The organism is Acinetobacter sp. LF10 (assembly GCF_048585715.1).
In the GTDB taxonomy this organism is placed as follows: Bacteria; Pseudomonadota; Gammaproteobacteria; order Pseudomonadales; family Moraxellaceae; genus Acinetobacter.
Genome location: NZ_CP184160.1, coordinates 1,785,811 through 1,843,481 on the forward strand (window position 1 = coordinate 1,785,811; position 57,671 = coordinate 1,843,481).

The window sequence follows — 57,671 nt, forward strand, 5'->3', positions numbered from 1 at the left end:
CCAATAAGCCACTTTCGTCGATTTAATCAACCCCTCCCCACGAGCTTGAATCCAATGTCAAATTGAAGCTAATGCTTATTATCAATCTAAACTGGCATATTTTTTATGAATCAGCAGCATTACGCTTCATCCACTGCTTTCTTTAGAAGTATATTTATACTAATTTTAAAAAATCTATTAGAATAAAAACAAATATTTTTCAAAAGATTAGAATAAAAAAATATTCATAGCTTGAAATAAACACATAAACTAATTAGAACTCAATTTAAGTTTCAAAAAAGCAAATCAATAAATTACATGACCTTCGAGTTACACAAATTACATGAACGAAATAAGGTAATTCAGTTTAAAATAGTGAAAAATAAATAAGCCTGAAATTTGTCATATTTTAACATTGCCATTTCCTTGCAAAGTTTTCATTATATGCACCATGCTTGGTATGCAAATTTCTTCATCCATTAAAAGAAATTATAAGAAAAAATGCAGAATTTTGTGCCATAATAAGCAAACTTTGCAGACATCTTGCAAAAAACATTTGCAGATTTAGAACTGGAGCAGGCTGAATGAGCTCAACCATTTTGGTAATTCATGGACCGAATTTGAACTTGCTAGGAAAACGCGAACCAGAGGTTTATGGTTATCTCACCTTAGATGATATTAACCAGCAACTCACCACTCAGGCTCATCAAGCATCATTTACACTAGATACATTTCAAAGCAACTGGGAAGGTGCGATTGTCGATCGCATTCATCAAGCACGAACTGAAGGGGTTAAATTTATCATTATTAATCCTGCAGCCTTGACTCATACATCAGTTGCTCTACGCGATGCCCTCCTTGGCGTTGCGATTCCATTTATTGAGGTTCATTTGTCAAATGTTCACGCCCGTGAATCATTCCGTCATCACTCATATTTATCAGACAAAGCCGTTGGTGTTATTTGTGGCTTAGGTGCGAAGGGTTACGCCTTTGCTCTCGATTTTGCAATCGAAAAAATTCAATCTTCTAACTAATTTATACATTTCAGGAATGCTCACTCATGGATATCCGTAAAATCAAGAAACTCATCGATTTGATGATTGAATCTGACTTACAAGCGATTGAAGTTAAGGAAGGTGATCAATCCATCTCATTAACTCGCCCTACTCCAGTTTACGCAGCGGCACCTTTGGCAGCAGCACCTAGTGCTTCTGCTCCTGCGGCTCCAGCAGCAAAAACACCTCGTGGCGCTGTAGAAACGTCACCGATGGTTGGTGTGTTCTATTCTGCACCAAGCCCAGGCGAAGGCCCATTCGTAAATGTAGGTCAAACAGTTTCTGCAGGTGAAACACTGGGTATCATCGAAGCGATGAAAATCATGAACCCAATTGAGGCAACTAAAAGCGGCGTGATTGAAGAAATTTTAGTGAAAAATGGTGAAGTGATCCAATTCGGTCAACCACTTTTCCGCTACCGCGCCTAATCAGTTTGGGGATTCCAATGTTGCAAAAAGTATTGATTGCAAACCGCGGTGAAATCGCTTTACGAATTACGCGAGCTTGTAAAACGCTTGGCATTAAAACAGTTGGTATTTATTCTGATGCTGACAAAGACTTAATGCATTTACGCTTCGTTGATGAAGCTGTCTGTATTGGGCCGGGTACCACAAGTGAAAGTTATTTAAATATTCCTGCAATTATTACTGCTGCAGAAATTACAGGTGCGGATGCAATCCATCCTGGATATGGCTTTTTGTCTGAAAATGCTGAATTTGCTGAAATTGTAGAAAGCTCAGGTTTTATTTTTATTGGTCCTCGCCCTGAACACATTCGTCTTATGGGTAACAAGGTATCCGCGATTATTGCCATGAAAAAGGCTGGCGTACCTACCGTGCCTGGATGTGACCATGCTGTAACGATTAACAATGCACTCGCTGAAGCAAAAGAAATTGGCTTCCCGTTGATCGTCAAAGCTGCATCAGGCGGCGGCGGTCGTGGTATGCGTATCGTTGAACGTGTCGACACACTACTTGAATCAGTTCAAGCTGCACAACGTGATGCTGAGATGTGGTTTGGTGATGATACTGTATACATGGAGCGCTTCTTACAGAAACCTCGCCATGTAGAAGTACAAGTGCTAGGTGATGGTAACGGTCATGCAATCCATTTATATGACCGAGACTGTTCTTTACAACGTCGCCATCAAAAGGTTTTAGAAGAAGCACCTGCTCCAAATCTACCAGAACAAGCACGTGCTGATATTTTAGAAGCATGTGTCAATGCTTGTAAGTTAATGCAATACCGTGGTGCTGGAACTTTTGAGTTTTTATTTGAAGAAGGAGAATTCTTCTTTATCGAAATGAATACTCGCGTTCAAGTTGAGCATCCTGTAACTGAAATGGTTACTGGCATTGATATTATTGAACAACAACTGCGGATTGCGGCTGGTTTAGGTTTAAATATTGAACAGCATGAAGTCGAAGTAAAAGGTCATGCGATTGAATGCCGTATCAATGCTGAGGATCCGACTAACTTCTTACCTTCTCCTGGTAAAATAGAAAACTTCTATGCACCCGGCGGCGCAGGTATTCGTTTAGATTCTCATATTTATCAAGGCTATAGTATTCCACCGTATTATGATTCCATGATTGCAAAACTCATCGCTCATGGTAAAGATCGCAAAACATCTTTAGCTCGTATGCGTCAAGCTTTAGATGAAATGATTTTGACTGGAATTAAAACCAATATTCCATTGCACAAAGATCTTATTTTGCAGGACAAAAACTTCTGTGAACAAGCTATGGATATTCATTATCTAGAAAAGCATCTGCTAAAACAGCTTGAACCGAAAGCTGAAAAAGCATAAATAAAAAAGCCTCTAAGTTAAGAGGCTTTTTTATTATTCAATCTTTCTAAGGTAGGACACGGCGTAATGTCGCAAAACATTTTTCGCCTTTTTCATTGGCGCAAAAATTAATGGTGTGATCATTTTCCCACTTCACAAAATATTGCGAAACCTCACCAGTTTGGTCTAGTGCTTGACCTGAGCAATCCATCTGATTATTGTCATACTTAATCTGTAAAACTAATGCTGGTAAACGCTCTTTATGATCTTCTGAAGGTTGATAATCATATAAACCATAAGACCACTCTTGGTTACTCTTAATCACGACTTCATTCATTCCACGAAAATTATAGTATTCGACACACTTCTTATTATTAGGAATTTCCATTGCCCATAGCCCCATGATTTCAGGACGAGTTATCACCCGAATCGCATTTGCTTTAGCCAATTGTTGTGCTGTTACTGCTTTTTCATTTACGACCGTGTCTGCCATAGTCCATGTTGAGCAAGCCCATAATAATCCAATAATATAAATATTTTTCATAGATTTAATTAAGTCGTAATCTAAACGGTGCAAGGCTTTAAATTAGCATATTTTTTGAGAAAAACATGCATTCATAACCATATAAACACAATATTTTTAGCTTGAGCTTTAGTTGATTGTTATGGCATTTTTTCAGGTATGCTAGTTCTAGATTTACAGTAATTTTATTTACATTATAAAGATTTAGCTTTAAGGATAAAAGCCATGAAATTTTCTGAATACGTGCAATATGATGGTTTAGGATTAGCAAAACTGGTCAAAAGCAAACAAGTTCATCCTTCAGAATTATTAAAAATTGCATTAGAACGAACAGATAAAGTCAATCCAAAGCTAAACGCCATTATTATTCCAATGTATGAGCAAGCGAAGCAGCGCACACAGCAAGAATCCTCTGGGTTATTTGCAGGCGTTCCATTTCTAGTCAAAGACTTATTCCAAGAATATCAAGGTATTCCAACCTCTTATGGTAGCCAAGCGCTAAAAAAAATTAATTATACCCCTGATTTTAATGCTGAAATCGTAAACCGCTGGGAACAAACAGGGATTATTACTTTTGGTCGTACAAACACGCCTGAGTTTGGTATCAAAGGAATTACTGAACCCGATGCTTGGGGCACTTGCCACAATCCGTGGAATTTAAAACACAATAGTGGTGGTTCTTCTGGTGGATCAGGCTCTGCAGTTGCAAGTGGAATCGTCCCAGTTGCAGGCGCAGGTGACGGTGGCGGATCAATTCGCATCCCCGCTTCTTATTGTGGTTTATTTGGATTAAAGCCGAGTCGTGGTCGTACACCTTGGGGGCCACAATACAGTGAAGCAATGCATGGTGCTGCCATGCAACATGTTCTCTGCAAAACAGTTCGCGATAGTGCTGCCATGCTCGATGCAGTTCAAGGTCCAGAACAAACTTCACTTTTTAGAATAGAAGCACCTGAAAAGAAATATTTAGATATCATTCAACAGGCTCCAAGAAAACTCAAAATTGCTTTTAATACTCAATCACCAATTGGAACGAAGGTTTCTAAAGATGCGATTCAAGCTGTTCAACAAACTGCTAAGTTACTGGAGTCTTTAGGGCATATTGTTGTAGAAGATCGTCCAAAAATAGATGGTTTGGCATTAGGAAAAGACTTTGTAACGACTTGGTTTAGTCAATTCGCATATATGCAGACACAAATTAAACAAATGGCAGGTGCAACTGATCATGATTTCGAATTAGATTCTATTGCCCTCGCTGCTTTTGGGGCCAAAACAACCGCAACAGAATATATTCATACACTTAATAATTGGGGGCTTTATAGCACTCAAATGAACATTTTCTTTGAAAAATATGACCTTTATTTAACCCCAACAACAGCATCAATCGCACCAAAAAATGGGGAAGTTGCCACACCTAATTGGCAAAAACCAATCTTGAAAGGACTATTAAAATTAGGAAAAGCGCACTATCTCGCACAAGGGAAATTAGTTGAAAAAATGTTACAGGATAATTTAAGTTGGGTACCTTTTACGCAGTTAGCAAATGTTACAGGTCTACCCGCCATGTCAGTCCCATTATATTGGAACAAAAATGGCTTACCTTTAGGCAGCCAGTTTATTGCACCTTTTGGACGTGAAGATCGTTTATTGCAACTTGCAGCACAATTAGAACAGACACAACCATGGATGTCTCAATATCAGAATATTCAACTCTAATCTAAGTTTTAGCTGCCGTGTCCAATTGATTCGGCAGCCAAAATACTAAAAACAAACCAACCAGTACGATACCACTTGCATATAAGAAAATTGTTGCGCCTGAAAATACTTGCCAATAATGCCCAGCTAATAGACTTCCAGATGCGACCCCTAACCCCCACATTGTGCTGTAAAGTGCTTGTCCCCGCCCTTGTTGCTCAGCTGAAAAATTTTGAAAAATCACTTTCATTGCAATTAAGTGAAATAATCCAAAACTAAAGGCATGTAAACATTGAGCAAATAACTGACCCCAAAAATTTGTGTTCAATATACTAACCAGAAACCAGCGTAAACTGGTCAAAATCAAACATACTGCAACTAGTGTCCGCCAAGAGAAACGAGTAAAGAAAACTTTTTGCGCTACGGAAAACATTATAATTTCTGCAATTACGCCTGTTGCCCACAGCGTTCCAATTTGTGTTGTGCTAAACCCAATCTCTTTTAAAAAATTACTATAAAAACTATAAAATGGCGCTTGTGAAAATAATAAAACAAATTCAATTGCAAAAAATGCGGCCACAGTAGGTCGTTTTAAAATGGGTATTATAGATTCTAGTTTTTTTTGCGAGCTTGGCGCATGTTCAGGTTCTTTAATGGTAAATGACCACAAAAAAGCTAAAAAAGAAACCGCTAGAAGTAAAATGGGTAGCATGGAAATTTGAATAATTTCTAATAAAGCACCAATAATGAATACACCCAATATGAAGCCAAGAGATCCCCATTTTCTAACTTTTCCATAAAGCTCTGCGCGTTTATCCCCTAACCAGAATAAAGTAACACCTTCAAATTGCGCCAAAATTGCATTTTGAAAGAAACTAAAGATCAGCATGAGTAGTGCAACAGATTGAAAACTATTCGGAATGATGAAGATGGCAAACCAGATACAGGCTTCCATCCATGTTGCAATACGCACTAGCAACATTCGTTTGCCTGACTTATCAGCAACCCATCCCCAAATCAAAGGTGCAAAAAAACGAGTAATAATCGCAATTGAAGACAAAATACCAATTTCTTGATAATTGAAACCTTGATCTTGTAGATACAAGTTCCAATAAGGCATGAATGTACCCACTATGGAATAGTAAAACAAATAGAAACCGCCCAATCGGGTTTGGATACTTAGAGATTGAAACAATTCACGCGCCTTTTACATGGATCAACATCTATCATTCACAACAAGATGTATTGCCTTTCGATAAACATAAATTTTAGCGGATTTAGATCTTTAATTCGTCCTTTTATTTATGATGAATATCCACCTCAGTAACTTTTATTTTTCATTCAACAATAATAAAGGGGCTGAAATATTCAGCCCCTTTATTAATTTAGATATACTTCAGCCGTTATATATCCGTATGAAAAGCCACACTTGGTTGAGCATTTCTTAACTTTCGCTGTTTAAGAAAATACGCAAACATTAAGCAAAGAATCCATGCTGGAATCATCATAACGGCAATACGCATATCCGGCGTTAAAGACATCACCACCAAAATGCTAAGCATAAAAACGATACATAGATAATTGCTGAATGGATACGCGATACTAGGGAATTTACTTATTACTCCCTGTGCTTGCATCGTCTTACGAAACTTTAGATGTGTCCAAGAAATAACAACCCAGTTAATCACAATCGCTGCAACAACGAGCATCATCAATAAGCCAAAAGCTTTTTCTGGGAAAGCATAATTTAGTAAAACACACAATACTGTTACAAATGCAGAAATCAGTACAGCATTTGTAGGAATACCATTTTTGTTAATTTTCTTCAGGAACTGAGGTGCATTACCCTGCTGCGCCAAGCCCAATAACATACGGCTGCTACAATAGCTTGTTCCGTTATAAACTGAAACCGCCGCCGTTAAAATTACAAAGTTCAACATGGTCGCAACACCTTGGCTGTCTAATGATGCAAACACCATCACAAATGGACTACCACCATTTGCCATTTGATTCCAAGGAAACAAAGCAAATAAGATAAAAAGTGTCGCAATATAGAAAATTAAAATACGGTAAATAATTTGGTTTACCGCTTTAGGTAAGGTTTTATCTGGATCACGCGCTTCCGCAGCCGTAATACCAAATAATTCAATTCCACCGAATGCGAAGATAATTACAGCCATAGCCATAACTAAACCTTTTATGCCATACGGAAAGAAACCACCTAGTGCCCAAAGGTTACTAATACTAGCTTGCGGGCCAGCAGTGCCTGTAGCAAGTAAATAAGAACCAAAAGCAATCATTGCTAAAATCGCCAAAATTTTGATGATTGAGAACCAAAACTCCATTTCACCAAACAATTTTACATGCAATAAATTGATACCGTTGATTAATAGGAAAAAGGCTAATGCTGAAGCCCATGTCGGAATTTCAGGCCACCAGTATTGGATATATAGACCAATTGCACTCAGCTCCGCCATACAAACTAAAATATTTAGTACCCAATAGTTCCAACCTGACATAAAGCCAGCGAATGGACCCCAGTACTTATAAGCAAAGTGACTGAAAGAACCACTCACAGGCTCTTGTACAACCATTTCACCTAACTGTCGCATCATTAGAAAAGCGATAAACCCAGCGATTGCATACCCCAGGATGACTGATGGTCCTGCAAGCTTGATTGATTGAGAAATACCGAGAAACAATCCAGTACCAATTGCACCACCTAGTGCAATAAGTTGGATATGCCGATTGCTTAAACCGTGTTTCAGGTTTCCTTGCTGTTGGTTTGACATATGATTATTCTCATCCTTGTCACGTAATTTTATTATTCAAAATTACGTATATCATAAATTAATCAGAAATGCCTAGTATTGATTGAAAAATAATTAAGTTACTTTTCTCGTAACTGCGCATATAAGCAGAAATTTCAATAAATAACAATAATTATGAATTATGTAATTAAATTATGTATTGCGTAATTAATTTAATTGCGTATTATAGAATAAATAAGACACCACCTTTCTTGCTTAATCGAAGTAAATAAGCGATATGAAATAAAAATATTTTATTAAATTTCATATTATTAGGCTCAGAAAGATAAACAACCCAAATAGTTTTTGACAAAATTTGAGACAAGGAAAGCAAATTATGACGCAACTTTTAACATCTTTTCTTGAAATAGATCCCCATTCAGATTTCACAATACATAATTTACCTTATGGTATTTTCAGTGAAGTGCCTAATGGTCATAAGCGCGTTGGTGTTGCAATTGGTGAATGGGTACTTGACTTAGCCTTATTAGAGTCAGAAGGCTTATTAAATATTGATGGAAATATAAATTTTTTCAATCAACCTACACTCAATAAATTTATTGAGTCAGGTAAACATAATTGGAAGAACGTGCGCAAAATGCTGCAAAGTTTACTTTCAATTGATAATCCAATACTTCGCAATAATCATGATTTGATTTCTCAAGCTTTATTGAAAAGAGATAGTATTACTCTACATTTACCAATTCATATTTCTGGCTATACCGATTTCTACTCATCAAAAGAACATGCCACTAACGTTGGTACGATGTTTAGAGATCCTAAAAATGCTTTACTTCCGAACTGGAGTGAGCTTCCAGTTGGCTACAATGGGCGTGCAAGTTCAGTCGTGGTCAGTGGCACAAATATCGTTCGCCCATCAGGTCAGATCAAACTACCAAATGTTGACCGTCCTATTTTCTCTGCTACCCGTAAACTAGACTTTGAGTTAGAAACTGCGTTCGTTGTTGGTAAATCGACTGAACTAGGACAGCCTATTTCTATCGATAATGCATGGGATCATATTTTTGGTATGGTGCTATTGAACGATTGGTCCGCACGCGATATTCAACAATGGGAATATGTTCCTTTAGGACCATTTAATGCAAAAACTTTTGCAAGCGCCATTTCTCCGTGGGTTGTTACCATGGAAGCTCTTGAACCATTTAAAGTAAAAGGTCCAGAGCAAGATCCAAAACCACTAGATTATTTACAAGAAAATATTACTAATAGCTACGACATTCATCTTAGCGTTGAGATACAAAGCCCTCAATCACAATCAACGGATGTCATTTGCCAAACAAACTTTAAATATATGTATTGGTCGATGGCACAACAACTCACTCATCACACCATTGCAGGTTGTAATGTCCAAGTTGGTGATCTTATGGGCTCGGGTACGATTTCTGGTTCAAAAATTGACTCTTATGGAAGTTTGTTAGAATTAACTTGGAATACGACCAAACCTATTACCCTATCTAATGGGGAAAAACGCGGTTTCTTAGAAGATGGAGATCGCGTCATCATGAAAGGTTATTGTGAAAAAGATGGTATTCGTATCGGATTCGGTCAAGTCGAAAATACCATTCTTGCAGCGCATACATTTAACTTCGATAAAAAAGAGGTTGATCAGTATGAAACTGTATAGTTATTTTCGTAGCTCTGCTGCCTATCGTGTCCGTATTGCACTTAACCTAAAAGAACTTAGCTACGAAACTGAAAGCATTCATTTAGTTAAAAATGAACAACAAATGGATCGCTATAAAAATTTAAATCCTAGTCAATTGGTGCCTACACTCATTGATGAAGATCACGTTTTCTTACAATCGATGAATATTTTAGAGTATTTGGAAGAACAATATCCAACCAAAGCTCTATTACCTAAAAATCTGGTTGAGCGTGCCAAAGTTCGTGCTTTTTCCCAAGCAATTGCTTGTGATATTCATCCTTTAAATAATTTAAGGGTATTGAAATATCTCAATCATGAACTTGCTATCACTGATCAGCAAAAAAATGATTGGTACACACATTGGGTAATCGAAGGCTTTAAAAGTCTAGAGCATCAACTTCAGCACTCAAATGGACAATTCTGTTTTGGAACTGAACCAACATTTGCAGACTGTTGTTTAATCCCCCAAGTCTATAACGCAAAACGTTTCAAAATTGATTTAAGTGCTTTCCCAAAAATTGAAAGTATTTATCTGCACTGTCTAACTCTCCCAGCATTTCTACATGCCTCACCAGAACAACAACCAGATTGGGAATAATGAAAAGGAATTTGATATGAGTTTTGCAATTAAAAAAATTCACCACGTTGCCTATCGCTGTAAAGATGCCAAAGAAACAGTGGAATGGTATAAAAAAATGCTGAATATGGATTTTATCCTAGCGTTTGCTGAAGACCATGTTCCCTCAACTAAAGCTTTTGACCCCTATATGCATTTGTTCTTGGATGCAGGACAAGGAAATGTACTTGCTTTTTTTGAGCTCCCCACACAGCCAGAAATGGGACGTGATGAAAATACACCTCAATGGGTACAACATATTGCCTTCGAAGTTGAGAATCAGGAAGCACTATTAGATGCAAAAGCACATTTAGAGCAACACGGTGTAAAAGTTTTAGGTGTAACCAATCACGGTATTTTCCATTCTATTTATTTCTTTGATCCTAATGGACATCGCCTAGAACTTACTTATAACGACAGTCATGCTGATGCCAAAATTGCTCGTATCACTGAAGAGATGAAACTTGAAATGTTAGATGAATGGAGCCGTACCAAACGAGCACCTCAACACACACATTTCTTGCATGAAGAAGAATTAGGAGCATAGACATGGTCAACAAAGTCTCTGTAAATGCCGAAACAGCACTTCAAGGTATCGTCAAAGATGGTCAAACCATTGCTGTTGGTGGTTTTGGATTATGTGGTATCCCAGAAGCGTTGATCCAAGCTTTAAAACAAAGTGGTGTTAAACAACTTACTTGTATTAGTAATAACGCTGGCGTAGATAACTATGGGCTTGGTTTATTGCTACAAACCAAACAGATTAAAAAAATGATTTCATCTTATGTCGGTGAAAATAAAGAATTCGAACGTCAATTTTTAAACGGCGAATTAGAAGTTGAACTCACTCCTCAAGGGACACTCGCCGAAAAACTTCGTGCTGGAGGTGCAGGTATTCCTGCATTTTATACCGCGACTGGTGTCGGAACAAGCATCGCTGAAGGTAAAGAGGTTCGAGAGTTTCAAGGTAAGCCTTATTTACTCGAATCATCATTAACCGCTGATGTTGCTTTAATCAAAGCTTATAAAGCAGATAAAGCAGGAAATTTAGTTTTCAGAAAAACTGCGCGTAATTTTAACCCTGAATGTGCAATGGCGGGTCGCTATACCATCGTTGAGGTCGAGCAAATTGTTGAGCTAGGCGAAATCGATCCAGACGATATTCACTTAGCAGGTATCTATGTGAATGCAGTCGTTTTGAATGCTAATCCAGAGAAACGTATTGAACAACGTACATTAAAAGTTGCTGTATAAGGAGTGAGTCATGGCATGGACTAAACAACAAATGGCACAACGTGCAGCCCAAGAATTACAAGATGGCTTTTATGTAAATTTGGGTATTGGTTTACCAACCTTAGTAGCAAACTATATTCCTACTGGTATAGATGTTTGGTTACAGTCTGAAAATGGATTATTGGGTATTGATGAGTTTCCGACTGAAGATCTTGTCGATGCAGATCTAATCAATGCTGGTAAACAAACCGTAACTGTAAAAAATGGTGGCGCATTCTTTTCAAGTTCTGAATCATTTGCGATGATCCGTGGTGGACGTGTTAACTTGGCCATCTTAGGTGCAATGGAAGTATCAGAACAAGGTGATCTTGCCAACTGGATGATTCCAGGAAAGAAAGTTAAAGGCATGGGTGGTGCAATGGATTTGGTTGCTGGAGTACAAAAAGTTGTCGTCTTGATGGAGCACTCCACCAAAGATGGTCAACCCAAAATCCTAAAGAACTGTACTTTGCCTCTAACAGGTAGTCAGGTTGTGAATCGTATTATCAGTGATTTAGGTGTACTGGATATCACAGAACACGGTGTGGAACTTGTTGAATTAGCAGAGCAAGTGAGCTTTGATGAAATACAAGCAGCAACTGGTATTGAAATTCGAAATACACTTGCAGCATAAGTTTCTATCGGTATTGAAGAAATATAGCTTTAATACCGATTTTTATTGCCTAAATTTCATCGAAGTCGCATCCTTAAGTTTATTTTTAATATGATAAGGTGGAGTGTAAGAATACAAATCATCAGAATATGCTTATACAATTCACCTATTTAAGTCATTTAAAAAGATGATTTTTATTTTATCCATTACTCAGGCATTATGTGCTGAGTTGATGTTGTAAAAATGATCCATAGAACACCACTAAAGAGAATCTAGATTAAGGGCTATTGAATGATTGAAGAAAAGTTATCTGGTGGGGTTCAATCTCTTGAGGTAGGTTTAACCGTACTCAATGCACTTTTAGAACACAATAAACCAATTATTTTGAAAGAACTGTCTCATAAGCTAGATATGCATCCTGCCAAAGTACATCGTTATTTGGTTAGCCTAATTCGTATGAATTACGCCAAACAATTAGATGATGGGCAATATACTTTAGGAGATCAAGCTTGGCGTTTAGGTCTGAGCTGCATTCAACATACTGATGTTTTACAACTGGTTCAGCATCTAATTTATGAATTACAGAATAAGATCGGTTGTGGCATCCAGATTAGCAAATGGTCACCTCAAGGTCCTTTGGTTGTTCAGTCAATCGAATCAAACCACCCGATTTCAATTGTGACCAAAGTAGGTTCAATTATGCCTTTGGTCAACTCTGCTGCAGGTCGTGTGTTTGCCTCATATTTACCTGAAGCAGTTATTAAGCCCCTTATGCAGGCTGAATGGGATAAAGCGACTCGTAATCATTATCCGATCAAGCCGAACGATTGGAATGAGTTCATCGCCTTAAAAGAGAAAACATTAGAATCTGGTATGGCGATTGCCCAAGGAGATTTACTCGTTGGAATCAATGCTGTCGGTATTCCAATCTTCAATGCTCACCGCTCGATGGAATTTTGTATTGTTGCTTTAGATAGCGAAATGTTTTTACCTGTACATCAAGACAGTGAAAAACTCGAATTTTTTAAACGCGAAGTCGCTGCAATCAATCAATTTATTCAAACACGATAAATATTTGCAAATAAAAAAGCCAAGAAATAAATTTCTTGGCTTTCTCTTTTTAAAGTTTTTATTTTGCTTCTAATACACCGCGGCGGATTTGATCACGTTCAATTGATTCAAATAGTGCTTTGAAGTTCCCTTCACCAAAACCATCATCGTCTTTACGTTGAATAAACTCAAAGAACACTGGTCCAAGCATATTTTGGGAAAAAATCTGCAACAGCAACTTTTTCTGACCATCTTTGGTATTACCATCTAGCAAAATACCACGCTTTTGTAATTCTTCAGTGGGTTCACCATGTGCTGGTAAACGATCCTTCAACATTTCGTAATAGGTCTCTGGTGGTGGTGTCATAAACTCCAAACCTAACCCTTTTAACTTATCCCATGTTGAAAGCAAATCATCAGTAATAAAAGCAATATGCTGAATGCCTTCACCATTAAAATCTGCTAAAAATTCAGCAATTTGACCATTACCTTTATCTGAATCTTCATTTAATGGGATACGGATCATGCCATCTGGTGCAGTCAAAGCTTTTGAAGTCAGACCAGTATATTCACCTTTAATATCAAAATAACGAATTTCTTGGAAATTAAAAATCTTCTCGTAGAAATTTGCCCAATAATCCATACGCCCTTTATAGACATTATGAGTTAAATGATCAATTTCGTTTAAACCAGCGCCTTTGGGATTTTTATCTACGTCATCAAAGAAGACAAAGTCATTAGAATAAATATCACGGTCAACAAGGAAAATTGGCATTCCGCCAATTCCTTTAATCGCAGGAATATTGAGTTCCATCGGTCCAGCTTGTGTGTACATCGGCTCAGCACCAAGCTCAACAGCATTTTTAAAGGCTTTAGCTGCATCGCGGGTTCTAAACCCCATTGCACATGCAGATGGGCCGTGTTCTTTGAAGAAGAATGAAGCATAAGATTCAGGCTGATAATTCAAAATGATATTGATATTACCTTGGCGCCATAAATAAACTTTTTTAGATTTATGTTTTGCGACTTTAGAAAAACCGATTGTTTCAAAAATTTGATCTAAGCCATTTTCCGTCGAAACAAACTCAATAAAAGCAAAACCACATAGTTCTAATGGGTTATCTAAAATGTCCATCTAGTTTCCCTTATTTAGATAAATTCATCCGTTTGAATACTAAACACATGCTTATGTATAACAATCAATAGCATCTGCTTAACTTACTAGAAAAGGTAACAAGTGTTTTTATAAGTGTCTCAAAAACATCCTGATTGAAACCTTTCCTGTCCTTACTGCAACCAATACATCTTTTAGAAAACCTATTCTCAGTATTGGTTTTAATCCATAAAACCATGCTACAAGAAAGATTAAATTTATGCAATACATAATTTAATTATGAATAGTGTAATTTAATGAGATTTCAATCTCACCAAAATTAGGTGAATTTTCACTAGAATAAAATTTAAAAAACAAGCACGCCATATCAAAATCTGACATTCTTAAAAATCGAGTAAATAAATCCCGATGTGTTACAAGGCAATTAAAAATAATTATCAAATCTAACAATTCGTTACTTGTAGATTGCATAGGTTCAGGGCATGGTTTGACTACTGCTGAATTATAGGAAATTGTTGCCTATGGCTAGCCCTGCTCAAGCAATAAGACATAAATTACTTAATACTTTCTTTTCAAGACACTCAGTTTGGTTTCTTTGTATTTTTACTGCTTTAACCATTACTTGGTTTAGAACGATTTATACACCACATACCATTTATTATTTTATTTCAGATACGTTATTAAATACGCTATGGCTTGTCACCAGCTTACTAAGCCTCTTGGGTCTACATGATTTATTGCAAAAAAAGCATGCAATACTCAGAAACTATCCGATTTTAGGGCATTTCCGTTTTATCTTTGAAGATGTTCGACCTGAGATCAGACAATACTTTATAGAGTCAGATCAAGATGCATTACCCTTTTCAAGAATGCAACGTAGTCTTGTTTATCAACGTGCAAAAAATGAAAATGCAGACAAACCATTTGGTTCAATTATTGATGTTTATGAACCAAACTATCGCTTTATCGTTCATTCAATTTCTCCATGCCCGCCTGCCGACCCAAGCACTTTTCGCGTAAAGATTGGCAATAGCCAATGTAGTCAACCCTACAGTGCATCCATAATGAATATTTCTGCCATGAGTTTTGGAAGTTTAAGTGCGAATGCAATTCGTGCACTCAACAAAGGCGCTCATCTAGGAAATTTCTATCATGATACGGGTGAAGGTAGCTTGAGCCCTTATCATCTGGAAAATGGTGGTGACATCGTATGGCAAATTGCAAGTGGCTATTTTGGATGTCGTACTGTTGATGGATTATTTGATCCTGAGAAATTTAGACAACAAGCACAAAATCCAAAAATTAAGATGATTGAGCTCAAACTCTCTCAAGGCGCGAAACCCGGACATGGTGGAATATTACCAAAACACAAAATTACGCAGGAAATTGCAGAAATACGAGGTGTTTCTAGAGACCAAGATTGTATTTCTCCTGCAAAACATCCAAGTTTTAACACACCTATCGAAATGATGTTCTTTATTCAAAAACTTAGAGAGCTATCTGGTGGAAAGCCCGTGGGTTTTAAACTGTGTATTGGTCAACCTTGGCAATTTATGAGTATTGTCAAAGCGATGCTTGAAACCAAAATCATCCCTGACTTTATCGTCGTTGATGGCTCTGAAGGGGGTACAGGTGCAGCACCAATTGAATTTAGTGATTATATCGGCACTCCCTTAAGAGAGGGCTTACGCTTTGTACATAATACTTTAATAGGTGCAGGCTTACGACAACAAATCAAAATTGGTGCCAGTGGAAAAATGATTAGTGCTTTTGATATTGCGAGCACCTTTGCTTTGGGCGCAGATTGGGTTAATTCAGCACGAGGCTTTATGTTTGCTGTTGGATGTATTCAAGCGCAAAGTTGTCATACGAACCAATGTCCTGTTGGAGTTGCAACGCAAGATCAAGATCGTCAAAAAGCGATAGATGTCCCGACTAAAGCAGAACGTGTATTTAATTTTCATAAAAATACATTACATGCATTATCAGAAATGATTGCAGCTGCAGGCTTAAAGCATCCATCTGATATTAAAGCCCATCATCTTGCCCAGCGTATGAATGATCGTGAAATCAAAAATTATGCACAAATTCATTTTTTTCTCAAAGAAAATGAATTACTGCAAAATGATCTGAACGATGAGGAAAATTTCTACTATAGAATGTGGAAATTAGCAGATGCTAATACATTCTAATTCTAGTAATGCTTAAGCTATAAAAAATCACCACTAGTAATAGTGGTGATTTGGTTTTGCATGTAAAAATGCTGGAATCAATCCAGTCAAAGCAGCTCGAATATCTGCACGCTCATTAATCAATTGATGTGAACCCTCTTCCAACATCAACAAGGTCTGTAATCTAAATTTTCGGCGAATATATTCAATGTTATAACGCCAATCTACTGTTTGATCGAGTGCACCTTGAGCAAGCCATACAGGAATACGACATGCAGGTCGATGTTCCATTTCTAACATCCATTTAGACATTGCTAAAATCCAATCCATCCCCATCATTCGAGGCTGTAATGGATCAGTTAGGCGAATAAATCTTAAAAATTCAGGATTATGATTATTACGACGGAAATGTCGTGGTACTTGGCTCTTTATACGACGAATAATCCCTAAGCCAACAGAGTTATGCCACCAAGCTGTTTTTGCGGGTCGAATCAATGGCGATAAGAGCAATACTCGATTAACGATCGGATCTTCTCTACGCTCAGCAAATTCAAGTAAATGATGCATCCAAATCGCACCACCAGTACTTTGCCCTATTCCTAACCATGGTTTTGGTAATTGTATAGCACTACGAACAACATCATAAACTGCATGCAATACTTGCTGGTAATGATCAAAATTCTGAATACTTGCTGATGAGCCATTACTTAATCCGTGACCGGGCAGATCGTATGTAATAACACTGAATCCTTGATCTAAAATTTCTTTTATGATGGGTTGATAAATACCACTATGTTCTAAGTATCCATGTAATAAACATACAGTACCTAAAATCTTTTCGCGTTGAGGCTGAAATACTTGTACATGTAAACGAAATAATGGCATTTCAACATAGCCTTGCCAGTGTTCGCATTCAAGTAAATCTAAACCATAAAGCTTTCTATAGGCTTGTAGTGCTTTTGAAGGTTCTATTATTTTTGATAAATCAAGCGGCTCTAAAAGCTGAGGCGTTGTTTCTCTATTGGGGATAGGTAAATCCAATTGTTTAAGTATTGTCGGATTTAAAAATGGAATATTGGACATATTATGGTATCTCTCGACAATCACTTGAGCCAAAAAGCGTATCACGAATCGTTGCTAGCAATTCATAGTTAGCACGACGACTGTGATCATAGTTTTGTTCACTTGGTCGCCAGTCTGTCAATGTGGTTGGCATCGGTGCGATCACAGGAACAGTTTCAATTCCATTGAGTGCAAATAAACGTCTTGTTCGTGGCATATGATATTCATCTGTGATGAGAATGACTGTCGGTGCACCACCTTTCTTTTGCAGTAATAATGAACTAAATCGGGAGTTTTCACAGGTATTCATACTTCTATTTTCTAGAAGCTTCGCTTCTATACCGCGTTCTTTCAGCCAAGCTTGCATATAAGGTGCTTCAACACCACTTAAAACAATAGGAAGAGGATATTGCTTTTCGACTTGCAAAGTTTTTTCCAATCGAAGACGTGTATAGTTATTTACAACAATATCTTTACCATTTGCACCAAGTGTCAAGCCACCACCTAAAACAACAATTGCATATGGCTGAGACAATCCTTGCGACTCGTTCATTCCATCCTTGTTCTTCTTCAGCTCAACTAAATCTTTATTTGTATCCTCTTTTTCATCTGGATAAACAGGTAATTCAACAGGATATGTTTCTAAAAAAGCAATATATTTCCCCATTAAAGCCTGATTATCAGGCGTATTCCACTGTAAAAAGTCGATTGGCGTACTTGCTGCTACAGCAGAACTCTCTTGTTCCTGTTCTGACTTTTCCGCCATTAATGGAATATTCGTTTGCTGATTTTCTTCTACATTTTCGCGTTCTTGCTCTTCGATGATCAATTGTTGTAATAATTTATAACGTGCTTGAATTAATCTCAAATCTTCAGGTTTTTCAGACTGAAATGTTTTTTCCATTAACTTGAGATAAGCTTGGCGCGCAATCCACAAATTAGACCCCGGCTCCAAAGTTTCATGCTCGCTTAACGCAGCTGGTTTCTGACTTTGTGCGGCAACTTCATTCACATCAACAGGCACAAATCGGTTTAGCCCCTTTACAACCAATTGCGAATAAAATGGCGAATATAAAAAAAGTACAAAGCAGCCTAATAGCACGAAAAATATAGTTATGATTCGTACTAAGCCAATCATCCAATGTACTTTATCCATAAAATTCCTTATACATGATGCGCTTGGATTAAGCCTTGCTCACTATACAACACTGGTTCAGGTTCTAATTGAATATTAAATTTCTGTTTTACATCACTTTGTACTGTTTGATAGGTATTTTTAACATCAGCTAATGTCGCATCTGCATAATTCACTAACACCAATGCCTGCTTATCAAACATTCCAACCGAACCAAGTTGTTTACCTTTCCAACCTGTTTGATCAATCAACCAACCCGCCGCAACTTTAACATTGCTATGTGCTTGAGGATAATGGGGAATATTTGGAAAATGCTGAGCAATTTTGCCAAATTCAGCTTCAGTCAAAATTGGATTCTTAAAAAAGCTTCCAACATTTGGAAATTCTTTTGGATCAGGCAATTTACTTTGACGAATATGAATCACCTGATTTTGTAAATTTTCAGCGGTCAGTTCATCTCCAACTGCTTGTTTAAGATCACCATAGTTCAACTTCAAATCGACCTTTTTTAGTAATTTGAAAGTAACACTCACGATGATGTAGCGGTTTGGATAATCTTTGAAAATACTATGGCGATAAGCAAAGTGACAGTCTGAACCTGAAATAGAATCAAACACTTTTAGTTGACGATCATAGACTTGAACAGAATCGATAAACTCGCCAACTTCAACACCATAGGCACCAATATTCTGCACAGGTGATGCACCCACTAAACCAGGAATGAGTGCGAGGTTTTGCAAACCAAACCATTGTTGTTGAGTGCTGTACAACACAAAGTCATGCCATACTTGCCCAGCACCTACTTTAACTGTGATGGTATTTTCATCTTCAGCGAGAACATTTATCCCTTGTATATTTAAATGCAACACCAAAGCCTGAATCTGTTGGGGTAATAACACATTACTTCCACCAGATAAAATCAAAGCATTTAAATTGTGTTGCTCAGCAAAGTTCAATGCCTCGATCACATCATCAGGATGATTGATTTGAACATAATGCGAAGCAATAGCATTCAAATTTAATGTATTTAAGTTTTTAAGCTGAACTTGTGCTTGTACCTGCATATTAAATTAAATCCTATTACCCTACTTTCATTTGCTTTTTAAAAACGTTAACCCATGCTTGGCTGCTAGATTCACATTGATCAACTACTCGATCAAATCCATCCGATCCACCGTAGTAAGGGTCAGGAACAGCTTGTTGCATAAAATGAGGGTCATGCTCACTCATCAATGCGATCTTGGCTCGAATTCGATCAGCACCGAATTGTTTTACCGCTTTTGATATTAATGCCTGAATATCATCAAAATTTTCATGATCCATCGCAAGAATAAGATCAAACTCAACAAAGTCTGCTAAAACAATTTGTCTTGCTCTCAATGTTGATAAATCATAACCACGTTGTATGGCATGTTTTTGACTACGTAAATCAGGCGCTTTGTTTGGATGATAATTACAAGTTCCCGCAGAATCGACCACCACATTTAAACCATGTGTCTCACAATAATGTCTGAGAATTGCTTCTGCTGTAGGAGAACGACAAATATTCCCTAAACAAACGCATAGAACCCTATACGGTCTTTCCATTAAAAAAACATTCCAAGATTTTGTTTTTTAAAAAAATATAAATATTGCATACAAAATTCCTGCAAACTGCTTAAATGTGATCATACGTGAATTGACCATTGTGACATCAGGTATTTTGTCAAAAATTGCTTTGATTTGAAAGGAAATAGTAACGATGAATATGGCTTTGTTGCACAAAGCTGTTCTTGAAGGCTTCTTCAGCAATATAATTTCTAGATGAAGAAACCTGCACCTAAAATCTACCGTACACAAATTGGTCCTCGTATAACCAAGCTTTAATCAAGCGAGAAAATATTTCAATCTGGTTTGATCCCAAGACCCACAGACATCACCATAACAGTTTCAAAATGGCAGAATCGCTTCAAAGCTACACTTTTTAACAGCATCTTATGCTAATTTATTTGGACAGTGAAACTTATACTCACTTGATATAAAAATGATGTATTTACGATGAAAATAAGGATGTATGTATGAACCCGTTTCAATTTCAAACTGTTCCCAACATTATCTCGGGGCTAGGTTCGATACAAGAACTTAAAAATGTGCTTACTCAACAAAATTATCAAAAAGCATTCATTGTGACCGATGCAGGGATGATACAGCATCAATTGCATCAGCCCATTTTAGAAATCCTGACTCAGATTGGTCTTGAGTATATTATTTATTCCGATATCCAAGCAGATCCACCAGAGCATATTGTATTAGAAGCTGTTGATTTTGCGACACAAGAGCAAATTGATGTGATCATCGGTTTTGGTGGTGGTAGTTCCATGGACGTGGCTAAAATCATTGCCTTGCTCGCACACCCTAAACAACAGCAAAAACTGAGTGAAATCTATGGGGTAAACCAAGCTAAAGCACCGCGTTTACCACTCATTCTTATTCCAACAACAGCTGGAACAGGTTCGGAAGTCACCCCGATCTCGATCGTAACCACTGGCGCAACCACAAAAATGGGCGTGGTTTCTCCAATTCTATATGCAGATGTCGCAATTTTAGATGCAACATTTACGCAAGGGTTACCTGCTCATATCACAGCGGCAACAGGTATTGACGCGATGGTACATGCAATTGAAGCCTACACTTCAAATGTTAAAAAGAACTTCTATGCAGATATGTTAGCCAGAAATGCACTGAAATTATTAAATCATAATTTAGCTAAGGTATTGAAAAATGGTGCTGATCTAGAAGCTCGCCAGAATATGTTGGTCGGTTCAATGCTTGCTGGTCAAGCATTTGCTAATGCCCCAGTCGCAGCAGTCCATGCCCTCGCTTATCCATTGGGCGGACATTTCCATCTTTCACACGGACATACCAATGCCTTAGTTTTAGTTGAAGTGCTAAAGTTTAATGCACCTAAAGCTAAGCAACAGTATGCAGAACTCATGCAATTGTTAGATCCACGTAGTACAGGTTGTACCGATGGTTTATGTGATCTATTTATTGATCATATGGAGAATCATTTGGACCAAAGTGGATTAACATTGAAATTAAAAGATTTAGACATTCCTGAGGCGAAGTTACCTCAGTTAGCAAAAGATGCAATGCTACAAACCAGACTGTTGCAAAACAATCCAAGGGAAATGACCGAGCAAGACGCATTACAGATCTATCAGGCGATTTATGCATGACCAAACCTATTTTAAAAACACGAGAGCAATTTAAGTTTTTCTTCCCGATCCAAACTCGTTGGGCTGATAATGATATTTATGGTCATGTGAACAATGTGACCTACTATAGTTATTTTGATACCGCTGCCAATTCTTTACTGATTCAAAAAACAGGATTTGACATTCACAACAGTGAAATTATTGGCTTAGTGGTTGACTCTGCCTGTAGTTTTTTGCAAGAGCTTTCCTTTCCAGAAGTCGTTGAGGTTGGTGTTGCGATTGGAAAAATCGGCAACTCCTCGCTTAGATATGAACTGGCAATTTTTAAACAAGATCAATTTGAAGCGGCAGCACAAGGACATTTCGTGCATGTGTTTGTAGATCGTGAAAATCGAAAAAGTACAGCAATTCCTAAAAACATGCGAAATATTTTACAAGAATATCTTTTATCTATTTCTTAAATAAACCTGCCGACATGATTGCTATAACCATGTCGGCAGGTTTTAACATTACTTTTTAGATATGTGGCAATACATATGGCACGATATCTTGGAAAGTACGACCATGTACATTCTCACCAATCGCATGCATTTTCCACGCGTCATTATGGCGATAGATTTTCGCAATAATTAGACCTGTATGACCGCCTTGTGAAGACAATTTGTAACTCGCAATTTGTTGATTGCTTGCTTGATCAACCAAACGGCAGAATGCATTTTCCACTTTTTCAAAAGTTTGACCACGGAAACTACTCACCGTAAAAACCAATGATTTCACTTGACTTGGCACTTGCGTCAGATTCACACGAATGATTTCATCATCACCATCACCCGCACCTGTGAGGTTATCGCCAGAATGGGTAATACTGCCATCCTTACTGCGTAATTGCCCAAAATAGACAACATCGACAACTTGTTTATTCTCATCAAACAAAATCACTGAGGCATCAAGGTCAATATCTGCACTACCACCACCAAAACCTAAAAAGCCTTTACTCTTGGCAACATCCCAACCAACACCAAGAAAAATTTGTTGTAAGCTGCTACCATCTGCTTTTTGCAAATTGATTTTTTGCCCTTTTTCTAAATTAATCGCCATCATTAAGCCCTCTTTGTTAAATAAATGTTTTAAATGATTTTTCGTTGTAAAAATTACTGATTTGAACGTGGACTCAATTTACTCTGTAACCATGCAAGAAGGTTTTGGCGATTACGTGAACAAATGACAACTTTGCCCTTACCTGAAAAACGTAACACCATGCCCTCACCACTCATGACACTATTCATCAAATTACCTAAGAGTCCACTACTCTGTGAGGTAGAAACAGATAAACTGTAATTTAGGCGTGAATCCCAACATATGACATGACCATTATCAATTACAATCTCTTTATTTGGCTCAACCTCAATTTCAAATAATGTACCGCAACCTGCAACAACCACCTGACCTTGTCCACTGGTTTCCATAACGAGAAAACCACCCGTATTTCCAAAGAAAGCACCACCAAGACTACTATTTAGACGTGCTTTGATCTCCACCGAATTATGTGCTGCTACGAAGGCACCATCACTTAATATATATTGCGTTGCGCCAACATCAAGAATTTGCATATCACCATCTAATGCTGCGGAAAGTAAACAATCCCCATCTCCGCGCACTGCTTCTATATGTTGTTGAAATAATGATTCATCGTTAGCAAAACGGCGCAATAAGGACTGCATTAAACCACCTTGCAAACGCCCTTTGAGTTCCAATGGGTCTTCCATCATCACCATTGCATTACTTTCGCAATAAATCTTATCGCCACGGCGCATCGCAACATGTAAGAATGGTTCTGGTGAACCGACTAAACTAAATTGAGCCATATTATCTAACCCTTAATTCTCAATAATTTGATGTTGTTTTGCAGCTTTCAACCAATCAGGAAATTCTTCTAACAGCAATTCATATAAACGATCATCAGAAACGCTGTCTATTCGATCTAAACTAAAAAAATTACAGTTATCAACCACTCGCCCTTTTAGATCATCTAATTTTTCTAATGCCCCATAATCTCGCCCACCAATGCCAACAAACTGCCAAAAAATTGGCAATTTTGCAGCTTGGGTTAAGATTTTTTGCATTTCTCTTCGGCTGCCTACACCACCATCCGAAACAAAGAGTACAAAAGTGGGAATCTTATCTGTGAATTTTTGATAATAATTAATGACTGCCTCAATGGCTGGAATCTCTTGATTGAAACGAGCGCCAACTTGCCAATTTTTCCAGCCTCGTTGGGTCGTATTAATAAAGTCATTTACATTGCTCAGAGTAACTTCATCTAGCTGTGTTGTTTTAGCTGCAAATGCCCAACACTCAAAGCTTCCATCATTATCAAAATGGATCGCTAAAGGCATTAAACGATTCACCACTTTCTGAACATCACCACGGCGATATTGTCCATCCATCGAACCAGATGCATCTAAAACGAGGGCAACACGAGCCGTTATTCCAAGTAAATTTTTCTTTTCTAACTGAACCAATGATTTTTTGGTCAAGTCAATAATCGAAGCATTGCCTGTTTTTTCTGCTTTTTCTAAAGACAATTTTTTCTTTAAATCAATACTGGTTAATGGTGGTACGGTGACTTGATGAACAGCTTCTTCTGCCACTTCACCACCAAAATGTTGAATCAATGCAGCCAAACCCGCACTAAAACCTTGCCCATTAGCAGCTAATCGCCAAACATTATCTTTGCGATAAATTTCGATCAGCATTGCAGCACGTTCCTGATCAAACATATGACCATCAAGCCTAAACTCAGCAATGACTTGCTGCTGTAAATTCAGAACTTGAACTAAGATCTGTTGTATCTGTGACATCACTGCCTGACCATCAATAGCAATGGTCATCACTAAATGCTGAATCGTCGGCGGTAATTTTGTTAAATCAATCGAAAAACGACTAGACTGAGCTTGATTATCCGTTAGTTGCACTGCTTGGCATGGTGTTTTAGGCTGATTATAGAACGTCATATAACGTTCATCGCTTAATTTATATGCTGGATCTAATCCAAAACTAGCGATATCTAAAGCGAAATTGGCTTGATATTCAATGTGAATATAAAAAGAACTTTGTCCTTGTAAAAGATCATCTAATTTAATTTTTTGCCCACGAATTAAACTCAGCATATGACACAATTGCCTATTTTTTCATTTATATTTTATAGTAATGATCAGAAGACAATACCGAAGTATCATCCTCTGATATGGGATCAATTATACAGCTACACCAAAAGATGCTGCTAAAGGTCCTAAACCACCTGCAAAACCTTGACCAATGGCACGGAATTTCCATTCGCTACCATTTTTATACAGTTCACCAAAAATCATTGCTGTTTCTGTGCTGCTATCTTCAGATAAGTCATAACGTGCGATTTCACTACCGCCTGCGTCATTACAAACACGGATATAAGCATTTGCAACTTGACCAAAGTTTTGGTTACGCCCTTGACCATCATAAATAGTCACTGCAAAAATCACTTTAGCAACATCCGCTGGGACTTTACTTAAATCAACGCTCAGTGTCTCATCATCGCCTGCGCCTTCGCCAGTACGGTTGTCACCATTGTGTACGACTGAACCATCAGATGATTTTAAGTTATTAAAGAAAATAAAATCATTATCAGCACGTACTTTACCGCTTTCAGTGACAAGAAATGCAATCGCATCTAAGTCAAATGCTTGGCCATCAGTTACACGAGGATTCCAACCCAAACCTACTGTCGTTTTGGTAATTCCAGGGGCTTCTTTTGTTAAGCTAACATTTCCGCCTTTGGTTAGACTAATTGCCATTGAAGTGTACTCCTTATTCTACTGTTCAAATAAATATTGATTCTCATTTGATATAACAGATTTTCTCTACTATATCTATATATTTTATGACGATTTTGCTTGTCGCTTCTCATAAGCAATCGATGAAAAAATTGCCCAGATAATGAAAGCGACACCAATCAATCCTGTCACAACTTCAGGAACATGACCACCTGTACCTGTATAAAGCATAATTGCAGCAAGAATACCAATCGCATACATTGCGCCATGCTCTAAAAATACAAATGCTTCTAATGTGCCTTTCTCAACCAAATAAATCGTCATCGAACGGACAAACATTGCTCCGATTGCCAAACCAAGCATAATCACCACAACATCTGTAGTAATTGCGAATGCACCAATAACACCATCAAAACTAAATGATGCATCCAGTACTTCTAAGTAAAGGAATCCACCAATACCTGCTTTTACAATCGTACTAGATGCGCCTGATGCTTTTGATTCATCCTGACTTTCATCACTTTCTTCTGTCTGACTACTTTCAAGTAAATGTCCTAATGCCTGAACACCGACATACACCACAATCCCCCAAATACCAGCTAAAGTCACCACCAGTTTCGTTTCCATATTCACGAAACTCACCATAATCAGCAATGCAATCATGGCAACAAATACAGACATTGCTGGAACATTGGCAAGATTCGCTAGTCGTGATTCCAACCAGTGAAACCAGTGCGTATCCTTTCCATCGTCAAACAAGAAATTCAAGAAAACAAGCAATAAGAACATGCCACCAAAAGCTGCAATTTCAGCATGGTGCGCAAGCAGTTTTTCTGAATAATGGACTGGGTCATTGAGTGCCATTTTAACAACATCAACCATTCCCATATCTGCGGTGATTGCAACAATCACAATTGGGAAAATTAAACGCATCCCAAATACAGCAATCAGAATACCGACCGTTAAAAATATCTTTTTCCAGAACTCATCCCAATGACGTAAGATCGAAGCATTCACCACTGCATTATCAAAAGATAGAGAAACCTCCATCACTGCTAAAATGGCAGTAATTAATAAAACGCGAAGCATGGTTTGAATACCTGCCTCTGGTCCATGGCTGAAACCCCACCAAGCGGATAACGCTAAGCAGATTACCGTGAAAATAATTGAGAAACGAAAATGTTTCATTGTGCCCCTTTTTGATAAAATCTTATCGTCATAATTTAAAAATTAAACTTAACCGACTTGAATACCATATTGTTGGCACATTGCTGCAAGTCCGCCAGCATAGCCTTGACCCACAGCCTTGAACTTCCACTCACCGTTATGGCGATAAACTTCGCCAAAAACCATTGCTGTTTCAGTTGAATAATCTTCTGCTAAATCAAAACGAACCACTTCAACATTGGTGTCTTGATTTACGACACGAATAAAAGCATTCGCAATTTGACCAAAGTTTTGTCCACGTGCTTGTGCATCATGAATCGTTACGGTAATGGCAACTTTTTCAATCTCAGGTGACACTTTCGATAAATCAACCAATAATGTTTCATCATCACCATCCCCTTGACCAGAACGGTTATCACCTGTGTGTTCAACCGAATGATCTTGTGATTTAAGTTGATTATAAAAAATAAAGTCATGATCACCACGAACCTTACCCGTTGCAGTTAATAAGAATGCACTTGCATCCAAATCGAATGCTGCTCCATCCGTTGCACGCTCGTCCCAACCCAAGCCAATTAAAATACGAACTAAGTTAGGATCTGTTTTACTAAGGGAAAGATTTCCCCCTTTATTTAAACTAATTGCCATTTTGTATGTTCTCCTCGATAAAATTTATAATTAATGTCTTCAATACTTAAAAATAGACTTTGTACACGACAAATTTCACAGAACCCTTATCCTATCAGGATTCTGCTTTCTTAAAATTGCCAAAATTTCCTTAAACTCTTCTTTTTTCCCAAAACCAATTAAACGCTGAATCGCCATTTGAACATAGTCTAAACCATAGCGAAATAAACTCATTGAGAGTCGTCCATGCTTCTTTATTATTATCGCTTTTTTTTGATTATGTTGCCATTCACCCGTTAAGTAACACCAACAGAAGCTTATAGCTAACACCGCAATCAATTTTTTCACTCGTCTAGGGTCTGTCAAGCGCGTATTTTCAAGATTAAACCCGCGTCCTTTGAGACAACTGAATAAGGTTTCAATTTCCCAGCGTAATGCATAATCCTGAATAGCATTGGCATTAAACTGAGGAGAAACGACGAGTAAAAGCTCTCCATTTTCTAACTGTAGTGCACTTATATATAGTTTCACCCGACCAACCAAAATCCGTCGTTTACGACATTCAATTTGACCAACTTTAAGATGGCGAAATAAATCACTAATTTTATGATTCTTTCCTAAATGATTGGTGACAATGAAGTTTTTTTAACACGAATGCAGAAGTTGATGTCTTGTTCAATTAACCATGTAAACCACTGCTCACCGATAAACTCTCTGTCTGCGAACACATTCACAATACGGTCTTTACCAAAAATGGCTATAAAGCGTTGAATCAAAGCAATACGCTCTTTCGTATCTGAATTTCCACGTTTATTAAGCAATGTCCAAAGGATAGGTATCGCTATTCCACGATAAACGATTGCGAGCATCAGGATATTAATATTTCGTTTTCCCCATTTCCAATTGGTTCTATCTAAAGTCAGTTGCACTTGGTCGAATGAAAACATATTGAAAATCAACTGAGAAATTTGACGATAATCAAAATACTGACCTGCAAAGAAGCGCTGCATACGTCGATAAAATGATTGTGGTAAGCACTTGATGGGCAAGGCTTTAGATGCAGAAGAAAGATTACATGTTTGCTTTAAAATGATCACAAGCATGATGAGCGCAAAGCACTTTAAATGTGACTTGTTCCATTTTAGAGATTTGTTTAAGATAAGATATAACTCATTGAGATGTGTCATAGTATTCGTCGTTAGAAAACAATTATTGTGACATTATTTCAATGAGTTATCTATTTTTGTCGTGTACAGAGAAAAATAGATATAAAATTAATTTCTATAAAAATATTTTCATCTAATCTTCAAGTTAGATCTTACTTTTATTTACTGCCAGCAACCCAGCGCAATCCAAAACTAAATGCCCGATCAAGTTCTTTATGTCCTTTAACATATTGAACATGGCGTCGCACTTCAATATTACCTTTTTGATTCACTAATTCAACAATTCCACACATGCCGAATGGTTGCCCTTCAATCAAACGAATCTCAATCGGTGGTTGTTCAGGTACATAAATGGTCACAACAGCATCTGTTTCAGCCCAATTTGGAACACCTTGATAAATAAATGCGAAAATCACAACCCGATGAATCTGATCCCAGTTTTTCCCATTGATTCGCAACCATTCGCCACCTTGCAATGCTCCTGTACGATCATCACCAGACAATTCAATGAATGGAAAGGTATGGAAGTTTCCAAAACAGTCTCCTAAAGCCTGTATCACTGACCTCGTTCCATCTTGCATCTCAAAGAGACAACCCAAATCTAGATCAACACTTTTGCCATGATTGAGCATTTTGTCAAAAAAGCTATTTTGTTTTGTCGCTGTTTTTTGATTCCAATTCAGATTAATTTTAATTTCACCAAAAGCCTGATCTTTTTTTGTTAGATTAATTTTATTGTTTTGTTTATCTAAACTAATCTTACTTAAACTTAACTTCTCAGGTTTTGGCGGTACTGGAGCAGTTTGAACAGTAGGCGGTGTATCACTAATCTCTACACCAAAGTATTCTGACAATGGTTTTAATCCACCATTAAAACCTTGATTCACAAAACGGAATTTCCACAATTCTTTATAGCGATAAACTTCTGCCAAGATTAAGGCTTTCTCCGTTTTTTCTGCACTTTTAATCATTGCAGTGGCAGACAACTGACCATTTTCCCACAACTCAATCTGAATATCCTGAACTGCATTGATCGTCAGGTTTCCATCAATTGCAGCACAAAATGAAACTTTGCTGATTTCAGCTTCCAACAATTGGGTATTGACATTAAATTGCGCTAAGTAAGGCGTCTTATGCGTGGATTCTAGTAATTCCACACTACGATTTGGCGTTTGCTTTTGTCCATAAAAAATCATGTCCGCATCGCCGCGCACCTTAGCTTGGGCATTAAGAATATATGCACTCATATCCAAACTTATTTGTTCGGGCATCGCTGTCTTTATTTTTATTTGAAACTGGGGCTGTGTTAAAGCTAAATTCGCTCCAGGAATGAGTTGTTGCATTGCGATACCCTCGTTTATATTATTTGGATTTGTTTTAAATGAAATTTAATTATTTTTACATCATAGCGACAATTAGATTTTTAAACCAAAAACTTTAGCTCGCTCTAAAATTCGCTCTGCCCAATGTTTATGTGTCGCAGGTTCAAGCATAGAACCATGACATGCAAAAACGGCCTGTGCATCTTGATTTAAAATATCTTGTGCTTGTTTCAATTCAATTTCATTGACTTGAAATGCTTGATGCACAATTGGAATTTGTGCTGGATGAATAATGGTTTTACCAGATAAACCATGCTGAATATCTAAGTACAATTCATCTTGTAATAATTTAACTTGGCTAAAGTGTTCACAGACTGGCGCACTTAAAGAAAAGCCATACGGCAAAAACTGCCCAGCTAAATTCGATATTAAAGCCCCGATTGGCGTTTGATATAGAGTCATATCATTTGGGCGACGTAATGCCAAACAATTTAATAAATCATTACCGCCTATCCGCAAGACCAATACGGGATGAAACTGTTGTTGTAAAGCTTGCCTTAATTCCTTCATCGCTCCCATATCAAATGTATCAGGCGTTTCTAAGGTCGGCATCAGTTTTAAATCAGATGATAAAATAGAATGCCATTGATTCAAATTAGATAAGCCAAATTTAGGTAAAACCATACCATCTAATAACGGAATCTCTGCCCACTGCATCAACTCTTCTGCCATTTCTAAATGACGAGGACGAATAAATAACTGTGGATGCTGTGAGTTTCTTTGATTCTGTTGTAAATGTTGTAATAATTTTTTTAAATTCTCTTTCGCAAATTCAACATCATGCTCGACCACGGCATCTTCTAAACATAATACAACTGAACGTAATTCAGGATATTTTTCACCGTTGACCACTTGCCACAAATCTGGTCGCGTGGCTGGCATATATAACGTTGCCCCCAATGACAATGCAGATAACATATTAGTTTTTCCCTAATTTTTGAATTAATGTAATGGCACGATAGGGTGCAATTTGATCACCAACGACTTTGGTTGGTGTCTGGGTAATATCCGTAAGATGGCGTAATAAAGCAGTATCCGCATCATCGGCATCTCGTAATAACACCAAATCAGGCACACGGCGCAAAATTGCACGTGTTGCTTCTGCAATACTCGGCTTAATTCGATTTAAGTTGGTGATCTGATATTGCTGTGCCAAGTCTTGAATCACTTGCTGGCTTTGTTGGTGCTGTTGTTGCCGTTGTGTCTCTGTCCAAACTGCATTCGGTTGAACTGCACATTGACGGCGGATTTGGTTAATTTTTTCAATAAATTGTTGTGATTGATCAAATTTTTCTAGCTGAGTATATTCAATACAACTATGCCATTGGTCAATATTTTGCGCATTAATCTCTTCGGCTTTCAGTGGTTCACCTTCACAAATCGTTCGCGAAATTAAACCTGAAATTGTTGAACCCAACACTCCTGACGGAATCAACCAATCATCACCACTTGCAGCCAACCATGCACAGCCCCCAATATCAGACAATACAACCAAAGGCAGTGGTCGATTGGCAAAACGAGGGTCACCTCCCAAACTACGCTGTAATTCTTGTCGAATTGCACCTTTGCCTGTCCAACCATCTACAAACACAATGGATTGATGTCCATGCTTGGCAATAATGGTTTCTAATGCTGCAAAATCAATTCCTCGATCACGAAGAATACTTACCCCATAATGGATACAAGGACGACCCAAATCTTGTAAAGCATGATAAAGCAACACACCTAAAGGCACACCTGCACGAACAAAACTGACTAATACAATTGGCTCAACAAATTCTGTTACCAATGTTTGAGCCAACTGTTGTACATTCTCCGCCAAACGTTGCTGCCCTTGTTGCAAAGCATTTTCATACAATACTAAATGACGTTCAGAAGGTGCATGTTCCTGACTAATCATCTGAGAATAGTGCTTTTGCCCAGACTGAATTAAATGCTCTTTCTCTACGGTATCCGTCGCCTGAATATGAGTGCGGCGCAATAAAAAGATCACTTGTTCAGGTAAATAACTGCCACTAAACCCTTGTTTTGAAATCAGTGCATCGGCTTGTTGCTTATTGATAATCGCCATAATACCCTTCTTGTACATATTGTTGCGCCAAGTTATGTTTGACCCAACGATTCAATTGGCTATGATTTGGCATGCCCCACCAATCGCATAAATTTAAAAATTCAACATCAGACAAACTATCACCAAAACCTAAAATTGGGCGTTGTTGAGACGCAAACTGTTGCAATAAAAAACGGGCTGCATTAGCTTTACTGACAGGTTTTGGGATAAACGCCAAATTATTACCATTCAAATGAAAATAAAACCCATCTAATAATTCGTCACTCAAACTATTCAATAATTCAGGTAAAAAATTCGGCGCATATGGATTGTCATTTTCAGTATTTTGCTTGGCAACAAGATATAAACCCAAACCTTGTTCTTCAACGATCCATGTCCGAATTGAGCCGAAGTCAACTGCTTGTTGTATCACTTGCATCAAAGCCTGCAACCGCGCTTTATAAGGCAGTAAAACCTGTTGCATCTGTGAATGCCAATCTTGGTTAATTGACAGATCAGCATTTAAAACAGTTCCACCATGAGAACATACCGCGCCATACTGAAATGGCAAATGGACACGAGACAGTGCTTCCGCACTACGTGCAGTCACTGGAATCACATGCGTACTTTGTAATAACCATTGCACAAAATGTTGTTGTACAGGGTTCATATACGCCAAAGCTTGCCCTTGTTTATCGGTCGTTGCCATTTTGAAGTCAGGTTGAGGCGTAATTCGTCGATGTGTTTGAAATAAAGTATCATCCAAATCAACTAACATAATTGGAGCTAAAACGGGAGTTGAACTTAATAAAAAATCAGTCATAAAAACATACAATTAAGAAATATGGTGAGGGTAATCTACAGCACTAATTACTTCGGCATTTGGTAACGCAGCTAATAATTCGGTCGCCACTGAATCTTTCGTCGTTTCAACCGTAATAAGGATACGATCATACGCTACTGGATTGATATTATAGACAAAATTTTGAATACCTAGACCATAGTTATCTGAAAATGCCAATCCCGACTGAATCGCATGTCCCTCTGCGATAGGAGAACGTGTAATCGCACTGAATTTCACATCTGCACCTTGTTGCTGTAAATGTTCCGCCAATAAAAAAGAAGACCAAACATATTCACCACTGCCTAAAACCAAGATTCTTTCTTGTGCTTGAGCAGAGAGTCGAATATGTGCAGTTGTATCCTTTACGGGTAAGCGTCCCCATGTCGGTTGCGCTAAAGCTTCAAATTCACCAAATGCAATCGTATCGACTTTTGGCATCTCAATTTTTTTAGGATTTTCAGCATCTTGCCATTGCCATGTGCCTGTCATCAACGCCACAGATTGACACTCTAGACCTGAAATATGAATCCCTGATGACCAATCCGCTAAAGTTGCAGTCACCACATGCGAAATCTCATTTAAACCTGCATTCTGCAAAGCTGAGATCAGATTAATAAAGGTTTTCCCTGTCGAAGCTTCATCATCAACCAGAACAATACTTTTACTCGCTAAGATCTGAGCATGAATTTCTGGATCAGCAGAGCTATATAACAGTTGATCTTGCGCATGACTGTGTTCTTCTAAAAAACGAACGAGTAATGGCGCGTCTGCCACAGGATGTCGAGTCGTTGTGACATACAAAGCATCAGGATACTGTCGTTGTAACACCTGATGCACACCTGCTCCCAAACCAACGGCGGTTTCTGCCATCCCAATCACCAAAACAGGTTCAGGTAAATTTGCAGGAACTTGTTGTGCTAAATCAGTAAAAGCTTGGCGAATAATCACAGGACTCACTGGAATATGCCGCCCCAATACTTTTGATACAAATAAAAAAGCACGTTTTGGGTTAATACGTTCGGCAAAACCTAATAAATCTTGCCATTGCCATACATTATCTTTGCTAGGTTGTAAGGTTAATGTGCCGCGCTGCAATTCAATCTTAATCATAAATTTTTATCATTCAAATCAGTAAAAAGTATATTTAGTGATCAAATCTGGAAGTTAAACTTGCAGACTTTGACTAATATTTCGAACTGTTATATTGCTAGGCATAACTTCCGCTTGGTACTCATGCTCAAGAAACTCTGAAATAAGTGCAACCACTAAATTAACACCACTATGGAAGGTATGACTAATTCCACCTGAAGGTCGTGGATTGACTTCTAAAATATAGAGTTCACCGACATGGTTATAACGCGCCTGCATATTCACTAAACCATCACAATGAAATAAACGTGCTACGCGTCTCCCAAGATCAATCGCAGGATCATCTAAGGTTAAGGTTTGATAATCACCACGATGTTTATAACGAGCCACGGCATAACGCACTTCACCATGAACACAGAACATATCGACAGAACATTCATGCCCAGATAAAAATGGCATCACCAAATAGGCTGGGGTTTGTGTGAGCTGACGGTAACTTTCAATAAAGGTCTGTGGATGAGCTTTAAAATTTTGGCTGTTATGAAACATATCGAACGGTGTAGCATTTGGGTCTAAACGCCAAAATCCAGAAGCAAATACCCCTGTCACAGGCTTTACACAGACATCACCTTGCGCTGACCATTCATCATAAGCAGTTTGTAATTGATCCGCTGTTTCAACAGTCGTTGCAGGCACAACAGGAATATCATGCTCTGTACAAATTTGTGTAAATGCTGATTTATCATGTAGCTGCCCTACATTTTCTGCGGTATCACAGCCTGCCATTAGACGAATACCAAGCGCATCAAAACGATACTTTTGCTCTAAATAAATACGTCCAAACCGTCCAGCAACAATCAATTTAACCTGTAAGCGCTGTGCTTGCTCTAACACCCATTCTACTCGTTCTGACAGAATAGGCTCTTGTAAGGCGATATCCGCAGCAGATGTAATTTCAGGACGCAAATCTTGATGAGATGCAATAATATGAATCGGAAAATCTGAACGCATCTGCTTTGCAGCTAAGACCAAATCTCTTTGACAAGAATGTGCTTGAGTAAACCAAATTCCAATTGAATGCGGAGAAATAACCTTTGTTTCATCAATTTGTGGAGCATTTAAATTTAACTTTATCATGAAGAACACACTACCATCTGAACCACCACTAAACGCCCGCCATCCTGACGGGATAATAAAATTTGCTTGCCATCTGTTAATTCAATTTTTGTACCAATCGGCACGACTGTCTTCGTTGCTACATCCATCAAATCAGGTAAATTTTCATTGACCAACCACCATTGCCCTTGATGAAAAATAAAATAACCCACACGTTTAGTTTGCTCAGCAGTCAGACGCTCATTGGGTACAATTAAACTATTCGCATGCCACTGATAGATTGACTGCCCTGTCCAGACCATTAACCGATGGTTATCAGGTCTAAAACTGCCTTCTTGACGCGCTGAATATAAATTTAAAACAGGTAATTGCCCTTTAAATTGAGTACCACAGAAAGGACATATAGGTTTTGTCGTATTATCAAAAATATACCATTTTTGACTGCAATTCGTATTTAGACAAGGTTGAATTAAATCAACTGTTTTCACCAAGGCCGTTTCCCAGTCATTTGCTGAGGGACGCTGTTGCGGTTGATGTAAACCTGTCACAAAGCTTTGTAAAAACAGTTCTTTTAAATAAGGACCTGTCACATCAAAAGGAATTTTTTCTGGATCAGCCCAAGGTAAAGCACTCGGACGAACTTGACTTACTTTGACTCGATTACGATGATCCGTTGGATGTTCAATAAATAAAGCTTGTTCACCCATTGCGAGATTTTCATCTCGTTGAGGATCATTGAGATCATGCACTAACCCACCACGCAATGGATGCCGATACAGCAAATACATATAGATCAATACTGCCAAAGCATGGCGATCAGTCATGATATTCGGAAGATTCCGCTGTAGGTCATCTCTTTTTAAATGATTGGTTTTCACCACTTCAGGCGCAATGAAATCAGGCGTTCCGACCACATCAGGTGGATATTTTCCAGGCACAACCAAACCATCAACATCAATTACACAGGCACGGCCAGTTACAGGATCAATCAAAATATTCTTGTAGGATAAATCTGAATGCGCCAAACCTGCTGCATGCATACGGCGCACAGCACGGGCAATTAAAATACAAATTTTTAAATAATTCAGCCATGTACCTTTTTCTCGTTCGTCAAGGAAGCGATTTTGGTTATTGGCACTTGCAAACCACTTGCCTTCTTTTTCTTTGCCTTTAATTCCCAAAAAATCATCATTCTTCGAACCAAATTCAAAGAAAAATGCCTGTTGATAGGTCGGAGCTGTGATTCCAAGCAAGCCATTATATTCCACCAGACCATCAGGCCAACAAAACACATTCTTCCAATAATCACCACCAGCACTATTAAAAATTCCTTGCCATTTATTGCCGACAATTTCTTTTAAACGATCTTTTTGGCGCTCTAATTCTGCTTGTGATTGATAAAAACTGTTTTTCTCTTTCGTAAAAAAACACACTACATAAGATTTATCAGGAGAAAAATAGACATCTTTCATTGCTCCTGAGCCAATCACTTCATCCACAAATGCAATCGACCGACCATCTAAAGTTTGACACTGGATAATCTTAGTCATGGGCAAGACCCTCCACATCCACACTCACAGGCTTATTCCATAAAATAGCCAAAGTACGATCATCATGATGTCCTGCACTAAAGAACTTTGACCATTCCAATAAAGCCTGATCTGGATGCGATTGCTGTAACTGTGGTTCAAGTTCTTGCCATAATGCCTGCCATTTTTCGTGGTTCGCAAGCCCAGCATCCGTTTCAAAACGCGGATCGGAAATACCATCTGTCATTAAAATCACAGCTTCACAATCATCGTAATAGCCAATATTGACGCGACTACCAAACTGTTGTGCAAAACTGCGATCTAAGAAACGGGTTTGCCCAGCAAACTCTCCACCATCAGGTTTACCCATTAAGCGCACTTTATCTTTGGCATATACAGCGATCGCACCATCGCCCATCCAGAAGGTACTAATAAAGGTTTTTTGCTCACACTGTTTAACCATAGCCACCAACAAAGTCGTAGCATAGGCCTTGGCTGCAACCTGCTTTAACTCAGCTTCCTGCTCAATGGTCTCAATCGCCACTTGGGCTGTTTTATAGAAAGTATCATGAAAATCTTTATAGATTTGCTGTGCAACAGACTTGGTCATTTCATCATCACTGCCAACTTGCCATTGCTGCAATAAGCGATCCAGATGCGGATGATGATGTTCAAGGTAATCCGTCAGCGTTTTGGCTGCACTTTGCACCGCAAGTAGAGAACCTTGCCGAGAATAACTGGCACTGCCAGCACCGTCTGCAACGATCAACACTGACCAATCAGTCTCTGCAACACGTGCAATCAAAAAATCATCATCACGGAAAGTACCTGCGTGTTCATGTGAGCGCCCGCGCTGGCTACAGGCAGCAAGGTTAAAATACTCAGTCTGAATCAGTTGATGGTCACTATGTGCTTTCTGATAAGGTTCATTGATATCAGGTTCATTGACCTGCCATAAACTACGCGGATCAGCGGTAATAATAAAGGTCACCTCACCCGAAGACCATGATTGCGTGGCTTCGTTATTTTTATACTGAAATGCCATTTTAAATTCGCCTGCTTGTAGCGGTATGCCCTGTAATTGTTGTGCGTCATCATCAAATACGATGCCTAAGTCTTCTGGAATCTTGATTGATTCAGAACAAATCAGCACGTCCTCTTTGACTGGATATTGCATTTGAATACGTGCTTGATAGTCTTGCCCAACGCGTGCATTGGGTATCTGAAAATGAGGCATTTTTTTCACCATCTTCACCTCATGATTTGGTTTTCCTGAGGCATTATTCTGATTGTGGTCTGTATTTTTTGCGTCGATATTTGTGGTCGACTTAACTGACAATAACGAGGTTATCGGAAGTGACATCACAGTGGAGCGATCATTTATAAGAGACGCTTCAGTTTCTGCATCAACTGGATGAGACAAATAAAGCTCATCTAGAAAATCAAGTTGATCAATTGACTCCAATGCATCAGCCTCAGTGATTGGAGTCAGTGCCATTTGAGTATGATCGAATAGCGGTTGGCTTGATTCAGCGCTATTGATATTTTCAGCTTTCGAGATGTAAACCGGCAAGCGCCCCTGCTCCAAGATGCGCTGTAATAAAGAATGCTGAAACGCTGCTGACTGTTCTAATTGAAAGCCTATTTGCTCATAAATCTGTTCAGCCAAATCATGATAGGCATTATAAATTTTCTTGCTACTTAGTAATTGATCAAGAGAATCATCATCAAGTAACAGAGGGTTCTGTTGGGTTTGATCTTGTAACAGCTGCTTTAATGTATTTAAAAAAGCGGTCTGAACGTCAGGAGTTAAAGTTTGCGACATGGCTTTTCCTAGATCCAATTGTTAACCACGTCCTCGTTGCACATCGAAGCCGTCCATTCCACCATAACCAAAACTGACTTGGCGACGACACCATGGGCAAGTCACGTCCTCGCTAAAACCGTCATAACACATCAATTGGCCACAACCACACATGGCAAAAGCCGTTTCAGCCAAACAATGTGGACATTCTGGAGTACCTTGTAATAGCGTGGTATTGACCTGCTGCTGATGTTGGGTTTGATCAGACCAAGTAAAATAATCCTCATCAATTTTGCAGCATTCGGTCAATTGAAAATGATATAAATTCAGGTTGATATTTAAATCTTGAGGCGCTTGATACTGAATTTCACGTTCAAATTTCATTAAATAGGGTCGATTCATCTTGCCACAACGCCCCACAAAAGTGACACAGTTTTCATCCACCAAGGTTTTCTTGGCTGGCAAATCCTTGACCAGACGCATATAACGCTCATCGATTGGCGGTAAATGATCTTGCTGCTGTCCATCGCCAATACTTTTACTTTGTGCAACCACGGACGCACTAATCCACTGGAAAAACTTTTTAAAGTCTTGTTCATTCAACTCATCAAAAGCAATACAGTGTTCTGTTAATTGCTTGAGCGTTGCATAATCAACGTTTTTACCCATTCCTAAGGCAATCAGCGTACAGCGTCGCGCATATTTCTTTTGCCAGCGATATATCGCATCTTTACATTCATCGGTCGGACGACCATCTGTAAACAAATATACGATTGGCTTCCAATCCCCTTTAATTTCTTCCGTTGTTTTAATCAAATGACGATCAAATTCATTCATCAAATGTTCTAAGGCTTTGCCTAAATGTGTTCCGCCACCCAAAGGTAATTTCGCAGGATAATAAGCAAACACTTCCACTAACGGAACTAAGGTTCGGACAATCCCTGCAAAGGCAATAACAGAAACATACACGGTTTCCAAGGCATATGGATCTTGACGTAATTGTTGCATAATCAACTGGATGCCTTGTTGCATCTGTTGAATATTTTTCCCCGCCATCGACTCAGAACAATCCAATACGAAAAAAACAGGTAAACGGCGCATCTTCTGATTATCCTTAATATATTCTTTATTTTATTTACAACACCACTTGCACTTCGGGTGGCGGTGGCGGCAATGAAACAGAGCCTGAAATCCCCGCACTACTGCTTCCCACCACGACACTGGCAGACACCCACTTAAAGAATCCTGCAAAAGAGGCCGCATCCATAGTATCCAATACCACGACTTTATCGGTCAGTTGTAGGAGATGTTCCTGTTTGGCTTTTGGCCCAGCGGCACAGGCAACGATACTGGCAAAGTTTAACTGTTTTATGACAGGAATCGCTTGCTGGTAAGCATAGACATCTGAAGGTGAGCCGTCAGTCATCACAAATAATAGCGGACGCCAATCCCCTTTGACCTCATCAGTGCTTTTCTGTAATTGCTGAGTGACTTGCTCAGCCAACAACTCTAACGCAGCTCCCATAAAAGTTGCGCCTGCACTTGGAACATCGATATCGGCAAGTTGCACTTGATCCAAAGGCGTTAAAGGCAAATAAACCTTCGCTTCCAGATCAAAGGTAATAATACTTAAATGCACACTCTCCAATGCATAAGGATCTTGCCGTAATGCACTCAACATGGACTGCAAGCCGACGTTCACCGAATGAATTGGCTCACCTCGCATTGATCCAGAGGTATCTAATAAAATATAAACGGGTAAACGGCGCATGTTGTTCTAAACCTTTCTTTAGCCGAAAATCAAATTTTTAAGCGTATTGTTTTAACCATTCCACAAATGAATCAGATTGGGAAGCCTGTCCGACTGCATTAAATTTCCATCCTGCCGATTCACGGACAAGTTCAGCAAACAGTAATGAGCGCTGTTGATCATATTGCCCAGTACCCGACAAATCGAAACGAACCATTTCCTTGCCCGTGGTATCTACTGCACGGATAAATGCATTTTTGACTTGCCCAAAATGTTGGTTATTTTCAGCAGCTTTATAGATTTGCACCACAAAAACCACTTTTTGGTATTGTTGATTCAGGTCATTGAGCTTCACGATAATTTGTTCATCATCGCCATCACCCGCACCTATACGGTTATCACCTGTTAACCAAATATGCCCTGAAGAATGTTTTTGATTATTAAAAAAGATAACATCACTATTTTCTAAGGTGACATTCCCCTGCGCATCTCGCCCCAGATTATTAACCTTGCCATTACTCCCAACCAGAAAGGCAATCACATCCAGATCATATTCAGCGCTATTGCCACCAAATAATCCGCCAAGAAAGCCTTTTTTCTGTTCCTGAATATCCCAACCTAAACCAATCGTTACTTGAGACAAATTATTTTCAGTTTTATTTAAACTTATGCCTTGACCTTTATTTAAACTCACAGCCATAGTTTTACCCTCTTATTTAATCTTTAATTTGCTTTTATAGTACGATGTTGACTTCAGGCGGTGGAGGTGGCAAATCGCCCAAGCCTGTGACTTCTTTTTGTCCTGCATCCACTTTCTGGCTGCCGGTTGAAATACTGGCAGAAACCCATTTAAAGAATGCTTTAATCGTATTTGAATCTGCCGTTGCCAATTCAACAACAACTTCTGTGATTTGTTTTAAAACTGAAGTATCAGCGCCATGTCCCGCTGCGCAGGCCACGATTACCCCTGTTTTGACTTGTTGTAAACGTTGCAACTTTACGCCAATCATCTGTTGGCACACCATCAGTCATAATGAAAATCAATGGTTTCCAGTCACCTTTGACCTCTGCTGTGGTTTTTGCCACTTCTTGTTCAATTTTAACGGCTAATAGCGCTAAAGCATTGCCCAAGGCTGTGGTTTTTGTGACCTGCAAATCTGGCGCTTGGATAACAGCCAATTCAGTTAAAGGCACTAACTGTTTGGCTTGGCTGTCGAAACTGATTAAAGATAAATAGGCCGTTTCCAGCGCATAAGGATCTTGACGTAAAGTCGAAAGTAAAATTTGCACCCCATTTTTTACGGCTTCTATAGGCTCACCGTGCATAGAGCCTAAGGTATCAAGTAATAAATAAACTGGTAAACGACGCATTATTTTTTACCCTTATTTTGTTATGATTTAAATTTTAAACATAGATTACACTGTTGACCTATGTAAATCATTACAAAGTAAAAAAATAAATACTCTTCTGTCTATTCCACCTAAGGTTTGAGCTGAATATTGACCAATTCTGCATCAAAAGTATCAACCAAATTCTTAATTGTCGGCTCTTGGTTTAATAGCTCGACGGCACGACGATAAGCTCTTTCTTTACGTTCATTCTGCATTATTAAAGGCGTATTAGAATTCACAGCACCATATTGCACACTGAACAACGTTTGTGGCCACTGTTCTTTTAATGCATCTTCTAAGCCATGCTGCAATTGCGACAACATACCTTCATATTCTTGAGGAATATGGAAAATAGAAGTACCGTTGATCTGTCCTTGCATCACACCATGTTGGGCTAACTCTTGAACAGCAGGTGAAAGCTGGCTGGTTCTAAACCAGTATTCCCACTTCTCCAAATTCCACTCACCTTCCAAAACCTGCTCACGCAATTTTAAAATATCTTGAGGCGTCAGATCAGTTTGTCTGTGATCTTTCTGTTGTCTTACAGGTGCTACTGGTTTGTGTGCGACAACAATCGGTTCCGAAACAACAGCTTCAAGCACTTGCTCTGCGATGAGATCAAGTGCCTGTTCAGCTTGAGGTTGCTCTAGCTGTACTTGAGGATTTTGCTCAACAGGAAAAACCAATACATCATCCACTTCAACGATATTCGACTGAATCGTGTGTTGTTGCGCTGATATATCCAATCCAATCAACTGCCCATCTTCTGCATCAAAAACTATTAAGCTGCTATCTGAATTTTGCGCAACAGGTTCAGGTTCAGGTTCAGGTTCAGGTTCAGGTTCAGGTTCAGGTTCAGGTTCAGGTTCAGGTTCAGGTTCAGGTTCAGGTTCAGGTTCAGGTTCAGGTTCAGGTTCAGGTTCAGGTTCAACGCTAATCGTTTCTTGCTGAACTGCAAACTGATTTTCTATACTTAAATCCTGTACGGGCTGATGTGCTTCAGGCGCTGTAATTTGCGTAATAGGTGTTGCAGTTACGGTAACTTCATTCAAAGTCAAAGGTCTAAACGCCAGTAAACGCAACACCGTCATTTCAAAGCCTTGCTCTTGCGTCACCGCAAGTTGCAACTCAGCTCGACCTTTACAGGCAATTTGATAATACAACTGCAAATCTTGAGCAGAAATGAGTTTCGACAATTGTAGAATCTTCTGGTTAATTTCTTCACTATATTTCAGTGCAAGATCAGGTAAATATTGTAACAATGCCAGTTCATGCAAGGTAGAAACCAATTGATCCAAAACCAAAGACATGTCTAAAGCTTGCTGTCTAAATTGTAGAAGGAGCTGACTTACTCGTGCTTGCTGATTTTGATGGATTGCCAAAATCAAATCATAAATAATGGTTCGGTCAATCAAACCGAGCATATCTTTAACATCTTGATGATGGACTGCACCTTGACCATAGGCAATTGCTTGGTCTGTTAGAGACAATGCATCACGTAATGATCCTTGTGCAGATTCTGCAATTTGCCAAATTGCATCTTGATCGGCTTCGATATGCTCTTTATTTAAAATTGTTGTTAAATGTTCTGTAATTTCATCAACAGCCAAAGGACGTAAGGTAAATTGCAAACAGCGCGAGATGACAGTAATCGGCAGTTTTTGTGGATCTGTCGTTGCAAAGAGGAACTTCACATGCTCAGGTGGTTCTTCCAGTGTCTTGAGCAAGGCATTGAACGAATGCGTTGAAAGCATATGCACTTCATCGATCAGGTAAACTTTGAAGCGACCCTGCGTCGGCGCATAAGGTACATTGTCGAGTAACTCGCGAGTATCTTCAACCTTGGTCCGTGATGCCGCATCGATCTCAATTAAATCAATAAAACGACCTTCATTGACCGCTTTACAAGTTGCACAAACTTCACACGGCGTTGAGGTCACGCCTGTCTCGCAGTTCAAACATTTGGCTAAAATACGGGCAATCGTGGTTTTACCGACACCGCGCGTTCCTGTAAACAAATAAGCATGATGCAAACGCCCACGTTCTAATGCGCTGGTTAAAGCACGAGAAACATGGTTTTGCCCAACTAACTCATTGAAATTACGAGGACGGTATTTTCTTGCCAGTACTTGATACATGTATGCTCCTTTCTGCATCTTAAGCATACTGTTTTTTTGAAAGGCTGTGAACGAGTCCATTTCTAATTGATCAAGATTAAATACTTTCTGGAGCTTTTAAACCGAATTTCTTATAGATTTACTTACAATCATCACAAGACTTGCACCGATATTCAACTCAATAGAGAATACACCATAATTTTTAAGTTGCTGGTCTATTTGACATGTCTGAATCCTTAGCGGTACTCGGCGGTATTACCGCAGAACAATTCCTGAATGAATATTGGCAAAAAAAACCACTGTTAGTTCGCAATGCAATGCCTGAAATTATGGGTTTATTAGAACCTGAGGATGTCAAAGAACTTGCGCTAGAAGAAGATGTCAGTGCTCGCTTGATTCGTCAAAAAAATAAAAATCCAAATGAATGGCATGTAAAATCATCACCACTCACTAAAGGTGATTTCCAAAAGTTACCGAATCTTTGGACGATCCTAGTTCAAGCGGTGGACCATTATTCTTTTGATATTGCTGAGCTCTGGAAAAAATTTCCATTTATCCCTCAATGGCGCCGCGATGACATCATGGTCTCTTATGCACCTAAAGGTGGCTCTGTTGGTAAGCACTTCGATTTCTATGATGTATTCCTTGTACAAGGGCATGGTCATCGCCGTTGGCAACTCGGTCAAATGTGTGATGAATCAACAGAGTTTGTTGCAGATCAACCATTAAAACTCCTTTCTCAAATCAATGTAGATTTTGATGAGGTACTTGCACCTGGCGATCTATTGTATGTACCACCTGGTCTTGCTCATTATGGCGTTGCCGAGGATGATTGTTTAACTTTCTCATTTGGCTTCCGTATGCCAAATTTAGCTGAAATGACAGATCGACTCAGTGAACAATTCGCAAAAAACTCAGTCTTAACAAATCCTCTCGCGGATATTACTCGTATAAAAACAAATGCTATTGGAGAGATAAATAATTCCGAGTTTTCTTATCTCAAGACTCAATTACTTGATTATCTTACCCAAGCACCAGAATTTGATGCGGCGATCATGGCATACATGAGTGAGTCTAAATATCCCAATAGTATTCCTGAGCCAGAAGAAATTGTGGTAGATGATTTACTTGAAGTTATCAATGGCGGCTATCAAGTTATTCTGGAACCTGCATCAAGATTGCTCTATAGACAACAAAATCAATTATTAGACTTTTGGGCAAATGGGGAAAATATCTGTATTTCTCAATCTTTCCAAGCACAACTGAAACAAATTGCAGATGGTGCAAGCTTAGCATTTGATGAAGAATTTAATCATACGGATATTTTAGAAGATATCGTATTGTTACTGAATCAAGCAGTTATTATGTTGCTACCACCTCATTAAGCCTGATACATCCTCTAATTAAAGTAGAAGTAGTTTCGACTATTTCTACTTTTATAATTTGACATAAAAAATTAAAAATTTGTTATAATGATTACATTTTAAGTATTGAAAAATATAATATTTTTCATAAACTCACTAATAACAACTTAAAACATAAATTATATCTAAATTATTCTTTACTATAACGGAGAATCAATATGTTTAAAAAAACACTATTTTGTTCATTGATCGCATCTTCATTCGTACTTCAAACAGCCCAAGCTTGTACTCGAGCAGTTTATCTAGGCAATGACAATCACATCATTACAGCACGATCAATGGATTGGAAAGTAGATGTCGGAACTAACCTATGAATCATGCCGAGTGGTGTAAATCGCGATAGTAATGCAGGTCCTAAATCACTTAAATGGAAATCGAAATATGGCAGTGTCATCGCTTCAGGCTATGATATATCAAGCACGGATGGCATGAATGAAGCTGGTCTAATGGCAAATGTGTTATGGCTAGTTGAATCAGAATATCCAAATGCAAAACAATCAAATAAGCCACAATTAAGTATTTCTGCTTGGGCACAATATGTGCTTGATAACTATGCAACTGTGTCGGAAGCAGTGACAGCCTTAGAAAAAGAACCATTTATACTAATTACAGACAGTGTTCCTGATGAACAAAGGCTAGCAACACTTCATTTATCAATTTCAGACAAAACTGGTGATAGTGCAATCATTGAATACATTAATGGAAAACAAGTCATCCATCATAATAAGAAATATCAGGTGATGACCAACTCCCCTACCTTCGATCAACAATTGGCTTTAAATACCTACTGGAAGCAAATTGGTGGCACTGTAATGCTACCAGGAACGAATAGAGCATCCGATAGATTTGCCCGAGCATCATTTTATATCAACGCTATCCCTAAAAATGATAATTCAAAAGAAGCGATTGCCTCTGTCTTTAGTGTTATACGTAATGCATCGGTTCCTTTTGGCTTAAATACAGAGGAAGAGCCCAATATTTCTTCAACACGTTGGCGGACAGTTGCAGATCACAAACAACTACTCTACTTTTTTGAATCTGCTGTATCTCCTAATGTTTTCTGGGTGGACTTAAAGAAAATTAACTTTAAAGATGGTGTCACGCGTAAATTAGATCTTGGTAAAGACCAACAAAATACTTTTGCTGGCGATGCGACTGATCAATTTAAAATTGCAAAACCATTTGAATTTCTTGGTCCAGAGTTACATCATTAACACCTGAATAGAAATAAACTCGAGAAGTTAAATATGAAAAAAGTACTTGTTTGTCTTAGCCTGTGTATCGCAATAAGTGGTTGTAGTAACCTAACAAATCCAACATCAGATGCTACAAATATAAGTCAACTCGCAACAGCAGGTTCATTAAGTTGCAAGGCAAATGAACTTTGTCCAAATGTTGTCGTGGAATGGGATAAGCAGCAAAAAGATCGCCTACAAATTGATGTGGCATTGAGTAGTACTTATGAATATTATGACATTACAGGTATGACATTCAGCGTTGATAATAAATTATTCAGTTATGAACCTGTTGGAAAAACCCAGCAGAAATACATCAATCGTCTCATTCCTAAACACTCATCAAATACTTTTGTTATCCCGAGTTTATTTCTTAATGAACTTAGAAATGCAAAAAATGTCGATTTAATGATCCAAACCAATAAAGGCACAATTAAACGCCCTGTATATACACCTACTCAACAATCAACGCTTTATCAAAATTTTGTGCGTTTAATTGAAACTTTAGCAAGAAGCTAATTTTTAATAAAATATATAAAAGTCAGTTATTTATCTTAAAAATTTAATAACTGACTTTTATTATTCAATTATCATAATTTTAAATAAATGTGAATTAGTTTAAATTCATATTATAGAGTTATAAATCACATTACAATTACTCTGTTTTATTTAGATTAGTTTAATTAATTCATATATTTGACTAAAAAATAACTAATAAACTGTAAATTTAAGAATCAATTAAATAAATAATGTTATTTTTTTCTATGATATTTCTTTAATACCATGTAAAATTCGTGCCAAAATTGCATGATGGAATGCAAATAATGCTCAGCTCATATTAGTAGAGAGCGAATTCGAGGTTTGTATGTCAAAAAAAGAAGATATTATTAACACAGCATTAAAACTTTTTAACTCGCATAGCTACAATTCGATTGGGGTTGATCGAATTATTAGTGAGTCAGGCGTTGCAAAAATGACATTCTATAAATATTTCCCATCGAAGGAAAAGCTTATTGAGGAATGTTTACTTCAACGTAATATTAACCTTCAAACCTCATTGAATGAAACATTAGCTCAATGTGATCAATCAAATTATTTAGAGCAAATTGAATCGATATTCAAATGGTACAATGCTTGGTTCCAAAGCGAAGACTTTAACGGCTGTATGTTCCAAAAAGCACTTGAAGAAGTGATTAAAATTTACCCTTCAACCCTTGAACCTGCGATACAATATAAAATATGGCTAACAGCCTTGATCCAAAACTTACTGACTAATTTAGATATTCGAAGCCCGACACACTTGGCTACATTAATCGTAAGTATTTTAGATGGAATGACCATCCAAGCGCATGTAAATAAAAACTCTGTTGAAATGAGTGAGTATTGGACTCGCGTAGAACATTTAATTAATTTTGAAAAGCAAATGGCATCATAAAATTCTCAGAAAACTGAGTGAAAAAAATAATATGAAATTGAAAATATAAAAAATAAAGCGTGATTTATAGTTATTATTGTGGCTCACGCTTGCGTCTGAGTTGTAAAAAGAATAATAAAAATATTACCCTCTGGCGGTCGTACAAATTGCACATCCCGATCCTTCTTATGAAGACAGATCTTTCTGTCTTGTTTTTCATTATATACGCTTTTCCTACAAGCACAAAGAAAATTTTTAAAATTTTTATATTTATTAATTAAATTAATTACATAATTTTATTGTTTAGAAAATTTTAACAATTACTAATGTTTCTAACATTGCTAAAAATATCTAAACTACCAAATTTTAAAGCCTAATAGTTATGAATGAAAAATATAAGTTTCACTGATATAGATATTCACAAAAAACCATTGTATTTTTCAAGTTTTAATACATTTTTATGTTTTTCTCACCTTATACTAAGTTCGGCTTGAATGTAGTGAGAAAAGTATGCAAAAGGATATAGAGATCAACGTGATGAGAGAGTCTGCAAGCTCTATTGTCAATGTACTTAAGTCTTTGGCAAACACAGATCGCTTAATTATTTTATGTCATTTAGCCAAACAAGAATTAAATGTGTCTCAAATTGAAGAAGCTACCCATATCTTACAACCTACCCTGTCACAGCAGCTTATGATGTTAAGAAAAAGTAATGTAGTTTCTACACGTCGGGATGGAAAGCAAATCTTTTATTCAATTAGTGACCCTAAGTTACAGGTTGTTTTAACAACGCTTTATGAAAATTATTGTCCTAATATCTAAATTTTACTAAAGAAAGATTATTAGAGAATTATTGAAATTCTTAATTCTCTAAAAAAGCTTAAATTTTAAGTTCTCTTTCGCCTTTTGCTCGAAATTCTGTTGAAAATATTCCGTTTGATACAGCGGTTCTGTCTGATAAAAATGTGCTAGAATTTGTTTTCTTTTAATCAAATAAATATCTGGATCTACCCAAGCATATTCCTGCTGAATCTGCTGTTCATATTCCGCAAAACGCTCTGGCGAAGCCGCTAGAATCGCTAAGTCAATATCCAGTAAAAATTGTAAATCCAACTCATCAGTCAATGCGTGCTTATGTGTGGCAAGAATCCATCGCTTTATCTTTTGAACGATATCAATTGATAGATCTTGAATCAAATACTGCTCAAATAATTCAGCACTTTTTAACTCATTATCTTTTACTTGCGGATCATAAACCGCATCATGAAACCAAAGTGCTAACTCAACTGCATGTGCATCAATTAAATCAGCTTGAATCGATTTAAGCAGGACCAAACATTCATACAAATGTTGCAGTGTATGATAAGCCCGCTGCTTTTCACTATAAGCAGCAATCAACTTATTAAAAACTTTCTGCGGTTCAGAAAAACAATAATGCTGATGCAGCTCAAACCATGATTTTTCTAATGTGGATAAATACTGCTGCATTGCTCATCCTCATTGGATTTCTTTATTCAGCCACTTCGCCAAGGATTCAGCATCTTTACGTTCTAGAAAGAGCTGATACAAAATGCAGGAACCAAACTCGTGTTTCAGTTCCTGTTGGCGTACAGGGTGATTACCAAATCGAAAACGTCTAGTTCCATCACGATCTAAAGGCAGCGCATATACCCCGTAACTCCGAGGTTCTGTCAAATACCCTTTGATTCGAACTTGATCAGACGATATAGCATTTTTTAATAAATGTTCTTTGGTTAACATCTCACCCTGCCTAGGGCAAAACTAAGCTGCGTGTTGTTCATCTCGCTTAAAGACCAATTCTTTATTCGATGAACTTTCAGCATCAAAGTAATACCCTTCACTATCAAATGCTTTTAATTGTTCTACTTGGCTTAATTTATTTTCAATCAAGTATCTCGCCATCAGACCACGCGCTTTTTTCGCATAGAAACTAATAACTTTATATTTTCCGTTCTTCTGATCCAAGAAAACAGGTTTGATAATTTCTGCCTGAATTTTCTTTTCATTCACAGATTTATAATATTCTTCAGAAGCTAAATTTACCAATACTTTTGCATCAATTTCAGCTAAATCTTGGTTAATTTGGTCAGTGATAATACTGCCCCAGAATTCATATAGATTATGACCACGCTTATTTTTTAGTTTAGTTCCCATTTCCAAACGGTAAGGCATCATCAAATCCAACGGACGCAATAAACCATACAGACCAGACAGCATACGTAAATGCTGTTGGGCAAAATCAATCTCTTGGTCTTTTAGATGATAAGCATCTAAACCCGTATACACATCACCTTTAAATGCAAACAAGGCTTGACGTGCATTGGAAAAATCAAAATCTGCATTCCAGTCACGGAAACGCTCTACATTTAAATTGGCAATTTTCTCACTCACGGTCATCAACGATGCAATTTCACTCGCAGAAAGCTTGCGACACACATCTATCAATTGTTGTGATTGCTCTAATAAACGAGGCTGTGTATATGTATCAGTCGGTAAAGCAGTTTCATAATCTAGTGTTTTAGCAGGAGAAATTAAAGCAAGCATAATCAATCAAAATAAATTTATCTTGGTGAAACTATAACAGTTGATAATTTTTAATTCCAATTCGTGTTCTCGTTCAGTTTTATCGGTAAAATAGTGGATTCTTCCATTATTCATTGCGTATCTTATGTCTGAGCAAATCTTCATCCAAGGTCCTGTTGGTCAAATTGAAATGTTTGTTGATCAACCCAAAGGTGAACTCATAGGCTTTGCTGTCGTCTGCCATCCACATCCTTTGCAAGGTGGTACACCGCATCATAAAGTCCCTGTTTTACTGGCTCAGATTTTTAATGAAATGGGATGTGTGGTATACCGCCCTAGCTTCCGTGGTTTAGCTGGCAGTGAAGGTACTCACGACCAAGGGCATGGCGAAACTGAGGATATTATGGCCGTGATTGAATATGCCCGCGCAAAACATGCAGGACTTACCTTTTATGCAGGCGGTTTCAGTTTTGGTTCTCATGTTCTCGCAAAATGCCAAGCACAACTCAGCGATGAATTACGTCCAAAGCAATTGGTATTATGCGGCTTGCCAACAGGTTCGGTGGTGGATTTACGCCACTACACAACTCCTGCAATTGATGGCGATATCTTATTTGTTCATGGTGAGCAAGATGACATTACCTTGCTTTCAGATATGATTGCTTGGGCAAAGCCACAAAAACACCCGATCACGATTTTGCCAGGTGCCAATCATTTCTTTACGGGTTATCTAAAACAGTTAAGACAAGTAATTACTCGCTTTTTAAAATTATAGACCTAAATATAAAAATAGGAATTTAACAGTGAAAAAGGATTTTTATATCATTAATCTTAAAAAAACACTTTATATTGCTCATGAATTACATAAACGAGGTTTTGAATCTTTATATATTGAACCCTCTATATCTCCTTCTGGTTGTCATTGGAGGTGTTCTTTTTTGAATAGCCATAAAAATGCATCTACCATTATTATTTCTAGCTGGATTCAAAAAAATAGAGATATCCGCAAAACAGAAATCACTCAAGATATTACTGAACTGACTGAGCTATTTATTCAACAACATCAAGAGTTTTTAAATCAATGCAAAAATAAGAATTCTGCCTATATTGAGTGGTATCAAAATATGCTTAATTGTTTAACTATTGAAGAGTTGCCTTATGCCTATTCAGATTTCTACCATGAAAGCAATTATTGGATGACAACAAAAGATCAAAAAATCCCCATTTTCAAATAATAAAATCAAATATTAACCATTGAAAAATATAATAAAACATTCATTCGATTACTAAAAGAAATACTCCTAATACCCCATTTCTGCTATATCAATATCGATAAAATGAGCATTTGGGTTCTTTCATAATGAAATTAAATAAAAAACAGGGACTTTTTTTAAAGCAAACCATTGAACATTGGCAACAACAAGGCACGATTACGCCTGATGTAGCCAATCAGTTAAAGCACAGCTTTTCGATTCGACCTTTCGATTGGGAACGATTAGCAAAATATTCATTCTGGATTTCTATGATTTGCGCCGTGATTGCGGTTGCCGCAATTACCGCAGATAAATTCTTGATGGAATTGATTGAAAAAATCTTTATTGATTCAAAAATTATTCCTTGTCTGATTTTTGCTGCAGTTGCAGCGGCCTTTTATGGTTTTGCCTATCGTCGACGCAGAACCAAACCCTTACATCAATTTAGCAATGAAGCGATTATTTTTGCAGGCGTGCTGTCTACAGCAGCGTCTGTCGCCTATTTCGGCCAAGCAATTGATACCGGCAGTGGGCATTTCTCTTTGTTATTCCTTCTCTCCACCATCATTTATGTAGCACTTGCATTCTGGTTCTCTTCTAAACTGATCTGGGTGTTTTCGCTGCTTTCGCTTGGTTCATGGTTTGGAACTGAAACAGGCTATATGTCTGGTTGGGGTGCCTATTACCTAGGGATGAACTTTCCTTTACGCTTTGTCTTGTTTGGTGGTGTATTGATTGGATTAAGCTTGCTGTTTAAACGCTATGCGCATTTTAGAGGCTTTGCACATTCAACCTATGTCATGGGCCTGCTGTATCTATTTATTGCCTTATGGATTCTTTCAATTTTTGGTAATTATGGTGACTTAGGGAGTTGGTACAGCGTCAAGCAATATGAGCTGTTACATTGGGGCGTGCTATTCGCGTTTATTGCCATCATCGCGATTATCTATGGCTTAAAACATGATGATGCCACTTCACGTGGTTTTGGTATCACCTTCTTATTTATTAACCTCTACACCAAGTATTTTGAGTTCTTTTGGAATGGTATGCATAAAGCCATTTTCTTTATTCTGCTAGCAGCATCTTTCTGGTGGCTTGGTCGGCATGCCGAAAAGCTCTGGAATTTAGAGTTTATACCCAGCCAATCCCAAATAAAGAAAGATCATCCAGCTAAATGATTAGTGAAAGTTACTCCAACTCAAACCAAACCGAGCCAAATATTTTTTGACTCGGTCACTATCATTGGTGGTATTACGCTGTTGGCGTGAAGCAGCAAAAAGCTTTCGTCCAGCATCTGCCATCGACTTGGCATATTCACAAACTTGAAGTACACCACGCAGTTGAATCTGATCAAACTCATCTACTTCTGCAAGTTGTGTTTGATCTAGATACTTCAGTAAAATATCTTGTTCTTTCAGCTCATTTGCAGCAGTCTGAATTGACCAAAGTTGCTTTAAGCGTTGAATCTCTTTTTCTACTGTTTCCGAGCGAATCAACTCGCCACTGGATAATGTCGCTAACCGCGTCACACTAGCAGTTAAATCACGAAAATTGCCTTGCCATGATGCTTCTTTCGACTTGGCAAATTTCAAATACACATCAAGTGCATCACGTTGAAAACGTAATTGCCGTTGATGGTTTGCCGCAAAACGTTGCAATTCGAACTCAATATTAGGGGCAATATCCTCTACACGATCTTTTAAATTCGGTAAAAAGAAAGTCCATGTATTCAAACGCGCCCATAAATCCTCACGGAAACGCCCTGCTTGCACTTCAACTCTTAAATCTCGATTCGTTCCTGCAATCAACTGAAAATCAGCCTGTACTTCCTTATCACTCCCAACTGGGAAGAAAGATTTATCTTCGAGTGCTTTCAGCAACATCGCTTGCTCATCTAGCCCAAGCTCGCCAATCTCATCCAAAAATAAAATGCCCTGATCTGCACTTTTTAATAAACCTGTACGCGAAGCCGCTGCGCCTGTAAATGCACCTTTGATATGACCAAATAAGCTCGACATAGCACTATCACCACGCAAAGTTGCGCAATTCACATCAATAAAACGTCCACTCAAATGAAATTTATTTTTCTTTAACTGAAAAATTTGTTTAGCTAAATGCGATTTTCCAACCCCAGTTGCTCCCATAATCAAAATCGGCGCACTAGAGCGTGTTGCAACCATTTCAACTTCAGTAATCAACTGATTAAAATCATGATTATAAGTTGAAATATTGGCTTTAAGTTGTTGCCAGTTTTGTTGCTGCTCATCCTCAAAACGTTGTTTTAAAACATCATATCGAGATAAATCCAAATCAATAACTCGATATTCGCCCTGTGGTGTTTTTTGTTGATTCGGGGCACTTTGAAGCAGCTTGGCAGGTAAATAATTCGCATCGACCAACAGATACCAACAAATTTGGGCTACGTGCGTTCCTGTCGTAATATGCAGAAGATAATTATTTTTCTCAGTATCAAAGGAGTAGGTTTTTACAAAATCATAAAGTGCGCCATATACCTCAGCAAAATCCCAAGGGTCACGAATACTAATTTTATATCCTGAAACTGTGGTTTGAGGAGAAACTTCGACTGCATCTTCTCGAATAAAATCGACCAAATTACGGTGCTGTCGATCATGCAATAAAACCAGCTCATCCACTATAAAGTCTTCATGCATGAGTAGACTCAGCGTTGGACGCCAACGCTGCCAACGTTCAGGACGTTTTCCTTGATCTAAGGTAGAACCCACAAAGCCAATAACGACAGTTTTTTTTGCATTCGCCATGATTTCTATAATATTTTATAAATGCCTATAATATACAATACGCATTTCAGTGAAAAATTCCAACAATATGCTTCATTTTACTTTTTTAGGCACATCTTCTGGTGTGCCCACATTGACTCGGAATGTTTCGGGATTAGCAATCCGTAACAGCAAGAATAAAGATTGGATATTGGTCGATGCTGGTGAAGGCACTCAACATCGGATTCAACAGGCCAAACTTTCATTACAAAGCTTAGTTGCCATCTGCATTACTCATGTTCATGGTGATCATTGTTATGGGCTCGTCGGTTTATTGGCAAGCGCAGGTATGAATGCACGGACTGCACCCTTAACCATTATTGCACCCAAAGAAATTCAACAATGGATTGAAATAACTGCACAATTGACGGATCTGCATTTACCCTATCCACTGAAATTCATTGATGTGAATGAAGCCACTCAAATACAACGGTTGACTGATGAGCTTTCGATTCAAGCCCACCCACTCAGTCATCGAGTACCGAGTTTTGCCTTTAGTATTATTGCGCAATACACCCAAAAGAAATTAGATACACAGACTTTAAGTCAACTCGGCGTACCAAAAGGCAAAGCTTGGGGTGATTTACAACAAGGCAAAGATATTCAGTTCAATGAAAAACCGTTGAAAGCAAGTGATTTTATTCAAATACAAACGCAGCGCATGCATGCCATTGTTGGTGGTGATAATGATCAGCCTGAATTATTAGCTGATGCCTGTAAAGATGCTCAACTTCTGATTCATGAATCAACATATACCCAAGTGATTTTGGATAAAGTGGGTAAAGGCCCAATGCATAGTTCCGCTAAAATGGTGGCTAAATTTGCGCAACAGCAGAATTTAAGCAATCTCATCCTGACTCATTTTAGCCCTCGTCATCAGGATAATATTGGACAACAAGCGATTGCTGAAGAAGTTCGTGAACTTTATCAAGGCAATTTCTATTTAGCCGATGATTTTGATCAATTTAGTTTAAATGAAACAGGTCAACTCTCAAAAATCGTTGCATCATCATAATTTTTCTTCCTATGTGATCTATCAATGAAAACCGCATATAGATCACATATCTTTTTTAATACTTCCATATCTATTTAGATAGATTTTATTCATAAAAATCTATTCACTTTTTCTCACAACAGAATATTTATTATCTTATTTGCTATAACTATCAGTTACTTAAAAATAAAAACAATTTAAAACAAGAGAATTGGCACACTCTATGCAATAACACAACCAAGATAAAACAATTTAAAATATATGGAGGATGCGTCATGGCAAACCAGACAATTTTTGCCTCTCAGGCAACCAAAAACAAATTAATCAGCAATCAAGCTGGTGGACGTGCTTTTCAATTAGATCATCGTCAAGCTTTGGCACAACTTGCAGCTACAGGCACGCTGAATCATACCTTTTACCAAAATGCGCAAGCACAACTTGAACAAGTCTTAGCACTTACACAAAATATAGATGCAACTTTTATTGCTAAAACGGCAGTCTATACCCGTAAAAACAATCACATGAAAGATATGCCTGTCTTACTGTTGGCAATTTTATCGCAACTTGAGCAAAACTTATTTAAAGCTGTATTCCCATTGGTAATTGATAATGGCAAACAGTTGCGTAACTTTGTACAAATCATGCGTTCAGGTGCGATACAACGCAAATCTTTAGGTAGCTTACCAAAGAAAATGATCAATCAATGGTTAATTAATGCCAGCGACAATCAGTTGCTTTCTGCCAACATTGGTAATCAACCCTCTTTGGCAGATGTGTTAAAAATGACCCATCCAAAGCCTAAAGATGCAAACCAAGATGCTTTCTTTGCCTATATCTTGGGTAAAAAATATGAGCTTGAGCAATTACCTACCAAAGTTCAGGCATTGGAAAAATTCCGTCAAGGTTTAACTCAGGATGCACCTGATTTACCAATGCAGTTGCTGACCAATTTATCGCTTTCAGCACAACAATGGGCAGAGATTGCTAAAAATGGCGGTTGGCAAATGCTCAGAATGAACTTGAATACTTTTGCTCGGCATGGTGTATTTGAGATCGAAGGTATGGACAATGTCATTGCAAATAAATTACAAGATGAGGATATGATTCGTAAAAGTCGAGTTTTGCCTTATCAATTGATGGCAACTTGGGCAGCTTTAGATGATGCAGTACCTCAAATTGTACGACAAGCATTAGAACAAGTGATGCAAGCTGCTTTAGAAAATGTGCCTCGTTTAACAGGTCGTGTGGTGGTTGCCGTGGATGTATCGGGCTCAATGGCAAGCCCAGTGACGGGTTATCGTAAAGGTGCAACTTCAAAATTGCGTTGCGTAGATGTCGCATCATTATTTGCTTGTGCTTTAAAGCAGGTCAATCCTGAGATTGAAATTATGCCGTTTGATACGCAATTGCATTCACTCAACATCGTGGAACATGAATCGGATGTAAGCATATTAGGTCGATTAAAACAGGTTTTCTCTGGCAACAAAACACGCTCTATTTTTGAGGTTGCCAAACAATTTGCTGCACTTGGTGGTGGTGGAACGAATTGCAGCATTCCATTAAAGCGACTTAATCGAGATCAGACAGCTGTCGATTTGATGATTTATTTTTCAGACAATGAATCTTGGGCTGACCAATTACGCACACAAAACAAAACAGGCATGTTATATGAATGGGATATTTTAAAAAAACGCTGCCCTCATGCAAAATTGGTCTGCGTAGATTTACAGCCATATACACATACACAAGTCCCTGAACGAACTGATACCATTAATATCGGTGGTTTTAGCGATGAAGTCTTTCGTTTAATAGATCTGTTTGCACAAGGTAAAATGCACAGCGATCACTGGGTTAATGAAATTGAAAAAATCGAATTACCGACTTGATTCGTCAGGTCAGTAAAGTATGACAAATGCTTTAGGAACTACATCTTTTAAATCTCATGTTTCTAATTTCACTTTGTTGTCATACAATAAAACTGCACAAATGCAGATGGAACTACATCACTATCCTTCCACGATAGCTCAGCGTAAACTGGCTCGATGTTTCATCATTCTTGTTGTGCAGATTTATGATTATCACAAATGCGGATTGGATTACATTACATAGGGCGAATACCCTAGTTCAAAAAATCTAATCACTGACTTGTTGTGATAGTCATAGCCAGTAAAATGCCAATAGGACTACATTTGTTGAGGGTTCAAGTCCCTTCAAATTGATGCAAATCAGTTTGTAGCTCAATTGGATAGAGCCATGTATAAAAGGTCTTATCATTTTTGTTTACTGGTCACAGACCAAATGCTGTTAGGACTACATAAAAGGCTTCAGCGTCAGCAATGACTTGATGGTTCGATTCCATCTTGATCGACTTCGATCAATGGCGGAAAGGAAAACGCACTGAAATGATTGTCTTAATA

At 38.0% G+C, this 57,671-nt stretch carries 55 protein-coding genes and 2 pseudogenes; 25 read left to right on the top strand and 32 right to left on the bottom strand.

Annotated elements, in window-relative coordinates; translation table 11 throughout:
* Positions 1–563 precede the first annotated feature (563 nt).
* The 3 genes from aroQ to accC are packed head-to-tail and all read left to right on the top strand — an operon-like array spanning position 564 to position 2,844.
* Positions 564–1,013 (top strand): type II 3-dehydroquinate dehydratase, encoded by a 450-nt coding sequence (gene aroQ, locus ACN19N_RS08660; RefSeq protein ID WP_269230293.1) that lies wholly within the window; start codon positions 564–566, stop codon positions 1,011–1,013.
* 26 nt (positions 1,014–1,039) lie between these two features.
* The gene (gene accB, locus ACN19N_RS08665) at positions 1,040–1,462 is read left to right on the top strand and encodes an acetyl-CoA carboxylase biotin carboxyl carrier protein (protein WP_005160413.1); all 423 of its coding nucleotides are present in this window, start codon (positions 1,040–1,042) and stop codon (positions 1,460–1,462) included.
* A 17-nt stretch (positions 1,463–1,479) separates the two neighbouring features.
* Complete coding sequence (gene accC / locus ACN19N_RS08670) at positions 1,480–2,844, top strand: acetyl-CoA carboxylase biotin carboxylase subunit (protein ID WP_420001115.1); 1,365 nt, start codon at positions 1,480–1,482, stop codon at positions 2,842–2,844.
* 46 nt (positions 2,845–2,890) lie between these two features.
* Here the strand turns inward: accC and ACN19N_RS08675 are convergent, their stop codons facing one another.
* Entirely contained in the window at positions 2,891–3,367 is a 477-nt protein-coding gene (locus ACN19N_RS08675; RefSeq protein WP_269230291.1) for a hypothetical protein, read from the bottom strand.
* A gap of 204 nt (positions 3,368–3,571) precedes the next feature.
* Between ACN19N_RS08675 and ACN19N_RS08680 the strand changes: the two genes are divergently transcribed.
* The gene (locus ACN19N_RS08680) at positions 3,572–5,062 is read left to right on the top strand and encodes an amidase (RefSeq protein WP_420001116.1); all 1,491 of its coding nucleotides are present in this window, start codon (positions 3,572–3,574) and stop codon (positions 5,060–5,062) included.
* 1 nt (position 5,063) lies between these two features.
* Here the strand turns inward: ACN19N_RS08680 and ACN19N_RS08685 are convergent, their stop codons facing one another.
* Positions 5,064–6,236, bottom strand: coding sequence for an MFS transporter (locus tag ACN19N_RS08685; RefSeq protein ID WP_420001117.1), 1,173 nt, complete (start codon positions 6,234–6,236; stop codon positions 5,064–5,066).
* 208 nt (positions 6,237–6,444) lie between these two features.
* On the bottom strand, positions 6,445–7,833 hold the full coding sequence (locus ACN19N_RS08690; protein ID WP_269230288.1) for an amino acid permease: 1,389 nt from the start codon (positions 7,831–7,833) through the stop codon (positions 6,445–6,447).
* Positions 7,834–8,188: 355 nt separating this feature from the next.
* On the opposite strand from ACN19N_RS08690, the gene fahA reads away from it, so the two are divergent.
* The 6 genes from fahA to ACN19N_RS08720 all read left to right on the top strand — a co-directional run bounded on the left by fahA (position 8,189) and on the right by ACN19N_RS08720 (position 13,089).
* Positions 8,189–9,496 (top strand): fumarylacetoacetase, encoded by a 1,308-nt coding sequence (fahA, locus tag ACN19N_RS08695; protein ID WP_420001118.1) that lies wholly within the window; start codon positions 8,189–8,191, stop codon positions 9,494–9,496.
* A complete protein-coding gene (maiA, locus tag ACN19N_RS08700) occupies positions 9,483–10,115 on the top strand; it encodes a maleylacetoacetate isomerase (RefSeq protein ID WP_269238002.1) in 633 nt (210 codons plus the stop codon). Before fahA ends, maiA begins: the two co-directional genes overlap by 14 nt.
* A gap of 16 nt (positions 10,116–10,131) precedes the next feature.
* Positions 10,132–10,680, top strand: a complete 549-nt coding sequence (locus ACN19N_RS08705; RefSeq protein WP_050039682.1) for a VOC family protein — start codon at positions 10,132–10,134, stop codon at positions 10,678–10,680.
* Positions 10,681–10,682: 2 nt separating this feature from the next.
* A complete protein-coding gene (locus tag ACN19N_RS08710) occupies positions 10,683–11,387 on the top strand; it encodes a CoA transferase subunit A (RefSeq protein ID WP_420001119.1) in 705 nt (234 codons plus the stop codon).
* Positions 11,388–11,397: 10 nt separating this feature from the next.
* Positions 11,398–12,039 (top strand): 3-oxoacid CoA-transferase subunit B, encoded by a 642-nt coding sequence (locus ACN19N_RS08715; protein ID WP_004661956.1) that lies wholly within the window; start codon positions 11,398–11,400, stop codon positions 12,037–12,039.
* A gap of 270 nt (positions 12,040–12,309) precedes the next feature.
* A complete protein-coding gene (locus tag ACN19N_RS08720; RefSeq protein ID WP_420001120.1) occupies positions 12,310–13,089 on the top strand; it encodes an IclR family transcriptional regulator in 780 nt (259 codons plus the stop codon).
* Positions 13,090–13,147: 58 nt separating this feature from the next.
* Here the strand turns inward: ACN19N_RS08720 and hppD are convergent, their stop codons facing one another.
* Positions 13,148–14,203, bottom strand: coding sequence for a 4-hydroxyphenylpyruvate dioxygenase (gene hppD, locus ACN19N_RS08725; protein WP_005215973.1), 1,056 nt, complete (start codon positions 14,201–14,203; stop codon positions 13,148–13,150).
* A 500-nt stretch (positions 14,204–14,703) separates the two neighbouring features.
* On the opposite strand from hppD, the gene ACN19N_RS08730 reads away from it, so the two are divergent.
* On the top strand, positions 14,704–16,374 hold the full coding sequence (locus ACN19N_RS08730) for an FMN-binding glutamate synthase family protein (protein WP_420001121.1): 1,671 nt from the start codon (positions 14,704–14,706) through the stop codon (positions 16,372–16,374).
* Positions 16,375–16,407: 33 nt separating this feature from the next.
* Here ACN19N_RS08730 and ACN19N_RS08735 read toward each other — a convergent pair whose 3' ends face one another.
* From ACN19N_RS08735 to ACN19N_RS08750, 4 genes are read right to left on the bottom strand one after another with little or no spacing between them, the layout of a single operon-like run.
* A complete protein-coding gene (locus ACN19N_RS08735; protein WP_269230282.1) occupies positions 16,408–17,436 on the bottom strand; it encodes an alpha/beta hydrolase in 1,029 nt (342 codons plus the stop codon).
* 1 nt (position 17,437) lies between these two features.
* Complete coding sequence (locus ACN19N_RS08740; protein WP_420001122.1) at positions 17,438–18,571, bottom strand: YdcF family protein; 1,134 nt, start codon at positions 18,569–18,571, stop codon at positions 17,438–17,440.
* Between the two features lie 8 nt (positions 18,572–18,579).
* Positions 18,580–19,614 carry a UDP-N-acetylmuramate dehydrogenase gene (gene murB / locus ACN19N_RS08745; RefSeq protein WP_269230280.1) on the bottom strand — a complete coding sequence of 345 codons (1,035 nt, stop codon included), beginning with the start codon at positions 19,612–19,614 and terminating at the stop codon, positions 18,580–18,582.
* Between the two features lie 16 nt (positions 19,615–19,630).
* The gene (locus ACN19N_RS08750; RefSeq protein WP_420001123.1) at positions 19,631–20,137 is read right to left on the bottom strand and encodes a low molecular weight protein-tyrosine-phosphatase; all 507 of its coding nucleotides are present in this window, start codon (positions 20,135–20,137) and stop codon (positions 19,631–19,633) included.
* 216 nt (positions 20,138–20,353) lie between these two features.
* Here ACN19N_RS08750 and ACN19N_RS08755 point away from each other — a divergent pair.
* From ACN19N_RS08755 to ACN19N_RS08765, 3 genes and pseudogenes are all read left to right on the top strand, one after another.
* Positions 20,354–20,457 (top strand): annotated as a pseudogene (locus ACN19N_RS08755) (IS5/IS1182 family transposase); the annotation flags it as partial.
* A 150-nt stretch (positions 20,458–20,607) separates the two neighbouring features.
* A complete protein-coding gene (locus ACN19N_RS08760; RefSeq protein WP_269230278.1) occupies positions 20,608–21,768 on the top strand; it encodes an iron-containing alcohol dehydrogenase in 1,161 nt (386 codons plus the stop codon).
* Positions 21,765–22,208 carry an acyl-CoA thioesterase gene (locus ACN19N_RS08765; RefSeq protein ID WP_269230277.1) on the top strand — a complete coding sequence of 148 codons (444 nt, stop codon included), beginning with the start codon at positions 21,765–21,767 and terminating at the stop codon, positions 22,206–22,208. The genes ACN19N_RS08760 and ACN19N_RS08765 overlap by 4 nt, the downstream gene beginning before the upstream one ends.
* 55 nt (positions 22,209–22,263) lie before the next feature.
* Here the strand turns inward: ACN19N_RS08765 and ACN19N_RS08770 are convergent, their stop codons facing one another.
* The 20 genes and pseudogenes from ACN19N_RS08770 to dnaX form a co-directional block, all read right to left on the bottom strand.
* Positions 22,264–22,845, bottom strand: coding sequence for a TerD family protein (locus ACN19N_RS08770; protein WP_269230437.1), 582 nt, complete (start codon positions 22,843–22,845; stop codon positions 22,264–22,266).
* Positions 22,846–22,898: 53 nt separating this feature from the next.
* Complete coding sequence (locus tag ACN19N_RS08775; protein WP_420001124.1) at positions 22,899–23,612, bottom strand: TIGR00266 family protein; 714 nt, start codon at positions 23,610–23,612, stop codon at positions 22,899–22,901.
* A gap of 12 nt (positions 23,613–23,624) precedes the next feature.
* Positions 23,625–24,917, bottom strand: a complete 1,293-nt coding sequence (locus ACN19N_RS08780; protein ID WP_420001125.1) for a VWA domain-containing protein — start codon at positions 24,915–24,917, stop codon at positions 23,625–23,627.
* Between the two features lie 87 nt (positions 24,918–25,004).
* On the bottom strand, positions 25,005–25,580 hold the full coding sequence (locus tag ACN19N_RS08785; protein WP_018678204.1) for a TerD family protein: 576 nt from the start codon (positions 25,578–25,580) through the stop codon (positions 25,005–25,007).
* A gap of 84 nt (positions 25,581–25,664) precedes the next feature.
* Positions 25,665–26,747, bottom strand: a complete 1,083-nt coding sequence (locus ACN19N_RS08790; protein WP_420001126.1) for a DUF475 domain-containing protein — start codon at positions 26,745–26,747, stop codon at positions 25,665–25,667.
* Positions 26,748–26,795: 48 nt separating this feature from the next.
* The gene (locus ACN19N_RS08795) at positions 26,796–27,374 is read right to left on the bottom strand and encodes a TerD family protein (RefSeq protein WP_269230274.1); all 579 of its coding nucleotides are present in this window, start codon (positions 27,372–27,374) and stop codon (positions 26,796–26,798) included.
* Between the two features lie 75 nt (positions 27,375–27,449).
* A protein-coding gene (locus tag ACN19N_RS08800; protein ID WP_100222571.1) for an IS4-like element ISAba1 family transposase occupies positions 27,450–28,540 on the bottom strand; the annotation gives its coding sequence in 2 pieces (ribosomal slippage) (positions 27,450–28,000 and positions 28,000–28,540; 1,092 coding nt in all).
* A gap of 137 nt (positions 28,541–28,677) precedes the next feature.
* On the bottom strand, positions 28,678–29,862 hold the full coding sequence (locus tag ACN19N_RS08805; protein WP_420001127.1) for a TerD family protein: 1,185 nt from the start codon (positions 29,860–29,862) through the stop codon (positions 28,678–28,680).
* Between the two features lie 72 nt (positions 29,863–29,934).
* Entirely contained in the window at positions 29,935–30,819 is an 885-nt protein-coding gene (locus tag ACN19N_RS08810) for an HpcH/HpaI aldolase/citrate lyase family protein (protein WP_269238013.1), read from the bottom strand.
* Between the two features lies 1 nt (position 30,820).
* Positions 30,821–31,972 carry a cysteine protease StiP gene (gene stiP, locus ACN19N_RS08815; RefSeq protein ID WP_420001128.1) on the bottom strand — a complete coding sequence of 384 codons (1,152 nt, stop codon included), beginning with the start codon at positions 31,970–31,972 and terminating at the stop codon, positions 30,821–30,823.
* On the bottom strand, positions 31,956–32,774 hold the full coding sequence (locus ACN19N_RS08820; protein WP_420001129.1) for an HAD hydrolase family protein: 819 nt from the start codon (positions 32,772–32,774) through the stop codon (positions 31,956–31,958). Before ACN19N_RS08820 ends, stiP begins: the two co-directional genes overlap by 17 nt.
* Before the next feature lie 12 nt (positions 32,775–32,786).
* Complete coding sequence (locus ACN19N_RS08825; protein WP_269230269.1) at positions 32,787–33,905, bottom strand: phosphoribosyltransferase domain-containing protein; 1,119 nt, start codon at positions 33,903–33,905, stop codon at positions 32,787–32,789.
* A 54-nt stretch (positions 33,906–33,959) separates the two neighbouring features.
* Positions 33,960–35,021: an ATP-grasp domain-containing protein gene (locus ACN19N_RS08830; RefSeq protein ID WP_420001130.1), complete on the bottom strand. Its 1,062-nt coding sequence runs from the start codon at positions 35,019–35,021 to the stop codon at positions 33,960–33,962.
* On the bottom strand, positions 35,018–36,550 hold the full coding sequence (locus ACN19N_RS08835) for a helix-hairpin-helix domain-containing protein (protein WP_420001131.1): 1,533 nt from the start codon (positions 36,548–36,550) through the stop codon (positions 35,018–35,020). The genes ACN19N_RS08830 and ACN19N_RS08835 overlap by 4 nt, the downstream gene beginning before the upstream one ends.
* Complete coding sequence (locus ACN19N_RS08840; RefSeq protein ID WP_420001132.1) at positions 36,543–38,354, bottom strand: PP2C family serine/threonine-protein phosphatase; 1,812 nt, start codon at positions 38,352–38,354, stop codon at positions 36,543–36,545. The genes ACN19N_RS08835 and ACN19N_RS08840 overlap by 8 nt, the downstream gene beginning before the upstream one ends.
* 21 nt (positions 38,355–38,375) lie before the next feature.
* Positions 38,376–39,434 (bottom strand): TerY-C metal binding domain-containing protein, encoded by a 1,059-nt coding sequence (locus ACN19N_RS08845; protein WP_420001133.1) that lies wholly within the window; start codon positions 39,432–39,434, stop codon positions 38,376–38,378.
* 34 nt (positions 39,435–39,468) lie between these two features.
* Positions 39,469–40,104, bottom strand: a complete 636-nt coding sequence (locus ACN19N_RS08850; protein WP_420001134.1) for a vWA domain-containing protein — start codon at positions 40,102–40,104, stop codon at positions 39,469–39,471.
* 37 nt (positions 40,105–40,141) lie between these two features.
* A complete protein-coding gene (locus tag ACN19N_RS08855; protein WP_420001135.1) occupies positions 40,142–40,783 on the bottom strand; it encodes a TerD family protein in 642 nt (213 codons plus the stop codon).
* Positions 40,784–40,817: 34 nt separating this feature from the next.
* Positions 40,818–41,454: pseudogene (locus ACN19N_RS08860) on the bottom strand (vWA domain-containing protein).
* Between the two features lie 110 nt (positions 41,455–41,564).
* The gene (gene dnaX / locus ACN19N_RS08865; protein ID WP_420001136.1) at positions 41,565–43,613 is read right to left on the bottom strand and encodes a DNA polymerase III subunit gamma/tau; all 2,049 of its coding nucleotides are present in this window, start codon (positions 43,611–43,613) and stop codon (positions 41,565–41,567) included.
* 203 nt (positions 43,614–43,816) lie between these two features.
* Here dnaX and ACN19N_RS08870 point away from each other — a divergent pair, with 203 nt between their 5' ends.
* The 6 genes from ACN19N_RS08870 (at position 43,817) to ACN19N_RS08895 (ending at position 48,487) form a co-directional block, all read left to right on the top strand.
* Positions 43,817–44,977, top strand: a complete 1,161-nt coding sequence (locus tag ACN19N_RS08870; RefSeq protein WP_269238024.1) for a cupin domain-containing protein — start codon at positions 43,817–43,819, stop codon at positions 44,975–44,977.
* A gap of 197 nt (positions 44,978–45,174) precedes the next feature.
* Positions 45,175–45,330: a hypothetical protein gene (locus ACN19N_RS08875; RefSeq protein WP_420001137.1), complete on the top strand. Its 156-nt coding sequence runs from the start codon at positions 45,175–45,177 to the stop codon at positions 45,328–45,330.
* Between the two features lie 3 nt (positions 45,331–45,333).
* Positions 45,334–46,230 (top strand): linear amide C-N hydrolase, encoded by an 897-nt coding sequence (locus ACN19N_RS08880; protein WP_420001138.1) that lies wholly within the window; start codon positions 45,334–45,336, stop codon positions 46,228–46,230.
* A gap of 33 nt (positions 46,231–46,263) precedes the next feature.
* Positions 46,264–46,770 (top strand): hypothetical protein, encoded by a 507-nt coding sequence (locus tag ACN19N_RS08885; RefSeq protein WP_420001139.1) that lies wholly within the window; start codon positions 46,264–46,266, stop codon positions 46,768–46,770.
* Between the two features lie 346 nt (positions 46,771–47,116).
* A complete protein-coding gene (locus ACN19N_RS08890) occupies positions 47,117–47,686 on the top strand; it encodes a TetR/AcrR family transcriptional regulator (RefSeq protein WP_293743862.1) in 570 nt (189 codons plus the stop codon).
* A gap of 489 nt (positions 47,687–48,175) precedes the next feature.
* Entirely contained in the window at positions 48,176–48,487 is a 312-nt protein-coding gene (locus tag ACN19N_RS08895) for an ArsR/SmtB family transcription factor (protein ID WP_005215950.1), read from the top strand.
* A 48-nt stretch (positions 48,488–48,535) separates the two neighbouring features.
* Here the strand turns inward: ACN19N_RS08895 and ACN19N_RS08900 are convergent, their stop codons facing one another.
* The 3 genes from ACN19N_RS08900 to yaaA are packed head-to-tail and all read right to left on the bottom strand — an operon-like array spanning position 48,536 to position 50,230.
* On the bottom strand, positions 48,536–49,153 hold the full coding sequence (locus ACN19N_RS08900) for a metal-dependent hydrolase (protein ID WP_420001140.1): 618 nt from the start codon (positions 49,151–49,153) through the stop codon (positions 48,536–48,538).
* A 9-nt stretch (positions 49,154–49,162) separates the two neighbouring features.
* A complete protein-coding gene (locus tag ACN19N_RS08905; RefSeq protein ID WP_293743866.1) occupies positions 49,163–49,426 on the bottom strand; it encodes a hypothetical protein in 264 nt (87 codons plus the stop codon).
* Positions 49,427–49,447: 21 nt separating this feature from the next.
* Positions 49,448–50,230 carry a peroxide stress protein YaaA gene (gene yaaA, locus ACN19N_RS08910; RefSeq protein ID WP_420001141.1) on the bottom strand — a complete coding sequence of 261 codons (783 nt, stop codon included), beginning with the start codon at positions 50,228–50,230 and terminating at the stop codon, positions 49,448–49,450.
* A 124-nt stretch (positions 50,231–50,354) separates the two neighbouring features.
* On the opposite strand from yaaA, the gene ACN19N_RS08915 reads away from it, so the two are divergent.
* The 3 genes from ACN19N_RS08915 (at position 50,355) to ACN19N_RS08925 (ending at position 52,640) form a co-directional block, all read left to right on the top strand.
* Positions 50,355–50,984, top strand: coding sequence for an alpha/beta hydrolase (locus tag ACN19N_RS08915; RefSeq protein ID WP_420001142.1), 630 nt, complete (start codon positions 50,355–50,357; stop codon positions 50,982–50,984).
* Positions 50,985–51,012: 28 nt separating this feature from the next.
* Entirely contained in the window at positions 51,013–51,444 is a 432-nt protein-coding gene (locus tag ACN19N_RS08920) for a hypothetical protein (RefSeq protein ID WP_420001143.1), read from the top strand.
* Between the two features lie 125 nt (positions 51,445–51,569).
* Positions 51,570–52,640: a DUF2157 domain-containing protein gene (locus ACN19N_RS08925; RefSeq protein ID WP_420001144.1), complete on the top strand. Its 1,071-nt coding sequence runs from the start codon at positions 51,570–51,572 to the stop codon at positions 52,638–52,640.
* On the opposite strand, the gene rtcR is transcribed toward ACN19N_RS08925, so the two are convergent.
* Positions 52,641–54,242 (bottom strand): RNA repair transcriptional activator RtcR, encoded by a 1,602-nt coding sequence (rtcR, locus tag ACN19N_RS08930; RefSeq protein WP_420001145.1) that lies wholly within the window; start codon positions 54,240–54,242, stop codon positions 52,641–52,643.
* Positions 54,243–54,309: 67 nt separating this feature from the next.
* Here rtcR and ACN19N_RS08935 point away from each other — a divergent pair, with 67 nt between their 5' ends.
* Together ACN19N_RS08935 and ACN19N_RS08940 are read left to right on the top strand one after the other, a co-directional pair.
* A complete protein-coding gene (locus ACN19N_RS08935; protein WP_420001146.1) occupies positions 54,310–55,275 on the top strand; it encodes a ribonuclease Z in 966 nt (321 codons plus the stop codon).
* 254 nt (positions 55,276–55,529) lie between these two features.
* Positions 55,530–57,140: a TROVE domain-containing protein gene (locus tag ACN19N_RS08940; protein WP_420001147.1), complete on the top strand. Its 1,611-nt coding sequence runs from the start codon at positions 55,530–55,532 to the stop codon at positions 57,138–57,140.
* The last annotated feature ends 531 nt before the right edge of the window (positions 57,141–57,671 follow it).

Bases quoted from the DNA above. Each gene is read 5' to 3' on its own strand.
- ACN19N_RS08850 (WP_420001134.1), bottom strand. From the start codon at position 40,104: ATGCGCCGTTTACCCGTTTATATTTTATTAGATACCTCTGGATCAATG.
- ACN19N_RS08820 (WP_420001129.1), bottom strand. From the start codon at position 32,774: ATGACTGATTTTTTATTAAGTTCAACTCCCGTTTTAGCTCCAATTATG.
- ACN19N_RS08765 (WP_269230277.1), top strand. From the start codon at position 21,765: ATGACCAAACCTATTTTAAAAACACGAGAGCAATTTAAGTTTTTCTTC.
- yaaA (WP_420001141.1), bottom strand. From the start codon at position 50,230: ATGCTTGCTTTAATTTCTCCTGCTAAAACACTAGATTATGAAACTGCT.
- fahA (WP_420001118.1), top strand. From the start codon at position 8,189: ATGACGCAACTTTTAACATCTTTTCTTGAAATAGATCCCCATTCAGAT.
- accB (WP_005160413.1), top strand. From the start codon at position 1,040: ATGGATATCCGTAAAATCAAGAAACTCATCGATTTGATGATTGAATCT.
- ACN19N_RS08730 (WP_420001121.1), top strand. From the start codon at position 14,704: ATGGCTAGCCCTGCTCAAGCAATAAGACATAAATTACTTAATACTTTC.
- ACN19N_RS08895 (WP_005215950.1), top strand. From the start codon at position 48,176: ATGCAAAAGGATATAGAGATCAACGTGATGAGAGAGTCTGCAAGCTCT.
- ACN19N_RS08840 (WP_420001132.1), bottom strand. From the start codon at position 38,354: ATGTCGCAAACTTTAACTCCTGACGTTCAGACCGCTTTTTTAAATACA.
- ACN19N_RS08900 (WP_420001140.1), bottom strand. From the start codon at position 49,153: ATGCAGCAGTATTTATCCACATTAGAAAAATCATGGTTTGAGCTGCAT.
- ACN19N_RS08935 (WP_420001146.1), top strand. From the start codon at position 54,310: ATGCTTCATTTTACTTTTTTAGGCACATCTTCTGGTGTGCCCACATTG.
- ACN19N_RS08915 (WP_420001142.1), top strand. From the start codon at position 50,355: ATGTCTGAGCAAATCTTCATCCAAGGTCCTGTTGGTCAAATTGAAATG.
- ACN19N_RS08825 (WP_269230269.1), bottom strand. From the start codon at position 33,905: ATGATTAAGATTGAATTGCAGCGCGGCACATTAACCTTACAACCTAGC.
- ACN19N_RS08805 (WP_420001127.1), bottom strand. From the start codon at position 29,862: ATGCAACAACTCATTCCTGGAGCGAATTTAGCTTTAACACAGCCCCAG.
- ACN19N_RS08925 (WP_420001144.1), top strand. From the start codon at position 51,570: ATGAAATTAAATAAAAAACAGGGACTTTTTTTAAAGCAAACCATTGAA.
- ACN19N_RS08710 (WP_420001119.1), top strand. From the start codon at position 10,683: ATGGTCAACAAAGTCTCTGTAAATGCCGAAACAGCACTTCAAGGTATC.
- ACN19N_RS08845 (WP_420001133.1), bottom strand. From the start codon at position 39,434: ATGCGCCGTTTACCTGTTTTTTTCGTATTGGATTGTTCTGAGTCGATG.
- ACN19N_RS08855 (WP_420001135.1), bottom strand. From the start codon at position 40,783: ATGGCTGTGAGTTTAAATAAAGGTCAAGGCATAAGTTTAAATAAAACT.
- hppD (WP_005215973.1), bottom strand. From the start codon at position 14,203: ATGGACATTTTAGATAACCCATTAGAACTATGTGGTTTTGCTTTTATT.
- aroQ (WP_269230293.1), top strand. From the start codon at position 564: ATGAGCTCAACCATTTTGGTAATTCATGGACCGAATTTGAACTTGCTA.
- ACN19N_RS08870 (WP_269238024.1), top strand. From the start codon at position 43,817: ATGTCTGAATCCTTAGCGGTACTCGGCGGTATTACCGCAGAACAATTC.
- ACN19N_RS08830 (WP_420001130.1), bottom strand. From the start codon at position 35,021: ATGATAAAGTTAAATTTAAATGCTCCACAAATTGATGAAACAAAGGTT.
- stiP (WP_420001128.1), bottom strand. From the start codon at position 31,972: ATGGCGATTATCAATAAGCAACAAGCCGATGCACTGATTTCAAAACAA.
- maiA (WP_269238002.1), top strand. From the start codon at position 9,483: ATGAAACTGTATAGTTATTTTCGTAGCTCTGCTGCCTATCGTGTCCGT.
- ACN19N_RS08675 (WP_269230291.1), bottom strand. From the start codon at position 3,367: ATGAAAAATATTTATATTATTGGATTATTATGGGCTTGCTCAACATGG.
- ACN19N_RS08780 (WP_420001125.1), bottom strand. From the start codon at position 24,917: ATGCTGAGTTTAATTCGTGGGCAAAAAATTAAATTAGATGATCTTTTA.
- ACN19N_RS08940 (WP_420001147.1), top strand. From the start codon at position 55,530: ATGGCAAACCAGACAATTTTTGCCTCTCAGGCAACCAAAAACAAATTA.
- ACN19N_RS08760 (WP_269230278.1), top strand. From the start codon at position 20,608: ATGAACCCGTTTCAATTTCAAACTGTTCCCAACATTATCTCGGGGCTA.
- ACN19N_RS08810 (WP_269238013.1), bottom strand. From the start codon at position 30,819: ATGTTATCTGCATTGTCATTGGGGGCAACGTTATATATGCCAGCCACG.
- ACN19N_RS08680 (WP_420001116.1), top strand. From the start codon at position 3,572: ATGAAATTTTCTGAATACGTGCAATATGATGGTTTAGGATTAGCAAAA.
- ACN19N_RS08705 (WP_050039682.1), top strand. From the start codon at position 10,132: ATGAGTTTTGCAATTAAAAAAATTCACCACGTTGCCTATCGCTGTAAA.
- accC (WP_420001115.1), top strand. From the start codon at position 1,480: ATGTTGCAAAAAGTATTGATTGCAAACCGCGGTGAAATCGCTTTACGA.
- ACN19N_RS08785 (WP_018678204.1), bottom strand. From the start codon at position 25,580: ATGGCAATTAGTCTAACCAAAGGCGGAAATGTTAGCTTAACAAAAGAA.
- ACN19N_RS08750 (WP_420001123.1), bottom strand. From the start codon at position 20,137: ATGGAAAGACCGTATAGGGTTCTATGCGTTTGTTTAGGGAATATTTGT.
- ACN19N_RS08740 (WP_420001122.1), bottom strand. From the start codon at position 18,571: ATGGATAAAGTACATTGGATGATTGGCTTAGTACGAATCATAACTATA.
- ACN19N_RS08890 (WP_293743862.1), top strand. From the start codon at position 47,117: ATGTCAAAAAAAGAAGATATTATTAACACAGCATTAAAACTTTTTAAC.
- ACN19N_RS08795 (WP_269230274.1), bottom strand. From the start codon at position 27,374: ATGGCAATTAGTTTAAATAAAGGGGGAAATCTTTCCCTTAGTAAAACA.
- ACN19N_RS08690 (WP_269230288.1), bottom strand. From the start codon at position 7,833: ATGTCAAACCAACAGCAAGGAAACCTGAAACACGGTTTAAGCAATCGG.
- ACN19N_RS08885 (WP_420001139.1), top strand. From the start codon at position 46,264: ATGAAAAAAGTACTTGTTTGTCTTAGCCTGTGTATCGCAATAAGTGGT.
- ACN19N_RS08735 (WP_269230282.1), bottom strand. From the start codon at position 17,436: ATGTCCAATATTCCATTTTTAAATCCGACAATACTTAAACAATTGGAT.
- ACN19N_RS08775 (WP_420001124.1), bottom strand. From the start codon at position 23,612: ATGGCTCAATTTAGTTTAGTCGGTTCACCAGAACCATTCTTACATGTT.
- ACN19N_RS08905 (WP_293743866.1), bottom strand. From the start codon at position 49,426: ATGTTAACCAAAGAACATTTATTAAAAAATGCTATATCGTCTGATCAA.
- murB (WP_269230280.1), bottom strand. From the start codon at position 19,614: ATGCAGGTACAAGCACAAGTTCAGCTTAAAAACTTAAATACATTAAAT.
- rtcR (WP_420001145.1), bottom strand. From the start codon at position 54,242: ATGGCGAATGCAAAAAAAACTGTCGTTATTGGCTTTGTGGGTTCTACC.
- dnaX (WP_420001136.1), bottom strand. From the start codon at position 43,613: ATGTATCAAGTACTGGCAAGAAAATACCGTCCTCGTAATTTCAATGAG.
- ACN19N_RS08715 (WP_004661956.1), top strand. From the start codon at position 11,398: ATGGCATGGACTAAACAACAAATGGCACAACGTGCAGCCCAAGAATTA.
- ACN19N_RS08790 (WP_420001126.1), bottom strand. From the start codon at position 26,747: ATGAAACATTTTCGTTTCTCAATTATTTTCACGGTAATCTGCTTAGCG.
- ACN19N_RS08880 (WP_420001138.1), top strand. From the start codon at position 45,334: ATGCCGAGTGGTGTAAATCGCGATAGTAATGCAGGTCCTAAATCACTT.
- ACN19N_RS08835 (WP_420001131.1), bottom strand. From the start codon at position 36,550: ATGACTAAGATTATCCAGTGTCAAACTTTAGATGGTCGGTCGATTGCA.
- ACN19N_RS08770 (WP_269230437.1), bottom strand. From the start codon at position 22,845: ATGGCGATTAATTTAGAAAAAGGGCAAAAAATCAATTTGCAAAAAGCA.
- ACN19N_RS08875 (WP_420001137.1), top strand. From the start codon at position 45,175: ATGTTTAAAAAAACACTATTTTGTTCATTGATCGCATCTTCATTCGTA.
- ACN19N_RS08720 (WP_420001120.1), top strand. From the start codon at position 12,310: ATGATTGAAGAAAAGTTATCTGGTGGGGTTCAATCTCTTGAGGTAGGT.